This window comes from Enteractinococcus coprophilus (genome assembly GCF_006716305.1).
GTDB classification, from domain to species: domain Bacteria; phylum Actinomycetota; class Actinomycetes; order Actinomycetales; family Micrococcaceae; genus Yaniella; species Yaniella coprophila.
Genome location: NZ_VFOU01000002.1, coordinates 173015 through 230685, shown reverse-complemented (window position 1 = coordinate 230685; position 57671 = coordinate 173015). Strand labels below are relative to the sequence as shown.

The following is a 57671-nucleotide window of genomic DNA, read 5'->3' as shown; positions in this document are numbered from 1 at the left end:
TGTAGCTCCATCAGACTCTCAAGAGCGCTTCGTGACCCTACGCCGCTGTGGTGCGACGAAGACGGGAAAGTCGTACACTCAAGACACCTACAATCGCTGGGCTGGCAATGAAATGAGGCCATTATGTGCCGTTGGCTTGCATATCTCGGCTCACCGATCGCTCTCGAGGATGTACTGGTCCGTCCGAACCACTCGCTCATCGACCAGAGCCTTCATGCACGCCAGCTTTTCTTGCCCGGCGACCCGCTGGCGTCTGTCTTCTTGGACAATGCTTTCCCGACCAACGGTGATGGGTACGGCATAGCCTGGACCGGGCGCGCCGGAACCCTCGGGCAGTACCGTCAGATCGGACCAGCGTGGGATAGCTTGAATCTTCGACATCTCGCCGCACAACTGGAGGCGCCTTGCTTTCTAGCGCATGTCCGGGCAGCACCGGGTCATACGATCTCCGAACAAAATTGTCATCCGTTCGTGCACGGCGGGTGGATGTTCCAACATAACGGCGAAATACCGCATTTCCACGAGTTAAAACGCGAACTCACCTTCGATGTTCATCCGGCGTTGTATCCGTTTATCCTGGGCAACACAGACACCGAAGTGTGCTTCTACCTCGCACTGACCTACGGTCTGGCTGACGACCCGGTGCAAGGTATCACTCGAATGGTGGAACGCGTAGAACGAGCTCGACATAAACACAGCATTGCCGCACCATTTCGTGCAACGATATGCGCATCGGATGGCACACGATTAGTCGTCATTCGTTGGGTAAGCCCCGAGGTGGAGGAAGCTGCTGCTCCAACGCTGTATTACTCCTGGGGTCCGACCATGCTACATACTGTCGACGGGGATGCCGAAACCCTTCCCGATGATGCCCAGCTTGTGGTGTCCGAACCACTTGAGCTGCACTGGAGCGCGCATATTTGGGATGAAGTACCCTCCGGATCGATCGGGGTTTTTCGCCCAGATGCCTCGCCTGCATTCACCCCCGCAGACGTGGACTGACGGACTTGTTCTCTGGGTCTCATTCGCTGCCGTATGGTTCGCTATTGCCGCGACCACTTCGAATCGGGAACCCAATACTGGTCCTATGCGTTTCACCTGGTGGGCGCTGACGCTCTGGCTCGTCGTGGCCATACCCTCCTTGTTCCAGCTCGCCATGTCGCAACTTTTTGAGCTCGGCATGTGCGGAATCGGCACATTGCTCGCGGTGCTGCGTCACGAGCATGGACCAGCGTTCTGTGTCGCCAGATCGGTCAGGCCGGTCGAATCGTCGTTGCACCGTTCCGTCGAATGCTGCTTCAAGGAAAGAGATGAGTTTTTCAGCGTCGTGGCAAATGAGATACGGGCTCATCGACGGGTAAGAGACGGGTTTCCAATGCTTCATAGTATGAGCCTTCCGAATTTCAGGTCAGCAGCTTACAAAGGTTAGATCTTGAACGTGGAAAGAATTACTTGCAGCTTCCGTAAACTGGGCAATGGCAGAATCTACGAAGGATTACATTCAGTCCTCGATGGTCAGGCGTCGTGGGCAAGTTCGGCCATCCGAGTGAGTCCTAGTTCGGCGGCGTTTGCCAGTCGAGTCATGGCGGAGTGGACTGCAGGTGCGTCGCGTTGGGATGGTTCGATGCGCTCGGGGTTGAGTGCACAGCTATTGGCCCACGCGGCGATGTCGGGTTCAGCGTTGAATTCACGCGTCGCCTGGACTCCCCGGACCTGCATTTGCGCCCACTCGGCCGGAGTATTGGAAAGTCTGTTGGGTGGACACAGCCGGTTGCGTTCTCGATCGTCGTCGCGGGTGGCTTCAACGCACCCCGCCAGCGCCGCGCAGAAACACGGGAAGCCAGCCCGGATCGTTTGGCATCGTATTTTATCCACACCCCAGATGGGAACGACGGGCGGGTATCGGTGTCCGGAGGCGGCGCTGTGTACCACGAGTGCGCTGCTGGGCAAGTCAACAACTCCGTCTTGGAGCACGATCTGGTGGTCCGTCACATACTTGATATGTCCGAGACGAACCACGTTTTCGATGCGACGGAGCAGATCGAGCTCCCAGCGACCAAGGGTTGGTGTTTTCGCCATCGTGGGGATGACGTCAGCATCAATTCGTAGCATCACACCGGCAGCTTCAAGGCGCAGGAACATGTCATCGAGTGATTCAGCGGCGGCCGCCGCCTCCATGGTGTCAGCTGCTAGGCCGAACGCCACAGCCGGGTCTGGCTGGACGGCTGCACGATTAAGCATCCAGGGTTCGCGCGGTCTCACCCACATGATCCGATCTGGCTGAACACCGTGGCCTAACAACCACACGATCCCATCAGTGGCGGTCTTGCCTGATCCGACCATCACATAGTTGCGTGGCGCCTCATCCAAACTCGCGAGCTCATTGATGGGAACCACTCGGGTGCTGTCAACGGCTCCGAACGGCGGCGGTGTCGTGGCAGGGATGGTGGGTGCTAAGTAGGTAGCATCGACGATGCGACGCCGGACGTTGACTTGGGCTGTTTCGTCCGAAACTCGGGATGTCACGTAATGATAGGTGCCATCCGTATGATACTCACTGGCTCCGAGAAACGTGACGCGTCCTGAATCAACAAAACGGCGATACAGGATCTGGTCAAAGTAGTTCAGGATCTCTGCGCGTCGCGCCCGCTCATGCAGCCCCGCCTCAGGACCGTGTTCTTGCACCTCACCGGTACCGAGCATGGTCGAAGCAACCCCGTAGAACTGCGATGCCTGGTGAAGCTGCACAAAAGGGTACGTATCCTGCCAGTGACCGCCGGGCCCGTAGCGACGGTCGACGATCGTGACATGCACATCGGCGTGATCAATTAGGGTGTCTGTAAAAGCCATTCCCATCGCGCCAGCACCGATAACAAGATAATCAGTGTCCAACGAACGCATCGCCATCACCTCTGAAATCGCCTGGTTCTAGACCTTCGATAAAATAAATCTACTCCGCGTCTCAGCGATCAACAACAGACCGGCATATCGTATGCCTATTGCGCGTGTAGCTCGTGTTGTGCCTCACGTTTCATGAGCGCAAAACTCGAGATTGAATGCATAGGTCAGGACGTCACCGCCATGTCTTCTCGAGTGAAATCACTGTGCACTGACAAGACAATGCTCGAAACGATCCTCAGGATGAGATAGAACTCCAAAGTCACTTCAACCTCGAATATTGGTGACCCGATCTGAAGACAGCGCTTATTTCATTTGACTCGAGCATTCGACACGAGCGGCCACTGATGAATCATGGTGATGATCAACTTCGCGATCGAGTGGCAGTCGTCTTCGCAGCGCACGAGCTGCTATGTCCAGAGCGACAAGGGCGATGAACGAATTAAGATCTGCAAACAAAGCTAAAGCCCTATGCCAGCCATCCGAAACGCCTCTACGTGTACACCCATACCTGTCGCAACGCTGTCGATGTGGGGCCTACACTCTCGTGTTCCGACGAGGTTGTTTGTGGTCAAGAAGCGTTCACTCCGACAGCGTCCAAATCTGCTCGCGACCGACATTGGCTAGTGTTCGTTCATGTCTGCACCGTGGCGATTCCGGTCGCGATCGCAAGGGGCAGTACCGGCAGCTATGCAACGACAGGTGGCACATCACGCAGCAGGACGAGGATGCCGAGCGAGAACACAGCAGAGCCAATCATCAGCCATCCGATCCATGCCCCAAGCACAGCAGAGGTCAGCGTTGTCACACCGAGACCGGCAAAGGCGAGCAGGACGAGTGCGGACGCGATCTGCCACAGGGCCGCGGTCCATGACTCAGCCAGCGTGAACCATCCGTGGCTCGTGGGCGTCCGATCCGTGGCGGCGTCCACGACCGCGCTCATCCGCATCGCGTTATTCGCCACCCACAGCGCAGTCGCAACGGCCAAAACGAGCAGACTTGGGATTGCTAGCGGTCCTGTTTCCGAAGTGAACACCAGGGCACAGCCGAAGAGCACCGCGATGGCGCTGATAATGAAGAAGACCGCGTTCACCCGCCACAGCTTCGCATGCCGCGCGACAATCTCGAGCTGGTTGCCGCGACCCGACCAGATCGGGAAGAACTGCGGCATCAGGGCGGCGGACCATATGGTGAGGGCTCCGATATCGAAGCTGATCGCCGCTATCGCCAGTATCCAGCGCTCTTGCATGGCCCAATGATACACCCGGTATGAGGCTCTGAACATGCCGAAGATCGGCCGTCTGATCTTCGGAGGTAGACCTGATCATCACTATCCCAGGAACGACAAAAGCTCCAGAAAATACTTTCTGGAGCTCTTGTTCTCCCTGTTGCGACTCAGGTTAAATTGTGGAGCTTAGGGGATTCGAACCCCTGACCTCTTCCGTGCCACGGAAGCGCGCTACCAACTGCGCCAAAGCCCCGTATCAAGTTTTTCTCTGCTACCTCGCTGGGCAACATCAACTAGTATACATAGCTTTGTTTTGAAAACAAATTCTAGATGGCAGATTCAATACGTGACCTTAAACACTGGTTTGCGTCAGGGTAAATGTCCCAATTTTGCCTGAATATGATTGCAGAACATGGGCACGGCAATTACTCAGACGAGGCACGCTGGCGTAGTCTTCATCGTCGTGACCGGTCAGCAGGTGCGCGGCTGCTCGAAGGGAGTTTCCATGAGACACCACCAGGAGCACATCGGCAGTTTCTAGGGCACCGAGCACGGCGTTCACTGTGCGGGTTCCAGATTCGCGTGGCGTTTCCCCGCCGACCGGGCCAGCATCAATATCCGGCAGGCGAAATGCGGCATGCTCATCGGGCCAACGTTCGGCGATTTCGGTATAGAGCATGCCTTCCCACTGGCCCCCGTGAGTTTCCTTCAGATCCTCATGAACAACAACATCGAGTTGACGATCGCGCCACAGGATCTGGGCGGTCTCGACGGCCCGCCCCAATGGGGAGACCAGTGCCGCATCAAATTCGGTATGCCCCCAGCGCCGTGCCGCTTCGCGGGCTTGATCTCGTCCAGCATCGTTCATGGGCGTATCTTGTTGGCCTTGATAGCGTCCTTGAGCATTCCACTCCGTTTCACCGTGTCGGAACAAGACGAGAGTCTTCATGTCTGCGGTTCACCTATCTCATGTCAGAAGTCTTGGTTAGTCAGTTTCTGGCAGGTCGATCTGTGGGGCATCGGACCAAAGACGATCGAGCGCATAGTTTTCGCGCTCTTCGTCATGCTGGACATGGACGACGAAGTGTCCATAATCTAACAGTACCCAGCGACTTTCAGTTTCACCTTCGCGACGCAGGGGCTTCAGTTCCAGCTGTTCGCGCAGCTGGTCTTCGATCTCATCGATAATAGATTTCACCTGACGCTCTGTTGGCGCGGATGCAAAGAAAAACGCATCGGTGATGCCGAGTCGGTCAGCAACGTCTACCGCTGAGATATTTTCAGCCTGTCGAGTTGCTGCTGCTTGTGCCGCGATGTGCAAGGCATCCAGGGTTGGTTCGGGTACTGCCACGAAACTCCTTCTCAGTTTAGCGAATCAGCAAAATGATGGCTGTGATCAAGGCGATGATGCCGATGGCAAAGACAATGACTGATGACAGAAACATCCGTCGTTCTGGAGCTTCAAAATCCTTTGCATCCACAGAATCCAGGCCATGGGCGTAGGTCGCGTCCACCGGTTCTCCTGAGGAGGGCTTTGCGGGGCGCTGCAGCTCCTCCAATAAAGCAGGAGATGGTACCGGTGCGGGCTTATCTGCCGCATTGTGGTCCACATCAAATGGACCGGAGATCATCGGTGGAGACTGTGCACGCCGGGTACGTCGTCGAGATGGTTTTTGTGCATCCACGATCGGTTGCGCAGGTTCATTTGCCGCAGCAGGCGGCTCAGCAGGCGTCTCTTCTGCGGTGGCCTCGTCGGTCTCTACAGTGTCAGCATCGGCTGTTGGGGACGACGAGTCGGATTCGACAGGCTGAGTATCGTCCTCTGGGACGTTGTCCTGCCGGGCACCGATGTCGGTGATGACCAGTTCGGTTTGCTCGGCAGCATCTGATGCAGAGTCTTGGAGTGCTGCACCGTCAGCCTTTGTAGCGGCCTCTTCGGTTTCCTCCACGATCGCAATGGCTGCGGTCTCAAGATTCTGCAGCTCTTGCGATTTCTCGGCGAGCTCTTTTTGTCGTCGCAGCATGACCGGGTCGATGACGTTGGGATTGGCTTGTCCCATTTCCAAAATTTCTTGGGTCAATCGTTCGGTTTCGGCGCGCAGCTCTGCTCGTCGAATCTCGATGGTGTCCAACCCCGACATGTCGGTGATCTCTGCGGCCGATTCAGTGAACGACTCCCCCAGGGTCACATCGACGTCGTCGGCGGGGGCGCTTTCGGTCTCAGCCGGTGCAGGCTCCGCTGATACCGGCGCCTCGGTTATGAGCGGTACTGCGATCGGGGTGGTCTGTGGGGCAGTGACACGGCGCGCTGGTCTAGCCTGCGCTGCTTGCTCCTGCTCGCGGTGTAATCGAGCGGCTTCGGCACGCCGTTCTGCTGCGCGACGGGCTTCGAGTTCGCGCTTTTGGCGACGCGAAAGTGGCCGATCAGCCTCCTGGTCATCTCGAGGTTTGCTGATGATCGGAATCATGCCGGTCGAGGTGACCTCGGAATCGGCACGACGGCGACGCCGCGCACCCTGGGGAGCAGCGGTCGCGTCTTCTTGCCCCTCAGCGGGCGTATCTATCGGGCTCGCAGAAGCTCGTCGACCCAGTCGCCCAGTCTCTTCGACATCTGTGGGCTGGTCTTCGTCAGGTTGCGAGGGCTCATCGGGAGATGCGCCTGCACCCCGTTGCGCTATTTCAGAGGCCCAGCGCTGGGCTTCTTCATCACGTAGTTTGGCGCGTGCTTCGCGTTCGCGCTGCAAGCGCAGCTCACGGCGGGAAGGATAAGATTCACTCATCGGCTTCCTCCGGTCGATTGTTCAAAGAAACGGTCGTGTGACGTTCTACTGTTGGTCGTTGCATGTTGCCACTATGATCCAGATACAGACCATACTTTCCGATGTATTGCACCACCCCGTCGGGGACCAGGTACCACACTGGTTTGCCTTGGGCCACGCGTTCACGGCAGTCGGTCGAAGAGATCGCCATCGCCGGGATCTGCATCAGCGAGACCTCCTCGGACAAACCAAAGTCGGTCAGCTCGTGACCGGGCCGCGAGACCCCCACAAAGTGGGCTTTTCCCCAGAGATGTTCGACGTTTTTCCACGTCATGATCTGTTCCATGGCGTCGGCCCCGGTAATAAAGAACAGATCCGCATCTGGACGCAACTCTTGGATATCATCCAGGGTATCTGCGGTGTAGGTCTGCCCAGGCCGGTCGATGTCTACCCGGGAGACAGAAAACCGCGGATTTGCTGCCGTGGCAATCACGGTCATCAAATAGCGGTGTTCTGCTGGGGACACTTCCCGGTCTGATTTTTGCCATGGTTGGCCGGTGGGGACGAACACTACTTCGTCGAGATCAAACTCTGCTGCCGCTTCACTGGCTGCCACTAGGTGGCCGTGGTGAATGGGGTCGAATGTACCACCCATAATGCCCAATCGGGTCCGGCGGGCGGGCGGCATGTGCGGAGTTTGCGTCACTGTCAGGTGTTTAGCGCTTTGCGGCCGTGGAGCCCTGGGTTGGCTGTGCGACGTCGGTCGAAGCAGGGGCATCGGGGCGCAGCGCAACCGAACGGATCGACAAGATAGCCAGCAGCAAGAACATCAGCGCGGCAAAGATCGCAATACCGTAAACAATTGGGTCAACGGGTAGTTCGTTAACGACAGCATGTTCTGCTGCTGCGAGGAACTGTTCCATGGGTTCATACTCCTGTAGGTGTCGAGGTTGCTCGTAGATGAGCTTACCGAATTTTTGGTGCCAAATGGTCACGGTGTCGCCGGTTAGTGTCGGATTTGACCATCACCACGAAGAATCCACTTCGTGGAGGTCAGTTCTTCTAATCCCATCGGTCCGCGAGCATGCAATTTTTGTGTCGAGATGCCGATTTCTGCTCCCAACCCGAACTGTCCGCCATCGGTAAACCGGGACGAGGCGTTGACCATCACCACAGCCGCATCGACTTGGGCGATGTAGCGATCAGCATTGGACAGGTTTTCTGTCACAATGACTTCGGTGTGGCCGGTCGTATAGGTTTCCACATGGGCCAGTGCCTCATCGATATCCTCGACGATTTTGACCGACATGACCATGTCCAGCCACTCTGTTGACCAGTCGTCTTCGGTCGCGGTCACCGTGTCGGTGACCCAAGTCGCGGCGGTCGGGTCCACGTGCAGCGTGACACCGGCTTCTTGCAAAGCGGTCAGCACTTGAACCCCGGTCTCTTGGGCGTCCTTGTGGATGAGCACGGTCTCGGCGGCGTTACAAACCGATGGGCGGTGAGTCTTCGAGTTGAAGACGATATCCACGGCTTTTTTCGGATCGGCCGAGGCATCCACGAAAACGTGTCCCACGCCGGCTCCGGTTTCAATCACTGGCACGGCCGCATTTTCTACGACCGCACGGATCAAGCCTGGGCCGCCTCGTGGAATTAACACATCGACTCCCCCGCGGTAGGTCATCAACGCATTGGCGCCCTCACGGCTCAGCTCATCAATGCCCTGAATCAGATCCGCGGGCAATCCACGCTCTTCAAGAGCCGCGCGCAGAATCGAGATCGTAACGCCGTTGGTGGTTTCGGCAGCGGAGCCACCGCGAAGGATGACGGCGTTGCCGGATTTGATGCCGATACCGGCGATATCCACGGTCACATTCGGACGAGCTTCATAGATCGCACCGACCACGCCCAGGGGCACGCGAACCTGCTGTAAACGGATGCCGTTGGGCAGGTTATTGCCTCGCACCACATTGCCGATCGGGTCGGCCAGCGCGGCCAGCTCCCCGAGGGCAGAGACCAGTCCGTCGATCCGTTCGTCGGTCAGTGCTAGCCGGTCCAACAGCGACTCGGCGATATTCTCAGCCTTGCCGCGTTGCAAATCGGTGGCATTGGCTTCTAAAATTTTCGCGCGGTTGGCATCGATGGCAGCGGCCATGGCGTGCAAGGCGGCATCTTTATCGGCGCGTGAGGCTCCGGCTAGCGCTTTTTGTGCTGTGCGACCAGCCTGAGTGATCTCGGCGATCTGTTGGGTCACGGAATCTAATTGAGCGGTCATGCCTTGATTGTAGTCCTTGTGCTAACTCGTCAGTGTTGTCTGCTTCACGATGACCGTGTCATCGGTGTGCACGACCACGCGGTCGTATTCAGGGCCCAGTTCGTCGCGCAGTTGCTGGGTGGATTTGCCGACCATGGCGGGCAGTTCGGTCACTGAGTAGTTCGTCAGTCCGCGGGCCACCACGGTGCCCTGACCGTTGGTAATTTCTACGACGTCGCCGGCCTCAAAGGTACCGGCGACCCCAATGAGTCCTGCCGGTAGTAGGGAACGCCGACGCACGGTGATGGCTTCGACCGCGCCGTCATCGATCATGATGCTGCCGCGCGAGATCGCCATGTGTTCTAACCACGCGTTGCGCGCCGACTTCCGTTCCCCCCGGGATGCAAACCAGGTGCCGACGTCCTCGCCGTCAATGGCGGCCTGCGCGTTTTCGGCCGAGGTCAAAAACGTTGGAATCCCGGCATCGGTGGCAATGGAGGCGGCCTGGAGTTTCGTGATCATCCCACCGGTGCCGACCGAAGACCCGGAGTCACCCACCGAAATGTGGGCGAGGTTGGCTTCTGCCGAAACATTGGCGATTCGTCGCGCCCCGGGCTGGGTGGGCGGGCCGTCATACAGCGCGTCCACATCCGAGAGCATGAATAGCACATCGGCTTTGGTGACGGCGGCGACCAGGGCGGCCAGTCGGTCGTTGTCACCGAAGCGAATCTCATGGGTGGCGACCGCGTCATTTTCATTGACCACCGGTAGCACGCCGAGGTTCAACAGCCGGTTCAGCGACCGAAATGCGTTGTTGTACTGAGTACGACGCATGAGGTCTTCGGCGGTCAATAACACCTGGGCCACACTAATCGAGTGCTTCCAAAACGATTCGGTGTACTGGGCCATCAACCGGCTCTGGCCCACGGCGGCTGCGGCCTGCTGGGTGGCTAAGTCTTTGGGTCGCTTATCTAAGCCTAACGGCCGGAAACCGGCGGCAATGGCACCCGAGGAGACTAACACCACCTGTGTCCCGCCGTGATATAACTGACCCACCACACGCGTGAGGGCATCGATGGCTTCCACTGAGACGCCGCCTTGGCCATTGGTCAGCGAGGAAGACCCAATTTTGACGACGATGCGCCGGGCGTCGCGCAGTTTCGTGCGATCAAGAACCGGATTAGGAGTAGACAGGTTGGGGGTGGACACGTGGTGCTTTCTTGGTTTAGTCGTTGTCGGATTCGTAGTCGGTCCACAACCCGGAACGTCGTTCTGCTTCCATTTGGGCGCGAGTTGCGGCACGAGCTGCTTTCCGCTCGGCATAGTCTTGGCGTTTTTCTTCACGGGTCGGACGTTGACGGTCTTCTAACCGCGGATCGACGCCGCGCGGGCCAGACAGGTGTTCAGCACCCGTGGTCATGGTGGGCTCCCAGTCAAAGACCACTCCGGACTCATCATCGCCAATGACCACCGCGTCCCCGGGGCGGGCACCGGCTTCAAACAGGGCCCTTTCGATGCCGAGTCGCTCGAGCCGGTCGGCCAAATAGCCCACGGCTTCGTCGTTATTAAAGTTCGTCTGGGCGACCCAGCGCTCGGGTTTATCGCCCCGGATCCGAAACAGAGGCTTCAGACCGCGTTCTTCTTCGGTGAGGCTAAACTCTCTTGGACGGCCACCGCGACGACGCCGGGCCGGCTCGATCGTAATGGTCTGCGGCGCGGCTTCTTGGGCTGCAGCAGCTTGAGCGAGCTGTTCACGCGCTTGGGTCACCAGTTCTGCCATCGCGTATTTCAGCTCATCAAGACCTTTGCGACTGACCGCAGAGATTTCGATAACCCGCAGTCCCCGGGATTCCAGTTCGGCACGGGTCATATCGGCCATCGCCTGCCCATCGGGCAGATCGACCTTGTTGATGGCCACCAGTTGTGGCCGCTCGGTGAGGGGGATCAGCTGTTCGCCGGCCTCGGTCAAGATCGGCTCCACCGCATAGGCGGCTAATTCTTTTTCTAATGCCTCATAGTCGGAGATCGGGTCGCGATCTGATTCCAGCGTGCCGGCATCTAGCACGTGCACCAGGGCATGGGTACGTTCGACGTGGCGTAAGAATTCCAGGCCCAGTCCCTTGCCTTGCGAGGCACCCGGGATTAGTCCTGGCACATCGGCCACGGTGTAGCGGATACCCCCGGCATCGACTACCCCAAGGTTCGGGACCAGGGTGGTAAATGGATAGTCGGCGATCTTTGGGCGCGCCGCGGAGATCGCGGCAATCAGGGAGGACTTGCCGGCCGATGGGAATCCGACCAGGGCAATATCAGCGACAGTCTTGAGCTCCAGCACGACACTGCGTTCTTCGCCGGGAATTCCCAGCAGTGAGAAGCCCGGGGCTTTGCGTTTTGGCGAGGCGAGCGAGGCGTTACCGGCTCCCCCGGTCCCGCCGTGGGCGATCACGACTTCTTCGCCCGGGGTGACCATATCGTGCAGGATGTTGCCGTCGGTGTCTTTAATGACGGTGCCCACGGGAACGGGCAGGTAGAGGCTCTCACCGTTTTTGCCGTGTTGTAAGTCGCCACGTCCGGGTTCACCGTTGGTGGCTTTGCGGTGCGGCTGGTGGTGGTAGTCCAACAGGGTGGTCACATCTGGGTCGGCAACCAGTATCACGTTGCCACCGTGTCCACCGTTGCCGCCGTCGGGTCCGCCGAGGGGTTTGAATTTTTCACGGCGCACGGAGGTCTCCCCGTGTCCACCGTTTCCTGCGGTGGCGTGCACGGTCACATGATCAATAAATTGTGACATTTGGGTTCCTCCGGGCAATGTTGTGGTGAAAACTCAAAGCGGGGGCGGACCAGGGACGGTCCGCCCCCGCTGGAGCGTTAATAAGCGGTTTGCGTCTTAGGCTTCAGCCGGGACGATGTTCACAACTTTGCGACCGCGGCGGCTACCGAATTCCACGGCACCACCTTCGAGTGCGAACAGGGTGTGGTCTTTGCCAACACCAACGTTGCGACCTGGGTGGTATTTGGTACCACGCTGGCGAACGAGAATTTCACCGGCGTTGACGACCTGGCCACCGAAACGTTTTACCCCAAGATACTGTGGGTTTGAGTCACGACCGTTACGTGTGGAACTAGCACCTTTTTTTGTTGCCATGAGTTAAATCCTTTACGAGTTCTTCCGAAACGAGTTTACTTGATTTCGGTGATCTTCACGCGGGTCTGGTCCTGACGGTGACCCTGGCGTTTCTTGTAACCGGTCTTGTTCTTGTATTTCTGGATGACAATTTTCTTACCGCGCATGTGCTCGAGCACTTCGGCGGCAACTTTGACGTTTTCCAGATCGCTTTTATCCGAGGTGATCTTGTCACCATCGACCAGCATGAGGGCTGGCAGTTCAATGGAGCTGCCGACTTCTGCTGCCTGACGGTCAAGGACCACCAGGTCTCCTTCAGAAACTTTTTCCTGGCGTCCGCCAGCGCGTACAATCGCGTATGCCATGTGGACTCACTTCTCTCGACGTTAATCAAAAATTTTATCAGCTGTTTAAACACCTGAGGGTCTTGGCTCACGAGACAAGTTGCCGATATGGGACACCAACTGCCAGGTTTCACAGCACCAAACAGGTAGTCTAGCGTTTTTCGGCTCGTGAACCAAATTGATCATCAGCGTGACGTGCCCGGCGAAGAAATTTCTTCGGCTGGCACCCCGACCCCCAAGATTGCTGATGACTTCACAGGTTTCTCAGCTTTGCGAGGCTGATCTTCGATACTGGCCGCAAACGTCTTGCCTTGCGGCTCTGGCGCATCGGTGGCCTGCTGAATCTTTGTTGCCCCGGTGCCTGAGGTTGCCGCACGGCGACGCTTCTTCGATGCTGGTTGGCTCGGGGTGACGTTGTCACGAGTCTCAGCCTTCGGCTGGGCCGCCTGCTGGGCTGGGGCCTTCGTCTCGGGCTGGTGCTGCTGCACGGCCTGTTTGACGTCTTGCTCGCTGCGGGTGCTGGCCTGTCCGGCGGATCCTTGCGGGGCAACGGCACGACGGCGCTTGCGCGATGTTCGCGAGCTACGTTGCCCTTCATCTGCTGCCACCGACTGCTCGGCTGCCGACTGCTGTTGCTGTGCGGATTTGTCGGCGTCTTGCTGTTCAGCACGCTGATCGTCGCGTGAGCTCTCGTCGGCACGGCGGTTCGTGCGTCCGCGTTCGCCTCTGCGACGACGACCGGACCCGTTGGAGGTCTCTTGGGCATCGTCGGACCGGGTGTCAGCGGTACCTTTCTTGCTGTCACCGTTGGTTTTGGTCGTGGCGGCAGCAACCGAGGCCATGGCATGACGAGTCTGCTCGGCCTTTTCCCCGTGCCCGTTTTCAAGCTGTTGGTCCTGCTGCTCGTCGGCCTGCTGGTCTTTCGGCTGGCGACGACGGCTACGCCGTGTACCGGCTTCTCCCCCGCGGCGACGATGCGATGCCGACGACTCATAGGGTTTTCCGCGTTCGACGGGTTCATCGTGTACGACAATGCCGCGACCGTCACAGTGCTCACAGGTGTGTGAGAACACTTCGACCAATCCGGTACCCATGCGTTTCCGGGTCATCTGGACTAGACCAAGCGATGTGACTTCTGCAACCTGGTGGCGGGAACGATCCCGACCGAGACATTCGACTAAACGACGCACCACGAGGTCGCGGTTGGATTCCAAGACCATGTCGATGAAGTCCACGACAATAATGCCGCCGATATCGCGCAACCGCAGCTGACGCACAATCTCTTCGGCAGCTTCCAAGTTATTCTTGGTCACCGTTTCTTCCAGGTTGCCCCCGGAACCGGTGAATTTCCCGGTGTTGACGTCCACCACGGTCATGGCTTCGGTCCGGTCAAAGACTAATGATCCACCAGAGGGCAGGTTGACCTTCCGGTCCAGTGCCTTTTGCAGTTGCTCATCGATGCGGTAGTGCCCAAACAGATCAGCACCGTTGAAGGCTTTGGGATCCCATTGCTCTAAACGATCAGTCAGGTCTGGCGCCACGTAGGTGACGTAGGCCTGGATTTTGTCCCAGACCTCTTCGCCTTCGACCAGCATCTTGGTGAAGTCTTCATTGAAGACGTCGCGAACCACTTTGATCGTGAGATCCGGTTCGGAGTGCAACAGTTCCGGAGCTAAGACCTTCGTCGATTTCGACTGGGCTTCAATTTCTTCCCACTGCTTCCGCAAGCGGTTAATATCGTTGAGTAATTCTTCTTCCGAGATCCCTTCGGCAGCGGTCCGCACGATAACACCGGTCTTATCCGGCAGGTTTTCTTTCAGGATCGCTTTGAGACGGTTACGCTCGGTATCGGGCAACTTGCGCGAAATACCGGTCATCGAACCACCGGGCACATACACCAGGTAGCGGCCCGGCAGGGAAATCTGTGCGGTCAGGCGTGCACCCTTGTGACCGACCGGGTCTTTGGTCACCTGAACTAAGACCGAGTCACCCGATTTCAGGGCGTTTTCAATTTTCTTGGCTTTGCCGTCTAACTGCGCGGTGTCCCAGTTGACCTCACCGGCATATAGCACCGCGTTGCGGCCACGACCGATATCCACGAAGGCGGCTTCCATCGAGGGCAGCACGTTTTGTACCTTACCGAGGTACACGTTGCCAATGAGCGAATCCTGCTGAGTGTTCGAAACAAAGTGCTCGGCAAAAATGCCGTCTTCTAACACCGCGATCTGGATGCGGGTGTCGTGTTGGCGAACCAGCATTTTGCGTTCGACCGATTCGCGGCGTGCCAGGAACTCAGCTTCTGAGATGACGGTGTTGCGTTGGCGGCCGCGACGCGTTGAACGGCGGCGTTGGCGTTTGGCTTCCAGGCGGGTGGAGCCGCGCAGTGAGGTGACCTCATCGGGCCCGGAGGTTGAGGCTTGGCGTGGGGCGCGCACCCGAGTGACGGTATCTTCCGGATCGCCTTCTCCCCCGCCGTCCATTTCTAAATCAATGTTGCCGCGGCGTCGACGGCGACGACGATGGGATACCGGTTGGTCATCATCTGCCGCCCGGCTGCGCTCACTGTCGCGTTTGCCGCGCGAGGTGCGCTTGTCATCATCGCGAGTGTCGTCTTCACTGTCATGATCGGCGTCGCCTGTGTTGTCGCGCTGTTTGCGGTTGCGTTGTTGACGGTTGTCGCCACGCTTGTTGTCGCGTTTCGTGTTGTGTTGCCGATCATCCCGTGACCGTTCCTCTTGAGGTTCTTGGCTTTCGGGTTTCTTGCGCCGAACCGGGACCTTTGAGTAGTCCGGAGCTTGAAATAACAACCCGGTGGGATCATCGGGCAGTGGTGTGCCCGCGACAGGCGATGGTTGCGTGTATTCATTGAGTTCTTGAGTTTTATCGGCAGCTGGCATGCTGCGCCTCCCGGACCTAACCGCGGTCCGCACTCACCACGGGTAGGCCAAATCCGATTGTGCGTCCGCCTTGGTGGCTAGTACGCACTACGAAAAAGCCTAGAATGAACCGGTCGTTGCCGGAGCCAGCAGAAGCATACAAGACAATTCAAAAACTTCAGGAGCTTACGTCGAGGGATTCAACATCTTTAGTGTCACAATGGAATCAACCGTCGCAACCGTAAGCCATAAAGCTTCCGCAGGACCCACCGAGTGTGCGTGCACGATGTGGTCTCCACCATTGTGACATACTTTTGGCCAAAACCCGTTATTCTGTGCTCGCACTCAGCTGACGGCCCTATACTTGGCCGCGTGAATACGGCAGTAAACTTCCCCCCTGACACCGAAGAACAACCCTGGTACGCGTCCAGTTTTGGTTCTGCGATGGTGCTGTTAGTCAGCGGTATCATCGGGCTGATTGCCACCTTGGTGTTGACCTATGAACGCGTTCAACTGTGGATGAATCCCGACTATGTCACCTCGTGTGACTTCAGCGTCTGGGTCTCCTGTGGGAAGGTCATGCAATCCTGGCAGGCCAGTTTATTTGGGTTTTCCAATCAGTTCATCGGCATCATCGGGTTTACGATTGTCATCACGATTGCGATGGCGATTATCGGTGGGGCACGGTTTGTGAATTGGTGGTGGCACGCCCTATGCATCGGACTGGGACTTGCCATGATCTTTTGTTTGTGGCTGTGGACCCAGGCGGTGTATGTCATCAACACGCTGTGCATCTATTGCATGGTGGTATGGGCGGTGACCATCCCGGCTGCGGTGCTCATCTTTGCGCGTAATGTGTCACAGGATTTGATCAAAGTCACACCACGAACGAAGATGATCATCACAACGGCCACCTGGCCGACGATCATTGTGTTATACCTTGTGATCGGTGGATCAATCCTGCTGCGTTTTGGCGAAGCAATGTTTTAGGACCGTGTAATTGGACGCTCAAAAATTCAATGCCATGCCCCGCCCCGAGCTCACCCACCCCTATGTGGCAGCACGACAGGCCGCCTCAGTTATCATGGTGCGGCAGGTGGACCAAGAGCTTGAAGTATATGTTCAACACCGTGCTACGACGATGGACTTTGCCGCCGGTGCCGTCGTATTTCCCGGTGGCCGCACCGATGCCGAGGACGCTGATTTTGAATTTGGTATCGACACCCAGCCGATCCTGACCCAGCACGCCCGAGGCTGGCAGCGGACGTCACTGGGTTCATCGATTCCGGGCCAGGCCGTCAAAAACTCTTCGATGATGCTGCGTACCGGCCTACGCGAAGTGGAAGAAGAAACCGGGGTGCAACTGAAACCTGAGATCATGCGGCCGTGGGCGAATCTGATCACTCCGGTGGGCTATCCCAAACGGTTTGATACGTTCTTCTATTTGGCTACCCCTGGGGACGAAGTGATGCCAGAAAACATCACAACCGAGGCCACTGCGGCCGATTGGCACAGTATCGAGTCAATCCTGCACGGGGCAGAAGTCAAAAAGATTGCGCTGATGCGCCCCACCGAATTCTTACTGGCCGATATTGTAGAAGCCGGCTCGATCCAGGCGCTGCTCGCCCGTGATCCGGTGGTCACCCCGATACGCGGCCTTTAGGAAGTGACTGCTCAAACGCCAATGGCACCGGAAAAACCGGTGCCATTGATGCTTAAAGTCTTGAGCTTAGCCGAACCAGAGGTCGATCTCGCGCTCTGCTGACAGGGTCGAGTCGGAGGCGTGGATGAGGTTCTTTTGTACGCTTTCGCCCCAGTCGCGTCCAAAATCGCCGCGAATCGTTCCGGCGTCGGCCAGGGTTGGATCGGAAATACCAGCCAGCTGGCGGATGCCTTCGATCACGCGGTCGCCTTCGAAGATGGCCGCGACAATAGGTCCGGAAGCCATGAAGTTGACCAGTGGTTCAAAGAAGTCTTTGCCCTGGTGTTCCTCGTAGTGTTCAGCCAGCATCTGAGGGGTGGCATTGAGCATGAGTAGCTCGGTGATTTGGTATCCCTTACGCTCGATACGCGCCAAGATCTCACCGGTGAGTCCACGTTCCACGCCGTCGGGCTTGACGAGAACAAGTGTGCGTTCAGGCTGGCTCATAAAACTACCTCTTCATCAGATGCTTGAAGGTCTCGCGGTTGCGTTACCCCTCACGATCATACCTAATCGGTGTCGGCTTCCGTACCGTGTTCCTGTTCCCAGGCTTCTTGTTCTTTGGCTCGTTGAGCATTTTCAGCATCGATCTGTTTGCCCTTGGTTATCGCATACCACCAGGCCAGGGCGAACGCTATTCCGATGAAAAAGCCGAAGGATTCGAAAAAACCGGAGGCAACCAGCAATCCCTGGATAATCCAGCCGACGGCGATACCGGCTGGTTTTTTCACAAACCGTGCCGTCACCCCGGTAATGATCGCCAACACGAGGCTGCCTAGCAGCATCCATAGGCCACCGTTGTCTTGGTTCAGACCATAAAGCATCAACCCGAAGAAGGCGATGACAAAGGCTTCCCCCAGCAGCACGGTCGAGGCGAAGAGCACAAAGATCGAGCGCTGGGTTTTCTGTTGCCCGGGTTGCCAGGCGCGTTGTGCCCGGGTTTCGCGTTCTGGCCGCCAGGACTCACGGCCGGGTTGTTCTTCAGGACTCATCGTCGTCCTCCTCTTGGTCATCTTGTGCGAAGAAGTCGCTGAAGTCATCGTGGCCTTCGACTTCGACACTGGCATCGGTCGTCGTGGCATCGGGGCCCAGCAGTCCGCGGACCTGCCCGACCAAAGTGATCGACCCGGTGACCAAAACGCCCGCTCCCCCGGTCCCGGCGGTCAGCGTCCGTCCGGCTTCCTGAACTCGGGCTTCAATATCTCGCACGCCTTGCACGGTCCAGGCGATGGCATCCACCACCGAGTCGGTGGTGAATAGCTGGTCTTCGTCCCACCCGGCGTCCAGGGCGATTTCGGTCAATTCTTCGGCGCCGATGGCTCGCGGGGAATTGGATTTGGTGATCGCCACGTGTTCCACGTCGTCCCCGAAGTGGTCAAAGAGTGCGGTGAGGATGCCCAGGGTATCCTTGTCATCCAAAATGCCAACGACCAGGCCCAGGGAGGAGAAGTTGAAGGTTTCGCGCATGGTGGCGGCGGTGGCTTCAATCCCCTGCGGGTTGTGGGCGGCATCAATGACCAGTGACGGGTTGGTGCGCAGCAGTTCTAGACGTCCCGGGCTGGTGACCATCGACAGTCCGTCTTGCAGGATGTCGCGATTCAACGGTTGTTCACCGGCTCCCAAGAACGCTTCCAGTGCTGCGATGGCAACCGCAAGGTTTTGGACCTGGTGGGCACCGTGCAGTGGGAGGAAGAGATCGTTGTAATCAGCGGCGAGACCTTTGATGGAAACCTGTTGGCCGCCTACGGCCACCGAGCGATGCGTGACGCCGAACTCGATGTTTTCGAATTTGAAGTTCACGTGTTTGGCACGGGCCGCTTCCAGCAGCACCTGGGCGGCTTCGGGGTCTTGAGCCGCCGAGATCAGATAGCCGTTGTCTTTAATGATTCCGGATTTCTCGACCGCGATGGCACCAGGTGTATCGCCGAGCAGGTCGGCGTGGTCGACCGAGATCGGTGTGACCACCGAGACCTGGGCGTCGGCCACGTTGGTGGCATCAGTGATCCCTCCTAAGCCCACTTCTACCACCATGACATCTACCGGGGCATCGGCGAAGATCGCATAACCCAGGGCGGTCACGGTTTCAAAGTAGGTGAGTTTCTGTTCACCTGCTGCTTCGAGTTTGGCATCCACAATGTCGAGCAGCGGGGCGATCTCATTGAACACCCGGACAAAGGTGGCGTCATCGACGGGCTCACCATCTAAGGTGATGCGCTCGGTAACCTTGACCAGGTGCGGCGAGGTGTAGCGCCCGGTGCGCAGCCCGTGGGCGATCAAAACTTGTTCGATGATGCGTGCCGTTGTCGTCTTGCCGTTGGTACCGGTCAAATGGATCACGGGGGCACTGTGCTGAGGGTCGCCCAGCAGGGCCATGATGTCGAACATCGGTTGCATGCGGGGCTCCATTTTGTTTTCGGGAGCCCGCGATAACAGGTGTACATAGACCTGTTCTGCGGTTTCAAACATTAGGCGTCGACTTTCTGCACGGTGACTTCCACGGATTTGGTGGCGTCATCGGCGAACGATTCGCGGGGGTCGGTAGCGTCAGTGGCTTCGAAAGCGACCTTGAGCGACAGCGTTTCATTGCTGATGAGGCCCTCGTGTGCGCTGATGGCACTGATGACGGCGTCGGGTCCGGTAATCACGGTGTGAATCCGGTCCGAGACATCCAGGTCTGCGTCGCGGCGGGCCGATTGGACGGCACGGATGACGTCGCGTGCGGCACCTTCTGCGGCCAGAGTTTCATCAACTGCGGTGTTGAGGATGACGAAGCCGGCTGGAATAACAGCGACTGCTGATTCTGGGTTGTCGAGGTCTTCTTCGACCACCGTGGACAGGGTGTATTCATTGGGTTCCAGGGCAATGCCGCCGGCGACGACGGTGCCGTCGTCTTCGACTTTCCAATCATCAGATTTGGAGGCCTTGATGACGGTCTGGACGTCGCGGCCAAGGCGTGGACCGGCTTCGCGAGCGTCGACAACCAGCTGCTGGGAGATACCGAAGTCCTCGGCTGAGGTGTTGGCAACATCCACGAGTTTGATGTTTTTCAGGTTGAGTTCATCGGCCAGGATGTCAGTGAAATCCTGGGTGAAGCGCTGGATATCCGGCACGACGACGGTCAGCTCAGACAGTGGCAAGCGCACCCGACGGTTGGCGCCCTTGCGCAGGGAGGAGGCCGACGAGGCGATCGTGCGGACCAGTTCCATGGTGTCCTGGAGCTGTTCTGCTTCGGCGCCCGATGGGAACAGGTCGGCATCCGGGTAGTCAGTCAGATGGACCGAACGGCCGCCGGTCATGCCACGCCAGATTTCCTCGGCAACCATGGGCATCAGCGGAGCGGCGGCGCGAACGAAGGCTTCCAACACGGTGTACAGGGTGTCCAGTGCCTGGGTGTCTTCGGCGAAGAAGCGTTGCCGCGACCGGCGGATGTACCAGTTGGTCATGGTTTCCATGTAGCCGCGGATGGCTTCGGTGGCTCCAGAGACATTGTAGTCATCCAGTGAAGCTTTCACGTCGCGCAGCATGGTGCCGGTGGCGGCCAGGATGTACTGGTCAAGTGGATCGGTGGACTCATAGCGGAAGGAAGCCTGGTAGCCTTCGGGGCGTTTGCCGCCGTCGGTGGCCGAGTTGGCATACAAGCTAAAGAAGTGCCAGACATTCCAGGCCGGCAGGATGGCCTGGCGGGCGGCTTCGCGGATGCCCTCTTCGGTGACAATCAGGTTGCCGCCGCGCAGGATGGGCGAGGCCATCAAGAACCAGCGCATCGCATCGGAGCCGTCGCGGTCTAAGACCTCGTTGACGTCCGGGTAGTTCTGCAGTGATTTGGACATCTTATTGCCGTCGGAGCCCAGGACAATACCGTGGGAGATGACGTTTTTGAACGCCGGACGATCAAAGAGTGCGGTGCCTAGCACGTGCATGGTGTAGAACCAGCCGCGGGTTTGACCGATGTATTCGACGATGAAGTCGGCCGGGTTGTGGGTGTCGAACCAGTCCTTATTGTTCATCGGGTAGTGGACCTGGGCATACGGCATGGAGCCGGAGTCGAACCAGACGTCGAGGACGTCTTCGACGCGGCGCATCATTGATTTACCGGTTGGGTCGTCCGGGTTTGGCCGCACTAGCTCATCGATCCATGGGCGGTGTAGGTCGACTTCACCCTCGGCATTGCGGGGCAACTGACCGAAGGCCTCTTCGATTTCAGCTAATGACCCGTAGACCTCGATGCGCGGGTAGTTCGGGTCATCGGATTCCCACACCGGGATGGGTGAGCCCCAGTAGCGGTTGCGCGAGATCGACCAGTCGCGGGCGTTTTCTAGCCATTTGCCAAACTGGCCGTGTTTGACGTTGCCCGGGATCCAGTTGATGTCCTCGTTGTGGCGCAACATGTCATCTTTGAAGTCGGTGACTTTGACATACCAGGAGGTGATCGCCCGGTAGATCAGTGGGGTGCGGCAGCGCCAGCAGTGCGGGTAGGAGTGTTCATAGGACTGTTCGCCCAGCAGCGCGCCCTGGGCACGCAGGGCACGAATGATCGTGCGGTTGGCTTCGAATACCTGCACACCGGCGATGTCTTTTAATACTCCGTCGCCCTGGGATTCATCGGCGAAGAGCGGCAGGAATTTGGCGCCCTCATCCACCGAGAGGACTACCGGGATGCCGTGGGCTTCGTTGACGCGTTGGTCTTCTTCACCATAGGCCGGAGCCTGGTGCACCAGCCCGGTACCGTCTTCGGTTGAGACATAGTCATCGACCAGGATCCGGAAGGCGCTTTCGGTGCCGTAGGTTTCGGCGTCTACAAAGTAAGTAAACAGTGGCTCATAGGCCAGCCCGGCCAGTTGACGGCCGGTGTAGGTGGCTTCGATGGCCGCAACGGCTGCGTCGCCGTCGTCGTAGCCCAGCATCTTGGCGTGCGCCCGAACGCGGTCGGTTGCCAGCAGGACCTTGTCCGCGCTGAAGGTGTCGACTTCGGCGGCCACGACCGGCACGACGGCGTATTCGATGTCCGGGCCAGCGGCGACCGAGAAGTTGGTTGGCAGGGTCCACGGGGTGGTCGTCCAGGCCAGCACACCGACGCCGGTCAGGGCTTCGGCGATCTCGGCGGTCACGCCACCTTCGGGGACGAGTTCGGGTGTGGCTGGCATACCGGTGATCTTGAACTGCACGGTGACCGATGGGTCTTGACGCATCTTGTAGACGTCGTCGTCCATGCGCAGTTCGTGGTTGGACAGCGGGGTTTCATCATTCCAGCAGTAAGGTAGAACACGGAAACCACGGTAGGTCAGGCCACGGTTATGCAGGGTTTTGAAGGCCCAGATGACCGATTCCATAAAGGATGGGTTCAGCGTTTTGTAGTCGTTTTCAAAATCGACCCAGCGCCCCATGCGGTTGATGTACTCGCGCCATTCTTCGGTGTATTCCAGGACCGAGGCGCGGCAGGCGTCGTTGAATTTATCGATGCCCATTTCTTCAATTTCGGCCTTGTCCGTCATGCCGAGTTGCTTCATGGCCTCTAATTCGGCCGGCAGGCCATGGGTATCCCAACCGAAGCGCCGCTCAACGCGACGACCCTGCTGGGTCTGATAGCGGGCGACGAGGTCTTTGACGTAACTGGTCAGCAGGTGGCCGTAGTGTGGCAGACCGTTGGCAAACGGCGGGCCATCGTAGAACACGAACTCGTTGTTGTCGCCGTCGACTTCCGCCGGACGGTTGTCAATGGAGGCTAGGAAGGTGCCGTCTTCGCCCCAGTATTTTAGGATGAGCTCTTCAATGGCGGGCAGATTTGGGGTGGACGGTGTGGAACCGTTTTGAACCCATTGCGCATGGGAACTTGCCAGAGGGTACACAGTTACCTTCCTTGCATCGACGTTCGTTGTGTCACGTGTACATACTTGCAAGGACGCCTCACGACGCGGTACCACCCTGCTTATCTTGGTAACTCCAAGATCGCTTATTGCAGCTGTATCGGGCTGATCCCGTTCGGTTCTACTAAGCGTGTGCCGTTCTTCCGAAGCGCTCCCCGATGATGGTCGGATCACTGCGCGATCGCAACCATCCTACAACATATTCGCAGCCGCGAAATCAGCTCCGGCAAGGTTTTGCCCTCAGGCGACATGCACGATCGGACGGCGGTGAACATCAGGTTCTGCTTCGCGTAAGACTTCCCTGGTGACCGGGGCGACCGCGCCCTCTCCGAAAACCAAATAACGCAAGATATTGGTCACCGGGGTCGCTTCGGTCCATTGGAAATACACGTGCGTTTCACACCCCAGCGCATCGCGCAGATGCAAAGCGACCGCGGCAATCGTGTTGGCGACCGTGGTCCCCTCGGCCACCAGGACCTGATGACCATAGCGCTGCACGCCGTGTACGATCACATCGGTCTCAAACTCCGAACTATCGGCCACGACGACCTCGATAAACAACACGCCGTCCTGCCGGAGATCGTGTGCTAGTTGCGCTTTGCGCAGGTTATCGCGGTAGCGCTGAGCAGCTAAATGACGGGGGTTATGGGCGATCAGGCGAATGACGCCGTCGGCGTGGTCGGCGAGCATCCGCTGGGCGGCCGCATCGAAGTGGATCGAGGTGGCCCGGAGTTCAGTGGAGCGCAGCGCCCGTGAAATGAGGCTGACCACCAGGATCGCCATAATGAAGCTGCCGGCAATTTTGATACCGTCGGGGCGTTCAATGATATTGGCGACGGTTGTATAGGTAAAGATGACCGCAATGACGCCGTATCCGATCGTGGCCCCACGTTGCCCTTTGTGCCGGGCCGCGAGCGTGACGGCGATTGCAGCCGAGGTGATCAGCACCAGCACCCCGGTGGCATAGGCCCCACCCTGGGCATCGACGTCGGCCTGGAAGATGATGGTGATGATAAAAGTGATGGCGACAAACACGAACACCAGGGGCCGGTTTCGTTGGGTCCAGGCCGGGGCCATCCCGTAGTGCGGTAGATAGCGGGGCACCAGGTTGAGCAACCCGGCCATGGCCGAGGCACCGGCAAACCATAGAATCGCCACCATAATGACGTCATATACCGTGCCGAATTCGGGCCCTAAATATTCGTGGGCCAGATACGCCAGTGCACGACCATTGGCTGGTCCGCCTTCTTCAAATGCGGCTGCCGGGATGAGCACGACGGTGGTAAGAGACGATGTAATCAAAAACCCGCTCATGATCAGTGCAGAAGTGGTCAACAGTTGCTTGGTATGCCGGATGCGCCCGGTCGGGTGGGCTTCAGTGTCGGTGGGATCGCCACGGATTTGTGGCATGACGACCACACCGGTTTCGAACCCAGAAAGCCCCAGTGCGAGCTTGGGAAAGACGAGCAGTGCAATCGCGACTACAAACAACGGGTCCCCGTGTTGGGTAGTCAGCACCGTCCACCAGTTGTCAATCAGCACTGGCTGTTGGAACATGTGCGTCATCGCCACGATGATCACGATCAAGTTAACGGTCAGAAACGCGATGACCAACACGGTAGCTACCCGGATGGCTTCTCGGAAGCCCCACAGGAAAATGAGCGCTAGTCCGGCCAGGAGCACTAGCGTAGTGACGACTTCACGACCACTCACCATCGGTGCAGTAATGGGGTTTTCACTCAGGTGTGCGGTGGCGTCAGAGGCAGATAACGTCATGGTGATAACGAAATCGGTCACCACAAATCCCAACAGGATCAAGACCGCAAACTTGCCGGTCCAGCGTGGTAGTAGCTTTGCTAGCATCGCAATCGAGCCGGTACCGTGCGGGCTTTCTTGGGCGACTCTTCGATAGACGGGTAAAGCGCCCGCCAACGTCACAAGGACCAGCACAATGGTTGCAGCAGGGGCAATCACCCCAGCAGCAAGTGCCGCGATGGCTGGTTGGTACCCCAGCGTCGAAAAGTAGTCCAGGCCAGTCAGGCACATAACTCGCAGCCAATGGGCGCGCTCATGATGTTCCGCTCGACCGTGTGGGCCGGCATGACGACCATGTGGAACCGCTGTGTCAGCAAGCATCCAACGACGAAGTCGCTTCTCGGGCGCTAGCGTAGTGTCGCGACCTGTCCTGGCATGGTGTACCGGGCCCTCCCCGTGGGGTCGTTGCCGGTCATTTGCTTCGTCGCTGCCACCCATGACCTTCCGATCGGTTCTACCAAAGACATACGCATTATGGAATGGACAGTCCTGGTGACGGTGTGCTTCGGATTGCCTCAATCCTAGTCCACCCCGTATCTCAGCGATATCCCGAGTGCCTGGTGATCCAGCTGGTGTTGATTGACTCAGGAAGACGGCGGGGAGGAAAATTGAGTTACCGGAACCGTGAGGATACCTCGGTTCTGCCCACTCCCCGATTCTCAACAGCTGGGAGCGACAGCCATGAAATGGACCGTTGAACAGATCGATGAGATGCGCCTCGGCCGACCCATCTACGGCGATAGACAGACAAGTGGCGCTTTAACTTGGCTACGAACCAGCCAGGAAACCAACGGAGAATACCTTCTTGGTTATGGTGAGGCTTCGCCTGGTGTCTCCGCATTATCACACGCAATACTCCGAAAGCATCAAGGTCTTGGATGGAACTTTTGTAGGAAGTGCTGACGATCGGAGCGTTCGTCTGGGGCCCGGTGACGAAGTTTCGGTACCGCCGCGCATGGTTCATTCGTGGGGTCCCGTGCAGGAGCCGGTCAGGATGGTCTTGGAAATCCGTCCCGCACACGAGGGTTTCGAGAAATGGCTAACGTCGAGCTAACAACGTGAGATCTCTAAGGACGCGTTTCCAGACGCATTTGCTAAGAACACGCCTCGAAGTCTGACGAAGCTATCAATCGCTGCTCTGCGCATCGCGAATGATTTTATGCTGGGCCGCTTGTTTAACCGGGCGCATCACGATCTCGTCCAAATTGATGTGGTGTGGCAAATTCACCGCGTAAGCGCAAACATCCGCGACATCTTCAGCGGTCAGGGGTTTGTCCACGCCTGCATAGACGTCGGCGGCCTTATCGGCGTCGCCGCGCATGCGGTTCAGTGCAAACTCGTCGGTCTTGACAAGGCCGGGTAGCACCTCAATAACGCGAATGTTATGTTCGGCTTCTTCCAACCGCAAAGCTCCGGTCAGGGCGTGCTGGCCGAACTTCGCCGCGTTATACCCGGCGCCACCTTCATAGGCGACGATGCCGGCGGTGGAGGTGAGATTCAAAACGGTTCCGGCACCATGCGCACGCAGCATCGGTAAAAACTGCTTGATGACCCGCAGCGACCCCAGCACGTTAGTGTCGTACATCCATTCCCAGTCGCTCAGACTAGCATCGGCGACGGCCTCGGCCCCCATTGCCCCACCGGCAATGTTTAACACCGTATCGATGCCACCCTGCGCCTCGATCGTGTCATAGAGCGCTTGTACTGACGCATCATCGGTGACGTCGGTAGCAACCGGGATCAACGTTCCGGACAGCTGATGGCAGTCTTGTGCCAGGGTTTCTAAATTCTCGGTGCGGCGTCCGGCGGCAAACACCTGCCAACCGTCACGAACCAGTTTTATTGCAGTAGCACGACCAATTCCGGAGGTCGCGCCGGTTACCAGGGCAGCAGGTTGTTCAGCAGTCATATGCACCACCATAAAACAGGGTCGGGGAAATATCGATGTTTGCGGTGACGTCAGCGACCAAGACCAGTGTCAGAATATGAAACAATAGTGGCCATGGCTGAAAATTCAATGGGCACAGACACGCCCAAAATGGTAAATGTCCCAGATCGTGTTGGTCTGGAGGGACTCGAAGAAAAATTTAGCACCCGGTGGGAAGAGGACCGGGTGTATGCTTTTGACCCGGACACTACCCGCGATGAGGTGTACTCGATTGACACGCCACCACCAACGGCGTCGGGTTCCTTGCACGTGGGGCACGTGTTTTCTTACACCCAAACAGATGTGATTGCCCGGTTTAATCGCATGTGCGGCAAGAACGTGTTTTATCCGATGGGCTGGGATGATAACGGTCTGCCCACCGAACGCCGCGTACAAAACTACTTTGGCGTCCGCACCGATACCTCGGTCCCCTATGATCCGAACTATCAGCCACCTGAACAACCGGCAAAGAACCGCCGGGACTGGGATGTGGTCTCCCGCCAGAACTTCATCGAGCTGTGCTTGGCACAATCTCGCGATGATGAAGAGATCTATGAGCAGCTGTTCACCCAGTTGGGCCTGTCGGTCGACTGGAATCTCAGCTATCGCACGATCGATGATCATTCGCGCGAAATTTCCCAGCGCGCCTTTTTACAAAACCTTGCTGATGGTCATGCGTATAACGCTGAGGCCCCGACCATGTGGGATGTCACGTTCCAAACTGCGGTAGCCCAGGCTGAACTGGAAGATAAAGAAATCCCCGGAGCCTATTATCGCTATCCCTTCTTCGCAGAAGACGGCTCCGAAATCTTCATTGAAACCACTCGCCCAGAATTACTGGCCGCCTGCTCGGCATTGGTCGCGCACCCAGACGACGAACGCTACCAGCACCTGTTTGGTAAAACCGTTACGTCACCTCTGTTCGATGTCGAGGTCGAGGTGTACCCACACGAACTGGCACAACCTGACAAGGGTGCCGGTATCGCGATGGTGTGTACCTTCGGTGACCAGAACGACATCACCTGGTGGCGCGAGCTCCAACTGCCGACCCGCACGTTGATTGGTCGCGATGGTCGGTTTGCTCGCGAAACCCCCGAATGGATTACCTCGGAACGCGGCATCGAAAACTATGCGCAGCTGGCCGGTAAGACGGTATTTTCCGCTGAAAAAGCGGTCATCGAGATGTTGGAAGCCGCCGATCTTCTCGACGGTGAACCCAAGAAGATCATGCACGCCGTGAACTTCTTTGAAAAAGGCGACAAGCCTCTGGAAATCGTCACCTCGCGTCAGTGGTATCTGCGCAACGGCGGCCGTGATGCTCAGTTGCGTAATAAGCTCATTGAACGCGGCAACGAGCTGGAATGGCATCCCGGCTTCATGCAGTCCCGATACACCAACTGGGTTGATAATCTCTCGGGTGACTGGTTGGTTTCGCGCCAGCGTGTCTTCGGTGTAGCTATTCCGCTGTGGTACCGCTTGGACGATGAAGGCCATCCTGACTATGACAACCCGATCGTCCCGTCGGATGAGCAACTGCCGGTTGACCCGGTTGAAGATGTCCCAGCGGGCTACACGGCTGATCAGCGCGACGTCCCCGGTGGGTTCACAGGTGATCCAGACGTCCTGGATACCTGGGCCACCTCGTCTTTGACGCCCCAGATTATTGGTCAGTGGTCGAAAGACGAGCAGTACTTCAACAACGTGTTCCCGTTTGATTTGCGCCCCCAAGGTCACGACATCATTCGGACCTGGCTATTCTCCACCGTTGTCCGCGCAGATCAGCTGCAGGACAGCGTGCCGTGGAAACACACCGCGTTGTCGGGCTGGGTGTTGGATCCGCAGCGTCAGAAGATGTCGAAGTCCAAGGGCAACGTGGTGGTACCGACTGACATTCTGGATGAGTTCGGGGCCGACGCGGTACGTTACTGGGCGACTTCTGCCCGCCTCGGTGCTGACACCGCCTATGAGGTCAACCAGATGAAGATTGGTCGCCGTTTGGCGATCAAACTGCTCAATGCTTCGAAATTTGCGCTGAATCTGGGTGCAACCCAAGACAAGATCATCACGGCGGCCCAAGATGCTGAAGTCATCACACACCCGTTGGATCAGTCCCTGCTAGCCCAACTGCATGAAGCGATCGTCCAGGCCACCCGAGCATTTGAGAAATATGACTATGCTCGTACGCTGAATCTGGTCGAAACGTTCTTCTGGCACTTCACCGATGACTACATCGAACTCATCAAAGACCGTGCATATGGTTCCCGGGGTGAAGCCGAACAAGCCTCTGTTGTGGCCACCTTGGCCACCGCGTTGGATGCATTGCTGCGTCTGTTGGCACCGTTCCAGCCGTTTGCTACCGATGAGGTTTGGTCTTGGTGGCGCACCGGTTCGGTCCACAAAGCTGCTTGGCCAGGACTCGATACTGAGCTGGCTGGTATTGCCGCCGCGGCACACAACGGCAACGTTGAAGTGCTGTCCACGGTGACGCGGGCGATCTCGCGGATCCGCAAGGCGAAGTCCGATGCCAAGGTCAAACAGCGCACCGAAGTCGTGGCTGCTACGATCACGGCTACCGACGACCGAATCCTTGAACTAAAAGCTGGTTTGGATGATCTGCGGGCCGCCGGGAACGTCACCGACTTGCAGCTGCAAGCTGGCGAAGCGATCACTGGCGAAGACGATGAAATTATCGATCTCCGCTTGACCGATATTGAATTAGCCTCCGCAGAATAATGCGGTAGCGCACAAAAAATGATCCCCGCCGGTGTTCTCACCGGCGGGGATCATTTTAGGGTCTAAGTTGGATTAGCTGAAGTCTAGATCCGAAGTGCGTGCGCGTTTTAGTTCGTAGAAGTATGGGTATTCAACAAGGGCGGCGAAACCATCCCAGAGTTTCCCGGCTTCTTCACCACGCGGGATACGGGTCATGACAGGACCGAAGAAAGCAGAGTCACCAATCGCGATGATTGGGGTTCCGACATCATTTCCCACGAGCGACAGGGCGTTCTTAGTCGACTCGCGCAGCGCGTCGTCACAGGAGCTGGTTTTGGATTCTTCCAGGATCTCGGCGGCATCTTCCACGCCGATCTCTTCGAGGGCTTCACTCAATGCGTCGTCATAGCGCTCCAGGCCATAGCCTTCGTTGTGAATTCGTGTGCCGGCTGCGGTGTAGAACTCAGCGACTTTGTCTGCGCCATGACGTTGACGAACCGCAATGGCAGCGCGTGCGCCCTGCCATTTGGACTTGGTGTTAGGATCGTCCTGATCTTCGTTGTCCTCATTCAATACACCCAGGGAAATGACCTGGAAGTCCACGTTAATACCGCGAACCTGCTCTACTTCGCTGATCCAACGTGAAGTAATCCAGGCAAATGGGCATGCCGGATCGAACCAAAATTTGACTGTTTGTGCCAAGTATTCTCCTTAGGCAGTTTTATTGCGACGTTTCCGGGCGACTTCCCTGGAGACCATCACCGGTTGTCCCGTACCGTCGACCGTTTCTTTCGTGATGGTGACTTGGGCAATATCGTCGCGAGATGGTAAATCGAACATGATGGGTTGCAGTACGTCTTCAATGATAGAGCGAAGACCACGGGCACCAGTCCCCCGTGCTTCAGCTTTTGCAACAATGGCTTCTAAAGCTTCTTGGTCAAAGTCCAGTTGCACGCCATCCAGTGCGAACATTTTCTGATACTGCTTGCTCAACGCGTTCTTGGGTTCGGTCAGCACCCGGATTAGCGCGTCTTCATCAAGATGTTCGACAGCAGTGATGACCGGTAGACGACCAATGAATTCTGGAATGAGACCGAACTTGATGAGGTCCTCGGGTTGGACATCGAGGAACGAAGGCGCATCTTCATCTCCGGCGACCTTCAGTGGTGCGCCGAAACCGATGGATTTCTGCCCGGCTCGTGCATCGATAATGTCTTCAAGACCGGCGAATGCACCGGCGACGATAAATAAGATGTTGGAGGTATCAAGCTCTAAGAACTCTTGATGGGGATGTTTCCGTCCGCCCTGGGGCGGTACCGATGCAACGGTACCTTCAAGAATCTTCAGCAGTGACTGCTGTACACCTTCACCCGAGACGTCCCGGGTGATGGAGGGGTTCTCAGATTTTCTTGAGATCTTGTCAATCTCATCGATGTAGATGATGCCTTTTTCGGCTTTCGCGACATCGTTGTCGGCTGCTTGGATCAGCTTCAGCAAGATGTTCTCAACGTCTTCACCGACATAGCCTGCTTCGGTTAACGAGGTGGCATCAGCGACAATGAATGGGACATCCAGTCGTCTGGCCAACGTTTGGGCCAGATAGGTTTTACCCGACCCGGTCGGTCCGACCAACATAATGTTAGATTTACCGATCTCGACTTCATCGAGGTGGGAGAAGTCGACGTCCGTGCCGAAGGCTTCTCGCATCGAAGCCTTAATATTGTCTTGGGCATGGACGCGTTTGTAGTGGTTATAGACGGCGACCGATAGTGCCGCTTTGGCGCGGTCTTGACCGATGACGTAATCATCAAGGTGCGCGTAGATCTCTTGCGGGGTGGGCAGGACGAATTCGCTGCTCTGGGTAACCTCGGCAAGTTCTTCTTCGATTATCTCGTTACACAGCTCGATGCACTCATCGCAAATGTAGACACCGGGGCCGGCGATGAGCTTACGCACCTGCTTTTGAGTTTTCCCACAAAAGGAACACTTCAGCAGATCTGCTGATTCTCCGATTCGAGCCATTTCATCTCCTTATGCACCTTACTAGTCCAGCATAAATGGTCAGGAGGTTATTCCCCGGGAGGTTGCTCCAGGCGTGGATAACTTCATTACCCGCTGTCATCGGGCGAATTCGCCTGATGCAAACAAACGCGCCCTACCACTATGGTAGGGCGCGTAGTGCATGATGTTGGTTACTAATCCATCTTCTTACGGGATTCGAGTACTTCGTCGATCAAACCGTACTCTTTGGCCTGCTCGGCGGAGAGGAACTTATCACGGTCGATGTCTTCACGGACCTGCTCTGCGGTCTTATTGGTGTGATTAGCCAGGGTTTCTTCCATCCAGGTACGGATGCGCAGCAATTCGTCTGCATGGATCTGCAGGTCGGTTGCCGTACCGCGGTCCCCACCCATGGACGGCTGGTGGATGAGCACCCGCGAGTTCGGTAGTGCCAAACGCTTGCCTGGCGCTCCTGCAGCCAGTAACACTGCGGCAGCAGAAGCGGCCTGACCAAGGGCAACGGTCTGAACCTGTGGGCGGATGAACATCATCGTGTCGTAAATCGCTGTCATCGCGGTGAACGAGCCGCCTGGCGAGTTGATGTACAAGGTGATGTCACGATCCGAGTCCATGGCTTCCAGGACCAGCAACTGTGCCATAACGTCATCTGCCGACGCGTCATCGACCTGGGTGCCCAAGAAGATGATGCGGTCTTCGAACAGACGAGCATATGGGTCCTGGCGTTTGAAGCCGTACGGGGTGCGTTCTTCAAACTGCGGCAGGATGTAGCGGTTGGAAGGCATCGGGGTGGCCGGTGTGCCCTGTGGCATTTCGAAATTCATTCAAGTCTCCTGAAGAAAAAATAAGATTCTGTGTCGCGACTGGGCTGCCGGTTACTTCTTGTCGATTCCGCCGCCACCGACCATGGATGCGGTCCCGGAAGCGATGTGATCGAAGAAGCCGTATTCGAGGCCTTCTTCAGCAGTGAACCATTTGTCACGTGCGTTATCTTCAAGGATGCGTTCAATTGGCTGGCCGGTCTGCTCAGCGGTAATTTCTGACATGACCTGCTTCATGTGCATGATCAGTTGAGCCTGAATACGAATGTCAGACTCGGTACCACCAATACCGCCCGAAGGCTGGTGCATCAAGATACGAGCGTGTGGGGTGGCGTAACGCTTGCCTGGAGTACCCGAGGACAGCAGGAACTGACCCATGGAGGCGGCTAAACCGGTAGCCACGGTGACGACGTCATTCGGGATCAGTTGCATGGTGTCATAGATTGCCATGCCCGCGGTGACGGAGCCACCAGGTGAGTTGATGTACAAAAAGATGTCAGCTTCTGGATCTTCAGCGCTGAGCAACAGCATCTGGGATGCGATCGCGTTCGCGTTTTCATCCTGGACCGCTGACCCAAGCCAGATGATGCGCTCTTTGAGCAAGCGGTTATAAATATAGTCTTCACGGCTGGCCGGATCTACCGATGCCATTCGTGGTGCGTTGGACGAGTCAGTCACGACGTCCTACCTTCCTTCACTGGCGTGATTGGGTTAGCAAACATTTTCTTGTCATCGACATTACTGGGCCGAACACAACTTGAGCAGGGTTGACTCAAACTTTTCGCTGTCGGCCTTGGATTGTACTTAAACAGTCGAGGTCCACCCCCTATTGTAGGAGCGGACCTCGACGTTTGGGCAAGACTTAGCTGTTGTCCTCTTCGGACTCTTCTGCTTCTTGATCTTCCTGTTCACCCTCTGGGTTGAGGAAGAACGACAGATCGACGTCGTTGCCGTCGGTGTCTACGACCTTGGCTTCTTCAAGGACTGCGGCAAGTGCCTTGCGACGGCGAACTTCACCCATGATCATAGGAACCTGTCCGGCCTGATCCAGCATCTGAGCAAACTGGTTTGGATCCATGCCGTACTGCGAAGCAGAGCTGAGGATGTATTCGATCAGCTCGGACTGTTCGACCTGGATTTCTTCCTGGTCGGCAATGGTGTCGAGTACGACTTCGTTGACGAACGCTTCGCGGAAGTTCTCGGCGACTTCTTCGCGATGTTCTGGCGTGTCGTGGTCGTCGCCTTCGGTGTGGCCCTGGGAAGTGAAGTGCTGTTCTACCTGCTCGGTGAGCATATTTTCTGGAACAGGAACTTCAACGAGCTTCAGGAGTTCTTCGAGTGCTTTTTCGCGTGCTTCGACACCCTGGTTGGTCTTGGCTTCTTCAGCGGCCTGGTTTTTCAGGTCTTCTTTGAGTTCTTCAATGGTGTCGAACTCGGAAGCAAGCTGGGCGAAGTCATCGTCTGCTTCTGGGAGTTCGCGTTCTTTGACGGCCTCCAGGACGACTTTGACGGTTGCTTCTTCACCGGAGTGCTCGCCACCAGCAAGCGTGGTTTCAAAAATCGCATCTTCACCGGCGGAAAGGCCTTCGAGGGCTTCATCGAGGCCGTCAAGCATGGTGCCAGAACCGATTTCGTAGGACAGGCCCTCGGCGGTGTCGACTTCTTCGTCATCAATGGTTGCATTCAGACCAATGGTGACGGTGTCACCCTTTTCGGCTGGACGATCGACGTCGACGAGAGTAGCAAAGCGTTCACGCAGCTCGTCGAGAACTTTTTGTTCCTGCTCTTCGGTGACGGTGATTGGCTCAACAGTGACTTCCAGACCTTTGTAATCTGGCAGTTCAACAGTTGGACGAATATCGAATTCGGTGTTGAACTTCAGCGGTGCTTCATCGTCACCTTCGTTGCCCGGTACAGAAGTGACATCCACTTCTGGGCGAGTCAGTGGTGCAAGATCGTTGTCACGCAGCGCTTCTTGGAAGAAAGCATCAAGGTTGTCGTTGACTGCGTTTTCGATGACGAAGCCACGGCCGACGCGCTGATCGATCAAACGTGGTGGAACTTTGCCCTTACGGAAGCCAGGGACCTGAATCTGGTCTGCAAGTGATTTGTAAGTAGCATCGATACGCGGTTTGAGTTCTTCAAAAGGAACCTCAACCTCTAGTTTGACCCGAGTTGGGGCGAGGTTTTCAACGGTGGATTGGACCACGTAGGACTCCTGGATTCTAATCGGAATTTCTATGGTTTCGGTACTTGCCGAATTACATCATATGCTTCCGACAGCACCATGCAGTCGGGACGACAGGATTTGAACCTGCGACCTCACGCTCCCAAAGCGCGCGCTCTACCAAGCTGAGCTACGTCCCGCGATCAGGTCAGTGACCTGCTGGATTATCCGCCATCGGAGTCTTACCCTGTAGCGGCTCGCACCATGGCGCCGAGAGATAACTATATGACAAAGCTTTCCGAAAGTCCAAATCGAGATGCGCTTTTTCGGAAAACTTCTCGAAACTTGGCGCTATCGCAAGGAATCCAGCCGGGAAAGTGACGTTCGCCATACCCGCGTTGACCTCGCTTTAAGCCTTTTTTAGCGTCTGCTCCGAAACCGTTTTCCTGGAGCCAAAACTTCTCGGGGATTCAGACGTGAAAACTCATATGGCTGTCCTTGACCCACGGTTCGCCCGGAAACGCCGGAACAGCTCGACAGATCGTTGCACCTACGCCCCATGAGATCTCGAGGCATGCAGAATTTTGACAAACAAAAAGCTCCGATTCGACCTGAGCAGGAATCGGAGCTTGGAGCGGGTGACGAGAATCGAACTCGCACTATCTGCTTGGAAGGCAGAGGCTCTACCATTGAGCTACACCCGCGTGCTGGTTGGGCAACAGACATAACAATAACCTATAAGGTGCTGTCATGCAAAACTGGGGCACCGTCTTTTTGAAATTGTTCTTGAGGATTCAGTTAGCTCTCGTGTTGGCGTTTCCTCATGCGCTGATGTGTGGAACGTTCATTTTCCGACCTCAATCATTTAGGATGAAACGCGACATCGCATGCTCGTGACGAGACTTGTTGCAGCCACTATTATGTGCATTATCAGCTGTCTCTGTGCTTTTCAAAAACACACGCTGGCTGGGCCCGACAATGTTAATGAAAATTTAAGGGACAAGAAACAATGTTTGAAGCGAAGACGCTCGATCACCGCAACGTGGGTCAAACACTGATCTACCGCGGCGGACAATCGGTCGCTGTTATCCAAGCGATCCATCATTATCCAGACAAAGGCACCGTCGATGTCGTCACCCCCGAAGAGGTTGTGACCTATAAAGAAGATGACTGGGTCAATACAACCCTGTCACCTGAACTGAACATGATTCGAGTGGTATATAAATCCTGGATCGAACGCGATGCCACCCTGACCGAATCAGATCTCAATGATCTGATGGATAAATTCTCCCGCGGCGGCACGAACGGCATATAGAGAGTTCTCGACGGTCTTCCCAAGTGTCCCCGGGGCACTCGACAGCTAGAGAACAAAGCCATACCGTACCTCACGGCACGGTATGGCTTTTGCTATCTAGGATTTCTAATTCAGTGCTGCGGCTGGGATCGCAGCGACGTCCTTATTAGGATCTTTGAAACGGTCGGCGACGGATTCGGCTTCCTGCCGGGCCGGGGTATCAGCACCTTCGGCTAGGTGGCTGAACTGTGGCGGGATTTCGCGGCCCAGGGCGCGCATGGCTTCGACGTAGAGTTTGCCGGAGCGGTACGAGGAGCGGACCAATGGGCCGGACATGACGGCTTTGGCTCCGTGTTCGTAGGCGAAGTCGCGCAGGCGCAGGAACTCTGCTGGCTTGACCCACCGATCGACCGGGTGGTGCAGCGGTGACGGGCGCAGGTACTGGGTAATCGTAATAATATGTGTACCGGCATTGATCAGGTCCAGGATGGTCGATTCGATTTCTTCGGTGGTCTCCCCCATGCCTAAGATCAGGTTGGATTTGGTGACCAGTCCGGCATCTCGGGCCTTGGAGATCGACGCCAAAGATTTTTCGTAGCGGAACGCCGGGCGGATGATTTTCATCAGTCGCGGCACGGTTTCCAGGTTGTGCGCAAAGACTTCGGGTTTAGCGTCGAAAATCTTCTGTAAGGCGCTGTCGCCGCCCCGGAAGTCATCGACGAGCAGTTCAACACCGGTGTGCGGAGTGCGTTCGTGGATGGCTCGAGCGGTTTCGGCGTACAGCCAGGACGCGCCGTCTTCGAGATCATCGCGTGCTACACCGGTGACGGTGACGTAGTTCAGCCCCAGCTCATCGACCGATTCGGCCACCCGGTACGGTTCATCAGTATCGTATTCGTCGGGTTTGCCGGTGGCGATGTCACAGAAACCGCAGCGACGCGTACATACCGCACCACCAATAAGGAACGACGCTTCGCGGTCTTCCCAGCATTCGTAAATGTTCGGGCAGTTGGCTTCAGCGCACACGGTGTTCAACGAGGTCGTGGCAACTTGCTCTTTGAGCTTTTTGTATTCCGGTCCCACGGTGGCGCGAGTTTTGAGCCACTCAGGGCGGGGCTCACGAGGGACTTGAGCGTTGCGGGCCTCAATGCGCAGCAGTTTGCGACCTTCAGCCTGCGGGATGGTAGACATGCACGTCTCCTTCAATCTTTGTCGGTGCAAGTAGTGGTTCAAGGCGTTGCTCTAAGGCTGCCACCAGTGGGGCGGCCACGGCCCCCAGTGTGGTGTCGATGCCTTCTTCGGCCATGGAGGTCACGGTCGCATCCGTGATGCCGCACGGGACGATGCCCGAAAAGGCGGCAGCAGGGTCGGTATTGACGTTTAGCGAGATGCCGTGCAAGGTGGCGTCTTTGGAAATTTTCAGGCCGATGGCCGAGATCTTGCGGTTGTCGATCCACACGCCGGCGCGGCCATCAATACGCCGGACGTCAAGATTAAAGGAGTGCTGCAAGGTATCTAACACCGCACCTTCGACCGCGCGAATGTATTTGATGACATCGACCGGGGCGGCAAGTTTGACCAGTGGATAGCACACGAGCTGTCCGGGACCGTGCCAGGTAATAGAGCCTGCGCGGTCGGTTTCGATGATGGGCAGACTGTGGTCGATGATGTCGTCAGACCGGGTGTGACGACCGGCCGTATAGCTTGACTCTGCTTCGAACAGCAAAAAGGCGTTGGGATGGTCACCGGTGGCGATCTGGGCGTGCAATTCACGTTGCAGTTCGTCCATCGCAGTGTACGTTTTCAGGCCGGTATCAAGGAAATCTATGACATGCACGGAGTTAACTAAACCACAGTTCCTGATGGGCTTTAAGGTTTCACCTAATGTTTAGGACTTTTGACAGGCGGTACACCAGTACAGTTTCCGGGCTTCTAGCTCTTCTACGATGATCGCATCCCGGCCGCATACCCGGCATGGTTGGCCTTGGCGCTGGTAGACGTAGTTGGCGTGTTCCGGGAATGCCTCAGCCAACGACACGCCGGGGCGGTGGTCGGGTTCGGTGGTGATGATCCGCCCGGTCTCTACCCCGATGTGCAACAGCTTCACCTGGTCTGCCCAGATCGCTTCGTGCACATCCTTGGGCAGCTGATTGGCCGGGGTGTGCGGGTTGAGGTCCAACCGGAATAACCCTTCGGCGCGGTAAATATTGCCGATCCCACCAATGGTCTTTTGATCCATGAGAATCGCCCCGATCCGTCGCCGGGTTTTGGCCGCGACATCATAGAATCGTTGCGGGTCGGCATCATCGCGCAGCGGATCCGGCCCGATGCCATCGATAACTTCCTGGGCCTCAGCAATAGTTAAAGTTCGACAAATACTCGCACCGACCAGGTCGGCCCAGGCGTGGTCGCCAATGATGCGCACCCTGGTGGTCGGGCGTGGTTCAGTCAACTCGACGGCGGCGTCGCGGTGATCTTCCTGTTCACCAATCTTGCGCGGCGCCCCGATGGATGAGTGCTGGGTTCCGCCGAAAGTCCAGGCGCCATACATGCCTAAGTGCACGTTGAGCACGAGTTCGTTGTCGAAATACAAAAACCAGTGTTTACCATATGCTTCGGCGGCGACGGCCCGATGCCCGTCGAGCAGTTTCGCGCCGTCGACAAACCGACCCTGTGGTGAAGAAAGTCGGAGCTGTTGGTTGAGGAAGACTTCGTCGAAGTGCCGGGCAAGGCGGTGAATAGAGTGACCTTCTGGCATTAAGGCTTGGCAATCCCCTCGGTGCCGAGTTCAAAGCCACCGATGGCACCGGTGGTCTCGTATTCGCCGATCTGACCGATACGCCGGGCGTGGCGTTCTTCATTCGACCACTCAGCGGTGAGAAATGCCTTGATGATCTCCAAAGCTTCGACGGGTTCATGCTGACGACCACCGACGGCCACGACCTGGGCGTTATTGTGTTCCCGGGCCAGCTGGGCGGTAGAAACGTTCCAGGCCAGTGCCGCACGGATGCCCTTGACCTTATTGGCAGCCATTTGCTCACCGTTGCCCGAACCACCCAGCACAATACCCAAGGAGTCCATACCGGACTCACGGTCAGCTGCGACCGCGAGCGCCGCGTTGATGCAAAACGATGGGTAGTCATCAAGCGCATCATATTCTTGGGGGCCGTGGTCGATCATCTCGTAGCCGGCTTCGGCCAGATTGTCGATCAGATACTGGGCCAGTTCTAGACCGGCGTGGTCGGTGGCAATGTGAACGCGCACGTGGACTCCTTGAGGATGAGAAGAATTGCTGACTTCAGTTTAGTCGGGGTTATGTAGTGACCCGTGTTGGTGAAACAATGGTGACATTGTTTTTTTGAAAGGAGCCGACCGTGCCGGCACCACTGACTACCACCATCACCCGCGAACAGGCGAAACTGCGAGCCGCAATGCTTGAGGTCGATACCTACCGGTTGCACTTTGACCTCACCGACGAGGACGTCTTTACGGTGCATACCGTCGTGAACTTTTCCGTGTCTGCGGCGGCCATCGGACAAGGTACGACGATTGACCTTCTCGACCACGAGGTCATCTCGGCGCACATGAACGGTCGCCCAGTAAATTACGACGGCGCTCGCCTCTGCCTACAAAATCTGCAAGAAGACAATGAGCTGGTGGTGCGCTCGCAAGCCAACTACTCGACCACGGGTGAGGGCTTGCACCGTTACATGGATCCTTACGATGAGGCCATTTACTTGTACTCGCAGTGTGCCCCGGCTGATGCGCGTCGCATTTTCCCGGTCTTTGACCAACCCGATCTGAAAGCCCGCTACGACATTCAAGTCACAGCCCCTGCTCACTGGCAGGTCATCTCCAATGAGCCCGGCGAATATACCATCAGTGACGATGTTGCCCACTGGAAGTTTGCTCCCACCCCGGTGATGTCGTCGTATCTGTTTGCCCTGATTGCCGGTGAGTACATTCAGGTGGCTGAGGATGTCTGGGAAACCCATCAGGCTGCGGTGTCGTTGGGGTTGTGGGCTCGGCGGTCATTGGCCAGATACGTGGAGGCCGGCGAGATCTTTGACATCACCAAAAGTGGCTTTGCCTTCTATGAAGAGCAATTTGACCAGCCGTACCCATATACCAAGTACGACCAGATCTTTGTGCCCGAGTTCAACGCCGGGGCCATGGAGAATATTGGGGCCGTCACGATCGTAGAGGACTATATTTTCCGCTCCCCTGTCCCCCAGGCCACAGTCCAACGCCGGGCCATCACGATCCTGCACGAATTAGCCCACATGTGGTTTGGCAACCTGGTGACCATGAAATGGTGGGACGATCTGTGGCTATCAGAGTCTTTTGCCGAATTCGTCTCCCACATCGCAGCAATCGATGCCGGATTTACCGATGCCTGGACCACATTTAACGCCATCGAGAAAACGTGGGCCTACCGTCAGGACCAACTTGCCACGACCCATCCGGTCGTCGCCGACATGGTCGATCTAGATGCGGTGGCTGGGAACTTTGATGGGATCACCTACGCCAAGGGTGCATCAGTGCTGCGCCAACTAGTAGCACTGGTTGGTCAAGACCGGTTCATGAGCGGTATTCGCCAGTACTTTGCCGAACACGCCTGGGGCAATGCCGAGTTTTCTGACCTGCTGCGTCACCTCGAGCGCGCCTCAGGCCGTGACCTGTCCGATTGGTCACGCCAATGGTTGCATTCCACCGGGGTCAACACCCTGAGCTGGGAACGCCACAACGGCCTGACGATCACCCAGACCCAACCGGTACGCCAACACCGCGTCGGGATTGGCTGCTATGACTTCACCGGGGATAACCTCACCCGCACCCACTACCTCGAAACCGATATGAACGCCGAAATCACCACCGTCAACGTACCCGAAGCCCCACTGGTGCTAGTCAATGATGCGGACCTGACCTACGCCAAACTGCGCGCCGATAGCACCTCAGTCCACACTCTGACCGATCACCTGGGAGCAATCGATGACTCGCTTGCGCGAACCTTAGTGTGGGGTTCAGCCTGGGATCAAACCCGCGACGCCCAAGCCTCCGCATCCTGGTTCTTAGAACTCGTCTTGGACCACATCGCATCAGAAACCGACTCTTCAATTGTCATGACGCTGCTGCGCCAGACCGCCGAAACCTTCGAACGCTACATCCCAACAGGCCAAGTACCGCTCTACCGGCAGCATTTCGCCTCTCGCCTCTGGCAGCTTGCTCTGCAAACCCCCACGGGCTCGGATGTCCAGTTACAACTCATCCAGGCGTTTATGCGGCACGCCCGCCAGGACCAAGTCACCACCCTCAGCGCGCTCGCAGACAAACAAGGTCCACAAGGCTTCTCAGTCTCCACCGACATGGCCTGGACCGCACTCCAGCGACTCGTCGCCATGGGGGAAGCGGGCCAGACCGAGATCGACGCTGCCGAAATGGCAGATGACACCTCCACAGGGTATCTGGCCGCCATGCAGGCTCGGGCCATGATCCCAACCCGGGAAAATAAGGCAGCAACCTGGCGGCTAATGACCTCCGGTGAACCCACCAACCTGGAATTGCGTCGCCTCGTGATGGGCTTCCGAGACGTCCACGACATCTCGCTGCTGCTGCCCTATACCGAAAAGTATTTCGCCACCGTCGATGACCTCTGGGATGCCAGCAGCTTCGAAACTGCCGAGACATTTACGGTCGGACTCTTCCCCATGTGGGAGATTACCCAAGACACAGCGGTACAGACGACGGCGGTGGCGACGACGACCACCAACACTGGGCTCAAACGGATTCTGACCGAATTACACGACGACGTCCAACGTGCTCTGCGCGCTCGCAAGGCGTTCTAACGATCGCTTTTCGGGATCTTAAGATGCTAGAAAAGCGTTAAGCATTGTTCCAGCTGGCATAGGAAGCATAGTCATCAGGTAGGGCATCGAGCAGGTTCGTCACCTGCCCGTCTGATACTGCCTCCATCAGGACAGAAAATGCTGCATGTGTACGAGTGCGGCTCTCCTCGAGTGTAGTGCCAAGCTTTTTGCTCACCCGACGCACCATCTCCGAAGCATCGAAACGCTCTTTGACCGCAGGGGCATCAGCCTTAAGGATCTTTCCATAGGCTTTAGGCAATTGTGCCGCGAAGTCGTCGCGCTCGTCTTTAAGATCACGAAGCGACAAGGTTTCGAACAGGGCGACGACGGTATCATTGGCGTCGTCGAACGAGTCTAACTCGGCACGCTGTTATACCCGTTCAACGATTTCAGTAGTCTGCATGGTTTCTCCTTCGTGCTACGTACGTGGATCGTATTTGTCAGCTAAGAGGACGGTAAAATAAGGCACCCGACTGACAGCGGACTTCGTCGCGTTTTCGAAGTGTCTTAAGTTGCATTCCTGGAGCTCCGAACCTGTAAGGGACAAGTTCAACTACTGCTCTAGTGTGTGCAGATGAGACCCATGCTTGGCAACACCCAAATTTATCTCTATGAGCTAGCTCTTGTAAGTTGGGGCGTGTTCGTGATTGCGGGCGCACATCGCGATGGCTAGATCGCTCTAACAACCCCAGGCACTCGGGTTCTCTGAGCAGGTTTGGTCGACGTTGCGGGTCACTGCTCGCCAGATTTGGATCTCAACAGGCTCGGCTTGCTGTGTGACAGTGGAACTGACCGCTTGAGTCGGACCACCATCTACCTGGTAGGTTCCCTCAAAAACTGTCGTCAGCGTGACGGTATACCTACCGGGCTCTGTATATTGGTGGCTCGTCTCAGTCTCAACGTTAAATGCATCAACCGGACGACCAGGAGTTGTAGTCGTTAATGTGGCGCCATCACCGTAATCCCAGCGGTATTCGACGGGTGTAGCCACGATAGTCACTTGTTGCCCGAACATCGTCTCCGTGACGGTTTGCGCCTGATGATCGCTGGCATAGAAATTTGTATGCGCGTTCTTTAGACCAAATGGTCCCCGGTCCATCAAGATTTGCGGTGTAGTAGGAATAAGTTCCAAGAGGTCTGAAGCAGTGATAACGATCTCGATTGGTTCTGGAGCCGGTGCTGGTTGTGCCGCTGGTCGGGCCAGCGAAGCCTCTGTCTCTGGGATCCGACGGAGGTCGTCTAGTACAGACATATTGCAAAGGTAGCTGGATTGTACCGGCGTGAGGACGCCCCTGCCCCCTCTGAAACAAACAGTCGAACTTGTGGGCGCTTGAGTAGTAATCGGACCAGCATCCACCGAATATGTGCTGGGACTCGTATTTTGCTTAGTACTATGATGCGACGGTCGACTAGATTGTTGGCTTGATCGCGCTGAGTTCTGCCGCTGAGGGGGCCGGTTAGAGATACGAGAGTTCTGTTCGATTCGCACAAACATCGAATGTCCGTCACTCTCATCTTTGACATCGAAAGCAGCATTAGCAACAGCATTTGGGTCCCACGCGAAGATCAAGATGGAAAGAGTCGCAAAGCAGAGAAGCAACGAATTTAGAACGTGACGCATCGGGGCTAATCCTCCGAAAGATGGTCTTCTACGCCTATCCACTCAATTTTCCAACGTTCAGATGTTTCGTCAAAATTCAACTCAGCCCACCAGTCCGCTGTACTTTCGGTATCGAAACTGTCATCTTCGAGATGTCCGTCTATTTCATAGAAGTCCACTGCAGGTTCAGTCATAACGAAGCTGATACCCGCGATAGTCTCGCCCCGGTCGGCTTCAGTAGAGATATCAAGATCTTGGACTTCGAGAGCCATGTTGCCGTGCAATACTGCCCACGAGTCTTCCTCGTATACCCGCGTCCAGCCCGAGATTAGGTCGGAACAAAGATCGCACGATTCCGATGAAACAAGTCCTGCATAGGTGGTATCACCGGTTAATCGCCCATAGTCGATGGCTTCCCAAAAATACTTCAACGTAGCCTCGGCACCCGCCTCCGACTTCTCTGTCGCAGAGATAGGCAGTTGTGGTTCGGGAACGTTTTGTGCCGGGCCATCTGCAGATGCTGGGACGTATTCGGCAGTTTCGACCAGAGAAGCATCGGTGGTCTTTTCGAGTTCCGGGTTTTCTTCAGCAGTTTGAGAGCAACCGGCTAAAGAAAATGTGAGTGTAAATGCAGTAAATCCGCTCAGCAGCCATTGGGCAGCAGACTTCTTCGAGGATGACTTCATGAGTGATGCCTTTATCAGGTCGGAAAAGACTGTTCCCATAAAGTAACCGCATCGAAGCCCGATATCTAGCCCTCGTTATCGGATTCTGGAAAATTCAAGTAACTTACGCGAGCGGTGCATACGCTATCCACAATTCGGCTGAAGAGGGTTGTATCTACTGCAAGGACGCGCTAGCAATTTCGCGACGTCAACACGCGATTATTGGGCTGCTGCGATGTCGTCGGCACGTTCCTCAGGTGGCACGATCCGATCTTCACCGACGTAGATGACGCAACGGTGACCGCGCGTGAAGCCCACAAGCGTCATATCGGACTCGCGGGCCAGCTCGACTGCCAGCGAAGAAGGCGCTGAGACGGCCACCAGCATCGGCACGCCAGCCATCGCGGCTTTTTGGACAAGTTCAAAGCTGGCACGCGAGGAAGTGACCAGCACGTGCCGGTGTAGCGGTAGCAGGCCCTCCATCAGAGCCCAACCCAGAACCTTATCGACGGCATTATGCCGTCCGACGTCTTCACGGACGACAAGGATTTCCCCGGTATCAACGTCGTACAGTCCGGCACCGTGTAACCCACCGGTTTTGGCGAAGACTTTTTGATCTTCGCTGAGTCGGTCCGGTAGGCCCATGACGGTGTGCTCGTCCAGGGTGAAGTCGGAGCGCGCGTCGATCGGGTAGCAACCGTTTTGGTGAACATCGTCCAGCGACTGACGCCCACAGAGCCCGCATGAGGAATTCACCACCAGTTGGCGTTGTGCCGCAGTGGCAGGTGGTGGCACATGCGGGGCCAGGGTGATGTCCACGACGTTATCTGAGGTGTCGTCCAATGCTCCAGCAAAAGTCCCCAGGGTCAGTGGCATGGCCAGCTCAGCGGAAGCATCGACACCGGGCGTGAGTTGCCCGACGGGCCTCAGGCCTTTGGGACCTTGATCTTTTTGGCAGTAGCGCACGGCGGCGACGTCGTCTGCGGAGTTGATAATGCCCTCGGACAGGGCGAAACCCACGGCAAGCGAAAAGTCGTGGACCGGGGTGCGCATGGTGACCGCGAGGCGTTCACCGTTGACGCGAATTTCTAGCGGCTCTTCCACTGCCAGGGTGTCGGCGCGGTGCGTTCGGCCGCCGTCTTTAGTGACGCGAGCGACCCGGACTCGAGCTTGTGAAGAACGCATGTGTCTATCCTAACGTTTGCCGGTTACTTTGTGGCAGCACATTGTTAGGCTTGGAGCATGAACTTTGGGCCTGATTTTATTCGTGGCAGAACTGCCCGCCATCGTCGTCTGCCGGAAATTGGGGACGGCGGTGCCCAGAAGCTGGCCGGTGCGCGGGTGGCCGTGGTGGGTGCCGGTGGGCTGGGCTCAACCGTGATCCCGTATCTGGCGGCAGCCGGGGTGGGTCGGATCGATGTGTTTGATGATGACGTCGTGGAGCTGTCGAATCTCAACCGCCAGATTTTGCACTCGGTGGATCGGATTGGCCAGCCCAAGATCGACTCGGCGATTGCCGCCGGGCAGCGCATCGCCCCCGAGGTGGAGGTGGTTGGTCACCGTATACGCTTGACCGAGAACTTTGCCGACGTGGTGGGGCCGGTGCGACCGTATGTGGTCATTGACGGGTCTGACTCATTTGATACGCGCTTTGTTGTGGATGCCGGTGCTGCGGAACTGGGTGTGCCAGTGGTCTTTGGCGCACTGATGCAGTGGTCGGCGCAGGTCACCATTTTCGATGCCACCGGAACTTATGGGCCAGCGATCCGGCTGACGGATGTTTTCCCAGACACCCCAGCCGTTCGAGCGACTCCCGGGTGTGCTGAGATGGGTATTCTCGGTGCGGTGGCCGGGATGGTGGGCACGATGTTGGCAACCGAGGCAATCAAGCTGTTGCTGGGCGTGGGCAAACCGTTGCTGGGGCGGATGCTGGTCATTGACGCCCTGGATATGACAACCACGGAAATTCCGCTGGCACCAATTGAAGAACTCGAAACGGTACGAGTTGCTGCGGTGACCACCCAGGCGCTGGATGACACCACGACGGTGATCGATGTGCGCCGGGCCGATGAAGTGGCCGAGGCACCGGCACCGTTTGCGACCGTGCATGTGCCATTTGATCAGCTGGACAGTTTCACACCGGTGGCAGGGCAGCGTCTGGTGACACTGTGCCGGACCGGACCACGTTCAATTCGTGCCGCCCAACGCCTGACAAGCGCCGGGCACCAGGTGGTGGGGTATCTTGATGGTGGTGTCCAAGGTTTGAACACCACAGCGGCCGAAACGAGTTTGAAATGATCACCCAAGAAGCACACCTGTCGCGGATTTTGCACCTAGTCAGTCCGCTCCCCGTGACCGAGGTGCCGCTGGGCGACGCCCTGGGGCTCACGCTGGCCGCCAATGTGACCGCTAGTGTCGATTTGCCACCTTGGGATGCCGCTGCCATGGATGGATATGCGGTCTCGCTGACCGACTTCACGCCCGGCACGCTGCCGGTCACCAAAACCATTCCGGCCGGGCACCGCACACCCGAGTCCATCGGACCCGGTGAGGTAGCAGCGATTATGACCGGCGCGCCAGTCCCCGACGGCGCGGACACGATTGTCCCGCTAGAAGTCTTCCACGAACCCACCCAGGATCTGCCTGCAGACATTACGTTTGATCAGGTGCCCGAAGCCAACCGGCACATCCGACGCCGCGCCGAAGACACAACGGCAGGATCCCTAGTGGCGCCCGCCGGCACGTTTTTACGGCCCAACCACATCGGAGCGATTGCCGCGACCGGAACCGCCAGTGTCTACACCGCACGTCAGCCTAAAGTCGCGATCATCTCCACCGGCGATGAGCTGGTCTCCCCCGGTGCCCCACTGGGATACGGCCAGATCCCGGATTCCAATGCCCCGCTGGTGGCCGCCACGCTGGAAAGCCTCGGCGCCGAAGCAACCCACCAGGTGCGCGTCCGCGACTCAGCAGCCAGCCTGGAGCACACAATCGCCCAGGTCGAACACACGGTTGATGCGATCATCCTGACCGGCGGCGCCTCGGTTGGGGCACACGATATCTCCAACTACGTGCTCTCAGCCTGGCAGCACGACGACCCCGACCAGGCCATCCGGTTCGGGGACGTCAATATCCGCCCCGGCAAACCCCAGGGTTTCGGGCTGTCCCCGGCCGGCACCCCGGTCTGGTCTCTACCCGGCAACCCGGTTGCCGTGTTCGTCTCGCTGCATATCTTCGTCATCCCGGGCATCCGGAAAATGCAGCGCCAAACACCCCACCCGCGCATCCATCACGTAGTAACCACTCAGGAACTGCGCACCCCTAAAAACCTGCACTACTACATGCTGGCCACGGTCGATGACAACGATCGCGCCGTGCCACTACCGTCCAATTCTCATCTCGCCGTCAAAATGGGTCAGGCCACCGGTCTGTTGCACATCCCACCGGAGATTGACGGCGTGCCAGTTGAAGGAACAGTCGAGTACATAGCCCTATGATTACCGTTCGTCTTTTTGCCGCCGCTGCCGACGTCGTCGGCACCAAACAGCTCAACCTGGATGCCACGACCGTGGCCGAGATCGTCACGCAGCTCTCTGACGCCCAAACCACCGCCGATGTCATTTCGCGGTGTTCATTTCTCGTCGACGGCGCCCGAGCCACCGAAGAAACCACACTGGCACCCGGTGCGACCGTGGATGTGCTGCCGCCGTTTGCCGGGGGTTAAATCCCCACCCACTGGCTGCCCTCGGCGCCGAACTGCAGCTTCCAGATCGGCACGCGGGCTTTGATTTCTTCCACGACGTCGCTGCACACGGCGAAGGCTTCTTGACGGTGGGCGGCAGATACGGCGACCACCAGGGCCGTGTCCCCGACGTGCAGGGTCCCAATCCGGTGCGCGGCGACCACGCGGACCGGTAGCGGACCGTGATCCAGTTCGTTATGCATCTCGGTATTGGCTTCTGCGATGATCTCGCGTAAAAACTTCGTGGCATCCGGGTGGGCCGTATACTCCAGCCCGGTCACCTGACCGGCGGCTTCTGGATCGTGATCGCGCACCACGCCTTCAAACACGACGACGGCGCCGGCGTCTGCGGCACTCACCGCATCCCGGAGCGCGGTGGTATCTAGCGTGGTGTCGGTGACTTCGGAGAGTTCAACCAAATTCATGCCCCTAGTCTAGGTGTTCGCCGCCTGGTGCAATGCCCAACCGCGCCGCGGTGGCTGAACTAGACTGGGGCTTGTGCAACACGAGTTTTCTTTACGCGCCGAATGGAACACCGACACGACCCGACCGCACCCGAACCGCGGGTTTAGTCGTGATGTGGTGATCCAAGCCGATGGTCCCGGTGAACTGCGGGGCTCAGCCGCCAAACCGTTCCACGGAGACGCCTCACGGTGGAACCCCGAAGAGCTGCTGCTGGCCGCACTAGTCGAGTGCCACATCCTGTCGTATCTCTACGTGGCTGGTCAGGCCGAGATCGAAGTCGAAAAAGTCACGGTCCGCGGTGAACTGACGCTTCAGGCCGGGGCCGAAGACGGACAAGTCACAGCAGCGAGACTATACCCAGAAGTTTGGGTGGCCGATGCAATGCTGTTACCGCGGGCTCGTGAACTGCATGATGAAGCGCACCGGCAGTGTTTCATTGCCCGCAGCGTGAATTTCCCGATCACCATTGAGATCCCGAACCAGCACCAGATGCCGGAACTACCGAAGTTCTCCTCGCGCCTGGGCGCCCCGATTGCCGTGTTGAAACCGCGCAACGCGAAGAAACCCTCGCAGGTCACCGGCAATGACGACGCCCGGTTGGCCGCGATCCGGGCCGAACGCGAAGCCGAACAACAACGCCGCGACATTGTTACCGCCCAGTCTGCCGATGAACCCGAAGTTCCCAACGCGACCCCGGCACAGTCCCAGGCTGCTGCCCGTACTGCGCAGCGGACCAATGCGCCCGCGGAACAGACATCGTTTTATGATCAGGTCGGTGGCGAGCCGACCTTCCGGAAGCTGACCGCAGCGTTTTACCAACAGGTCGCCGAGGACGAAGACTTTCGGGCCATGTATCCCGAAGAAGACCTGGGCCCGGCTGAAGACCGTCTACGCCTGTTTTTGATCCAGTACTGGGGCGGACCCACCGATTATTCCCAGCAGCGCGGTCACCCGCGCCTGCGTGCCCGGCACATGCCCTTCCACATTGATGCCCAAGCTCGGGACACTTGGTTGCGATTCATGCGCAATGCGATGGACACCTTAGAGTTATCCCCGCTGCACGATGACACAATGTGGGATTATTTCCAGCGCGCCGCACGCGCGATGCAAAACCAGCTCTAAAGCGCCACCGCCCGGCGGGCCAAGATATGCCCTCCGGTGCTGGTCAAGCGCACCCAGTTGCCTGCCCTTGAGACGGTCGTCTCACCGCGCGGCAACAGAAACCCTAAACTGTGAGCTCCCAGCGTCGCACCGGCTGGGAATTCCACGTGCGACGGATCGCCAATCTGCTCACCCCAGACCGCCGAGCGCACCTGCGCTAACAACGGGGCGCCAGGGTTGTCGGGCAGACCCTCCGAGACTTTGGAGATGCCGTCCCGAGCGATCTTGCGAATATCGGCATCCTCAACCACGGCGGCTGTCGTCCACCCGGAGCGCGGAGCATTCATCGCCGTCCAGGATACCGCGATCTCCCGTGGCGGCAACGGAAACGCCGTCGAGTTTTCCGAGATCATCCGGTGGCTTCGGTCGGTGATCGCGTCCATTTCGAAGACTGAGTCCAATTCGAACCGGGGCTGCCCAGCGAAATCTAGAGCGAAGGTCCGCAGCCCGATGACAATCGGTACGCCGTCGCCCAGTCCTGCCGGGTGCATGACCGACACGGACGCAGCCAGTACCTGACCACTGACCACAAAGCGCACGCCAGTGGTATCCAGGGTTTTTGCCCGGGTCACAAAGCTTTGTAAATCTTTGACAGAGTTCAGCGAGGCGAAGGGCACAACGTATTCCATGCACCCAATTATGCCCAGCGTCTCGACGGGGTCGCTAAGGTCTGCCCGCAATTGAGCTGACAGCACTAGAGTATGAACAAAACCCCCTCTGAAAGGCGCACATGGCAAATACCCCATACCCGGATGACCCCACCGACATTCTGCGTGATGTGCTAAAACTCGAGCGCATCGACGACACCCAACACACCAGCACTTTCCGTGGACACACGCCACCCCAAACCGGTGGCCGGGTGTTCGGTGGTCAGGTCTTAGCCCAATCGTTGGTGGCTGCCAGCCACTCGGTCGATGCAGACCGGTTCTTGCACTCAATGCACTGCTATTTCATTCGGCCCGGCGATGCGACCCAGCCATTACACATCACCGTGGATCACAACCGCGACGGCAGATCCTTTTCGGTGCGCCACGTGGAAGTCACCCAGCACGACAAAGTGATCTTGTCGCTGACCTGTTCCTTCCAGACCGAATCCGGAGGCGTTGAACACCAGGCGCCAATGCCCGAAGGCATCCCCCACCCCGACGGACTGCCACCGATCTCGGCGCTGGTGGGCATGATCGATGACCCGGCTGCCCAAGAACTGGCCTATAACCGGCCCTTTGACATCCGGTATGCGTATGAACCGATGTTCCTACGTCCGGCATCCGAGCAGGTCAACCGCAATATTGTATGGATGAAAACCTTCACTCCGGTTAACTTCTCCCCCAACGTAGCGGCCGCTGGCCTGGCCTATGCTTCGGACTACACCATGTTGGAATCGATTTTCCGCACCCACGGACTCACCTGGGTACAACCCGATAAATCTATTGCTTCCTTGGATCATGCCATGTGGTTCCACCGACCGTTCAACCTCAATGACTGGCTGCTGTTCGTCCAGGAGTCCCCGTCCGCGCAATCCTCCCGAGGGCTCAGCATCGGCTATATCTACACCATCGACGGCGACTTGGTGGCCACCGTCGCTCAGGAGGGCATGATTCGATTGCCACAATACGACTAACCAGTACGCCGGCCTGCAGGTCACCCCGTGTTTACTTCAATGCCACCCCACTATGGTTAGGATGCGAACATGTCTGAAGCGCTCACCACCTCACGCTCCTCACACCCGCCACAGACCAAACGCTCGCATATAGCCACCTGGGCGCTGTGGGACTGGGGTTCGGCCGCTTTCAACGCGGTCATGATCACCTTCGTGTTCGGAACCTATCTGGCATCCGAAGGCTTCGGCGCGGATGACCGCGGCACCTCCTGGTTAGCCGCGGGTAATGCGATCGCCGGGGCCATCATCGCCCTGACCGCACCGGTTATTGGCCGACGTGCTGACAACGACGGGCGCCGGACTCTGTGGCTTGGAGTCAACACCGGGCTGGTTATTGTGACTATGGCCGCGTGTTTCTTCGTTCAACCCCAAGAGTCGTATTTACTGCTGGGCGTGATCCTGCTCTCGGTCGGCAACGTGTTCTTCGAATTCGCCGGTGTTCAGTACAACGCAATGCTGGTCAATATTGCCAACCAGTCCACGATCGGCCGGATCTCCGGCCTTGGGTGGGGTGCGGGGTATCTCGGCGGGATCTTTTTGCTGTTACTGGTCTATGTCGGGTTCATCAGTGGTGACACCCACTGGTTCGGCATCACCAACGACGACGCCCTCAATATACGTTTCGTGGCGGTCTTTGCTGCCCTGTGGTTCCTGGTGTTCGCACTGCCAGTACTCATCGTGATGCGGAATCGTAATCGCGCTCAAGGGTGTCAACGCTCCCCACGCGTATCGATTCTGCAGTCCTATCGCCAGCTCATTGCGACGATCGTGGAACTATGGAAGCACCGACGGAACACCTTTTGGTTCTTTGTCGCCTCAGCGATCTTCCGCGACGGGGTGGGCGCGGTCTTCGCCTACGGAGCGATCCTGGGCACGACCGTCTACGGTGTGGACCCCGGGCAGATTTTATTCTTTGGGATTGCCGCCAATGTCGTGGCTGCTGCCGGTGCTTTTATCGGTGGGCTCTTCGATGACCGTTTTGGTCCCAAACGCATTATTGTGGTTTCGCTGCTGGGTCTGATTGTTTCTGCGGTCATTATCTTCGTGCAGAACGGTACCCTGGCGTTTTGGATTTGGGGGCTCTTCTTATGCTTCTTCGTAGGCCCCGTGCAGTCTTCATCTCGCGCATTTTTAGGCCGGTTGACTACGGCACAAACCGCCGGGGAAATGTATGGCCTGTATGCCACGACTGGACGGTCGGTATCGTTTCTGACACCAACACTGATCGCCATATTTGTGGGCATGGCCGGTGAATCTCGCATGATGGTGCCTGCGATCATTATCGTCCTGGCAGCCGGGCTGTTGATGCTGTGGTTCGTCAAAGATCCTCAGACTTCGGACGACGAGCCAGTGTTGACCGACGTCACGGAACCACCGGCCCCTGAATAACTCCCAAGTCTTTTTAAAAAACGGGACCAAAAACTCCTGCCCTGCACATCACGCGGTGGGCAGGGCAGGAGCTCTTGATGAGATTAGTTACGTGTCAGACGACGGTGCGTGGCGCGTGCTTCGCGGATGGCATCCGGGCCGAGACGTTCCAGCTTGTTGGCTTCGTAAGATTCGAAGTTTCCTTCGAACCAGTACCAGTTGGCTGGGTTTTCTTCGGTGCCTTCCCATGCGAGCATGTGGGTGGCCACACGGTCAAGGAACCAGCGGTCGTGCGAGATGACCACGGCACAGCCAGGGAATTCCAGCAGCGCGTTTTCTAACGAGGTCAGTGTCTCAACGTCCAAGTCGTTGGTGGGTTCGTCAAGTAGCAGCAAGTTGCCGCCCTCTTTGAGGGTCAGTGCCAGGTTCAGGCGGTTGCGTTCACCACCGGAGAGTACACCTGCTTTCTTCTGCTGATCCGGGCCCTTGAACCCAAAGGCGGAGACATACGCACGCGATGGCATCTCGACGTTGCCAACCTGGATGTAGTCCAGCCCGTCCGAGACCACTTCCCACAGAGATTTCTCTGGATCGATATTCGTACGGTTCTGGTCAACATAGGAAATCTTGACCGATTCACCGATCTTTAGATCGCCAGAGTCGATGTCTTCGAGGCCAACCAGGGTTTTGAACAGGGTGGTTTTTCCGACACCATTTGGACCGATGATGCCCACAATGCCATTTGGTGGCAACGAGAAGCTCAGATCTTCGATCAGGGTTCGGCCGTCAAAGCCCTTGGAAATGTTGTCGGCTTCAATGACTTGGCTACCCAAGCGCGGCCCGGGTGGAATCTGAATTTCTTCGAAGTCCAGCACACGAGTCTTCTCGGCTTCGGCCGCCATTTCTTCGTAGCGTTCCAGACGAGCTTTCTGTTTGGCCTGGCGACCCTTCGCGTTCGTGCGAACCCAGTCGAGTTCTTCCTGCAGGCGGCGAGCAAGTTTCGCATCCTTCTTACCTTGCACAGCCAGGCGGTCGCGTTTCTGTTCGAGATACGTGGTGTAGTTGCCTTCGTATGGGTACAGGCGGCCGCGATCGACTTCGGCAATCCATCCAGCCACATGGTCCAGGAAGTACCGGTCGTGAGTAATCGCAATGACAGCGCCTGGGTAGTTCGCCAGGTGGCCTTCAAGCCATGCGACTGACTCAGCATCTAGGTGGTTCGTCGGCTCATCGAGCAACAGTAGGTCTGGTTTTTCTAGCAGCAGTTTCACCAGCGCAACGCGACGGCGTTCACCACCGGATAGGTGGGTGACCGGTTCGTCACCGGGTGGCAACTGGAGGGCCTCCATGGCCTGGCCGATTTGAGAGTCAATGTCCCATCCGTCGGCAGCGTCGATAGCTTCTTGCAGCTTCCCCATCTCATCCATGAGGGATTCAAAGTCTGCATCTGGTTCGGCCATTTCGGCTGAGATCTGGTTGAAACGCTGCAGCTGTTGGTACACCTCACCAACACCTTCCTGCACGTTTTCTAATACGGTTTTGTCTTCCGTCAGCGGTGGCTCCTGCAGTAGGATGCCAACCGAGTAGCCCGGGGACAACCAGGCTTCGCCATTCGAGGGCTCATCCAGGCCCGCCATGATTTTCAAGATGGTGGATTTACCGGCACCGTTGGGTCCGACCATACCGATCTTGGCGCCGGGGAAAAAGGACATAGTTACGTCGTCGAGAATGACCTTATCGCCCACTTTCTTGCGAGCTTTGATCATTTGGTAAATAAATTCGGCCATAGGCTCTACAGTAGTCGGTTGCCGCGACAGAACGTAATTCTTCACGCTGCGCGACAACCGATCTACTTTGTAGCGAACATTAGGCCGACAGTGCCTCGGGTTCTTCCCACCCGTGATCAATCAGCGGCCCATCATTCGAGTGCTCTTCGACGATGGTGGGCTTAGATTTAGTGAAGCGCGTGAAATCAGTAAAACCAAGCAGCAGATCGTGCCCAGCGGTTTCCGCATTGATTTCTGGGGTCGTGCCCTTTTTAGTCTCGTCTTTAGAAGTCCACTGTTTGATGGTCAGCTTGCCGGAGACGATTACCGGATCCCCAACCGAAAACGACCGGAAGATGTTTTCGGCAAGCCGGCGGAATGCGGACACCGTATACCAGGAGGTGGTGCCGTCTTCCCATTCTTGGGTTTGTCGGTTGAAGTAGCGCTCAGTGGCGGCCAGTCGAAATTCTGCGATCACCGTTCCATCGTCGGTGACGAATCGGCGCGGTGCGGTGGCCACGTTACCTCGAACAGTCAATTGGGTTTTCATGTTCCAGTCCTTTCACTCAACAGTTATCCGAATCAGGGTTCGAATATGTGTTCAGTCAAGACGATCACCCCGCTGGCAATGTTTGAGGAAGACTAAACTGTGGATAACACGGATAGCAAGTTCGAATTGTGGACAACATTTTGGGTAGACTATCCCCGTTGCCTCAGTAGCTCAGCTGGATAGAGCAACGGCCTTCTAATCCGTAGGTCGGGGGTTCGAGTCCCTCCTGGGGCGCAACATACCGGCATCTGACAGGGTCGAAACCTTCGGATGCCGGTTACATTTAAAGCACAACCTGCTGTTCTTTTACACGCTCTTCCGTGTGGCTGCGAGTGCGGCTTCGGCGTCACCAAAGATTAGACCGTTATTGATCGTGACGGCCACTCGCGCCCCATGGGAAATACATTCGCTGAGTTGTAAATCCGGGTCCATGACGTTGCCGGTGCCCCAAACGCCGGGCACGTTGGTGTGGCCGGTGTCGTCGGCCCGCAAGAAGGTGCCTTGTGGGTTGGTTTCTGTTTCCAGTCCAAGCGCTTCGAGACCGTCGAGGTTTGCCCGCATGCCACTGGAAACCCCGACCGCCTCAACCGGCACGGTTCGACCGTCTGCTAGGCGCAACCCGGAGATTGCATCTTCCGTGACCTCGACTGCGGATACCTGTTCGTCAATCAGTGGGATGCCAACCGCAGCAAGCGTATCCAGCGCTTCCTGGTCAAATTCCACACCGTCGATGTCGGGGAGCACGTCTCGAACGCCGGTGGCAATGATCAGCTGACCGGCCCGAAGCTCGTCGCCATCATCGAGCGGCCGGGGCATTGCGTGGTTGTCCGGCGTCGATAACAGTGACCGTTCGACGTGCTCGGGCTAACACCAGGGCGGCGCTGAGTCCGGCCGCCCCGTTACCTTTTAGGTGTCACTGTTTTCCGGCAGGATATGCAGTGTAGGAAGCCGGCTGGTTCCGGCATGATGTTTGCCCCCAGTTGACCATAATCCGGGGGGTGTTGTCACCGGAACCGGTCTGGTTCGTTCGGATCGCTAATAGAAGCACGCTCTTGGAACTTGCGGGCCGTTGTAACGTGGTTGTGAGCGGACGGGCCATCGGTGACCTGGTCTTTTTACTGGAACGAGTCAAAGAAGGTACCCGATGGAACCTCAAGTGTTTCTTGGCATCGACGTCGGCAAGTCCGACCATCATGCCACCGCTGTCAACCACGATGGCAAGGTCGTATATGACAAGCCGTTGCCGCAATCTGAACCAAAGATTCAGGAGCTGTTGAAAGATCTTGCGACCAAATACGGCGAGTTATTGGTTGTGGTAGATCAGCCCAAAACCATCGGCGCGTTAGTGATCGCGGTTGCCCAACAACTCGGGATCCAAGTCGCCTACCTACCAGGGTTGACGATGCGCCGGGTGGCCGATTTACATCCGGGCCAGGCTAAAACAGATGCCCGAGATGCCTACATCATCGCCGAAACAGCGCGCACCATGCCCCACACATTGCGCGGGATCACGATCGCTGAAGAACAGATTGCCGAACTATCGATGCTGTGTGGTTTTGATGACGATCTTGCCGCGCAACTGACTCAAGTCCGCAACCGGCTGCGAGGATTATTGACCCAGATTCACCCCACGCTGGAACGGGTGCTTGGGCCCAGGCTGGCCCACCCGGCCGTGGTGGATGTGCTGGGTAGGTATCCAACTCCGGCCGCTTTGCAGCGCGCCGGGCGAGGACATGTCAGAACCCGGTTAAAGAAATTAGCGCCCCGAATGGCGGCGCGACTCACCGACGAGATCTTTGCCGCGCTAGCTGAACAAACCACCGTGGTGACTGGCACGAACGCTGCTGAACACATCGTCGGGCGGTTGGCGGCTCAACTTCAACAGCTGACCCAGCAACGGGCCGATATCGAAACTGAGATCTTGAAAGTCGTTGATGCGCACCCTCTTACCGAAGTCCTGACCTCCATGCCAGGCATCGGGGTCAGGACAGCCGCACGCATTCTCACTGAAGTGGTGGGCAAAGACTTCAAATCCGCAGCACACCTAGCTTCATATGCTGGCATCGCACCCGTGACCCGCCAATCCGGCACCTCCATCCGTGGAGAATCCCCATCTCGGCGCGGCAACAAAGTCCTCAAACGAGTGCTGTTCTTATCTGCCTTTGCTTCGATTAAAGGCGACCCCGCCTCGCGGGCCTACTACGACAAAAAACGCGCCGAAGGCAAACGCCACAACCAAGCCGTCATCGCCCTCGCCCGACGCCGATCCGACGTCCTGTTCGCCATGCTCAGAGACGGCACGTTCTACGAATCTCGCCCAGCACAACTTGTTCCAGCAGCTTGACGAAAACGTGTAAAGCTGAAAGTGGCTAGTCCGGGACTGGCTGGCCGGGTAGGTTGATTGGCACACTGGCGTTGTCGTGACTCATGACAAAACTGACCTCCGTGATGGGGTGTCTTGCCTATGAATTGTCCGATGACAACGGTGGGCCGACACCGCCCGGTCCACCTTGGTGGCCTGATAGAAGCATGTCCAACATTGAGCGTTGTGACCCGTTACAGTTTTGCCCCGAAGTGATTCCTGTCCGGGCTCGGTGTCAGCCGATAGCGACCGAAACACGGTCCGCGAACAGATCCGAAGGGAAACAATCGCTATGTCCACTATCGTTTCACACCAGTATGCATATGTCATCGGAGTCGACACCCACGCTGCAACACACACCTATGCTGTGGTCACCAACAGTGGCGTTCATGTCGATACCCAAACGTTTCCGACCACAAAACCTGGGCTGCGACGGGCTCTGTCATGGGCCGGGCGACGGACCGACGGAGACCTGGATAGTCTGTGGGTCATCGAGGGCATCGGCAGCTACGGGGCTGAGCTGGCCAAAGCAGTCGATACGGCAGGCTACGAAGTCGTCGAGGCGCCTCGTATGAGCAACAAAACCCGCCGAGGTATTGGTAAAACTGATCCCATTGATGCGTTCCGTATTGCCAGCGCAGTCTTGCCATTGGCCACTGAC

53 protein-coding genes, 4 tRNA genes and 2 pseudogenes (1 of these 59 cut by a window edge) are annotated in these 57671 nt (G+C 57.3%); 17 read left to right on the top strand and 42 right to left on the bottom strand.

Annotation, left to right across the window (positions count from 1 at the left end; translation table 11 throughout):
- Positions 1-123 precede the first annotated feature (123 nt).
- Positions 124-1002, top strand: coding sequence for a class II glutamine amidotransferase (locus tag FB556_RS05850; RefSeq protein WP_141865736.1), 879 nt, complete (start codon positions 124-126; stop codon positions 1000-1002).
- 19 nt (positions 1003-1021) lie between these two features.
- On the opposite strand, the gene FB556_RS05845 is transcribed toward FB556_RS05850, so the two are convergent.
- The 15 genes from FB556_RS05845 to FB556_RS05775 form a co-directional block, all read right to left on the bottom strand.
- A complete protein-coding gene (locus FB556_RS05845; RefSeq protein ID WP_141865734.1) occupies positions 1022-1384 on the bottom strand; it encodes a VOC family protein in 363 nt (120 codons plus the stop codon).
- 131 nt (positions 1385-1515) lie between these two features.
- The gene (locus FB556_RS05840) at positions 1516-2901 is read right to left on the bottom strand and encodes an NAD(P)-binding protein (protein ID WP_246057240.1); all 1386 of its coding nucleotides are present in this window, start codon (positions 2899-2901) and stop codon (positions 1516-1518) included.
- Positions 2902-3586: 685 nt separating this feature from the next.
- Positions 3587-4147, bottom strand: a complete 561-nt coding sequence (locus FB556_RS05835) for a hypothetical protein (RefSeq protein ID WP_141865730.1) — start codon at positions 4145-4147, stop codon at positions 3587-3589.
- A 159-nt stretch (positions 4148-4306) separates the two neighbouring features.
- Positions 4307-4379, bottom strand: a tRNA-Ala gene (locus FB556_RS05830).
- Between the two features lie 99 nt (positions 4380-4478).
- Positions 4479-5075, bottom strand: a complete 597-nt coding sequence (locus FB556_RS05825) for a histidine phosphatase family protein (RefSeq protein ID WP_141865728.1) — start codon at positions 5073-5075, stop codon at positions 4479-4481.
- A 36-nt stretch (positions 5076-5111) separates the two neighbouring features.
- A complete protein-coding gene (rsfS, locus tag FB556_RS05820; RefSeq protein WP_141865726.1) occupies positions 5112-5477 on the bottom strand; it encodes a ribosome silencing factor in 366 nt (121 codons plus the stop codon).
- A 16-nt stretch (positions 5478-5493) separates the two neighbouring features.
- Positions 5494-6906, bottom strand: coding sequence for a hypothetical protein (locus FB556_RS05815; protein WP_141865724.1), 1413 nt, complete (start codon positions 6904-6906; stop codon positions 5494-5496).
- Positions 6899-7573 carry a nicotinate-nucleotide adenylyltransferase gene (nadD, locus tag FB556_RS05810; protein ID WP_211344009.1) on the bottom strand — a complete coding sequence of 225 codons (675 nt, stop codon included), beginning with the start codon at positions 7571-7573 and terminating at the stop codon, positions 6899-6901. The genes FB556_RS05815 and nadD overlap by 8 nt, the downstream gene beginning before the upstream one ends.
- Before the next feature lie 28 nt (positions 7574-7601).
- Complete coding sequence (locus tag FB556_RS05805; protein ID WP_141865722.1) at positions 7602-7880, bottom strand: hypothetical protein; 279 nt, start codon at positions 7878-7880, stop codon at positions 7602-7604.
- Between the two features lie 11 nt (positions 7881-7891).
- On the bottom strand, positions 7892-9160 hold the full coding sequence (locus FB556_RS05800) for a glutamate-5-semialdehyde dehydrogenase (RefSeq protein WP_141865720.1): 1269 nt from the start codon (positions 9158-9160) through the stop codon (positions 7892-7894).
- Between the two features lie 21 nt (positions 9161-9181).
- A complete protein-coding gene (proB, locus tag FB556_RS05795) occupies positions 9182-10348 on the bottom strand; it encodes a glutamate 5-kinase (protein WP_246057239.1) in 1167 nt (388 codons plus the stop codon).
- Between the two features lie 16 nt (positions 10349-10364).
- Positions 10365-11930, bottom strand: coding sequence for a GTPase ObgE (obgE, locus tag FB556_RS05790; RefSeq protein ID WP_141865716.1), 1566 nt, complete (start codon positions 11928-11930; stop codon positions 10365-10367).
- A gap of 96 nt (positions 11931-12026) precedes the next feature.
- On the bottom strand, positions 12027-12284 hold the full coding sequence (rpmA, locus tag FB556_RS05785; RefSeq protein WP_141865714.1) for a 50S ribosomal protein L27: 258 nt from the start codon (positions 12282-12284) through the stop codon (positions 12027-12029).
- A 35-nt stretch (positions 12285-12319) separates the two neighbouring features.
- Positions 12320-12628 carry a 50S ribosomal protein L21 gene (rplU, locus tag FB556_RS05780; protein ID WP_141865712.1) on the bottom strand — a complete coding sequence of 103 codons (309 nt, stop codon included), beginning with the start codon at positions 12626-12628 and terminating at the stop codon, positions 12320-12322.
- A gap of 164 nt (positions 12629-12792) precedes the next feature.
- Positions 12793-15504: an Rne/Rng family ribonuclease gene (locus tag FB556_RS05775; protein ID WP_141865710.1), complete on the bottom strand. Its 2712-nt coding sequence runs from the start codon at positions 15502-15504 to the stop codon at positions 12793-12795.
- Positions 15505-15855: 351 nt separating this feature from the next.
- Here FB556_RS05775 and FB556_RS05770 point away from each other — a divergent pair, with 351 nt between their 5' ends.
- The gene (locus tag FB556_RS05770; RefSeq protein WP_141865708.1) at positions 15856-16473 is read left to right on the top strand and encodes a vitamin K epoxide reductase family protein; all 618 of its coding nucleotides are present in this window, start codon (positions 15856-15858) and stop codon (positions 16471-16473) included.
- A 10-nt stretch (positions 16474-16483) separates the two neighbouring features.
- A complete protein-coding gene (locus FB556_RS05765) occupies positions 16484-17146 on the top strand; it encodes an NUDIX hydrolase (protein ID WP_141865707.1) in 663 nt (220 codons plus the stop codon).
- A 66-nt stretch (positions 17147-17212) separates the two neighbouring features.
- Here the strand turns inward: FB556_RS05765 and ndk are convergent, their stop codons facing one another.
- From ndk to FB556_RS05740, 5 genes are all read right to left on the bottom strand, one after another.
- Positions 17213-17632 (bottom strand): nucleoside-diphosphate kinase, encoded by a 420-nt coding sequence (gene ndk, locus FB556_RS05760; RefSeq protein WP_141865705.1) that lies wholly within the window; start codon positions 17630-17632, stop codon positions 17213-17215.
- 62 nt (positions 17633-17694) lie between these two features.
- Positions 17695-18177 carry a DUF4233 domain-containing protein gene (locus FB556_RS05755; RefSeq protein ID WP_246057238.1) on the bottom strand — a complete coding sequence of 161 codons (483 nt, stop codon included), beginning with the start codon at positions 18175-18177 and terminating at the stop codon, positions 17695-17697.
- Complete coding sequence (locus FB556_RS05750; RefSeq protein ID WP_141865701.1) at positions 18167-19651, bottom strand: bifunctional folylpolyglutamate synthase/dihydrofolate synthase; 1485 nt, start codon at positions 19649-19651, stop codon at positions 18167-18169. The genes FB556_RS05755 and FB556_RS05750 overlap by 11 nt, the downstream gene beginning before the upstream one ends.
- Positions 19651-23031, bottom strand: a complete 3381-nt coding sequence (gene ileS, locus FB556_RS05745; protein ID WP_141865699.1) for an isoleucine--tRNA ligase — start codon at positions 23029-23031, stop codon at positions 19651-19653. Before ileS ends, FB556_RS05750 begins: the two co-directional genes overlap by 1 nt.
- A 258-nt stretch (positions 23032-23289) precedes the next feature.
- Entirely contained in the window at positions 23290-25185 is a 1896-nt protein-coding gene (locus tag FB556_RS05740) for an APC family permease (protein WP_379984992.1), read from the bottom strand.
- 490 nt (positions 25186-25675) lie between these two features.
- On the opposite strand from FB556_RS05740, the gene FB556_RS13865 reads away from it, so the two are divergent.
- A complete protein-coding gene (locus FB556_RS13865; protein ID WP_141865697.1) occupies positions 25676-25918 on the top strand; it encodes a cupin domain-containing protein in 243 nt (80 codons plus the stop codon).
- 72 nt (positions 25919-25990) lie between these two features.
- Here the strand turns inward: FB556_RS13865 and FB556_RS05730 are convergent, their stop codons facing one another.
- Complete coding sequence (locus FB556_RS05730; RefSeq protein ID WP_141865695.1) at positions 25991-26773, bottom strand: SDR family oxidoreductase; 783 nt, start codon at positions 26771-26773, stop codon at positions 25991-25993.
- Positions 26774-26866: 93 nt separating this feature from the next.
- Here FB556_RS05730 and valS point away from each other — a divergent pair, with 93 nt between their 5' ends.
- Entirely contained in the window at positions 26867-29524 is a 2658-nt protein-coding gene (gene valS, locus FB556_RS05725; RefSeq protein ID WP_141865693.1) for a valine--tRNA ligase, read from the top strand.
- 72 nt (positions 29525-29596) lie between these two features.
- Here valS and FB556_RS05720 read toward each other — a convergent pair whose 3' ends face one another.
- From FB556_RS05720 to FB556_RS05690, 7 genes are all read right to left on the bottom strand, one after another.
- Positions 29597-30205, bottom strand: coding sequence for a mycothiol-dependent nitroreductase Rv2466c family protein (locus FB556_RS05720; RefSeq protein WP_141865692.1), 609 nt, complete (start codon positions 30203-30205; stop codon positions 29597-29599).
- A gap of 9 nt (positions 30206-30214) precedes the next feature.
- Positions 30215-31525 (bottom strand): ATP-dependent Clp protease ATP-binding subunit ClpX, encoded by a 1311-nt coding sequence (gene clpX, locus FB556_RS05715; protein ID WP_141865690.1) that lies wholly within the window; start codon positions 31523-31525, stop codon positions 30215-30217.
- Positions 31526-31698: 173 nt separating this feature from the next.
- A complete protein-coding gene (locus tag FB556_RS05710) occupies positions 31699-32346 on the bottom strand; it encodes an ATP-dependent Clp protease proteolytic subunit (protein ID WP_141865688.1) in 648 nt (215 codons plus the stop codon).
- Positions 32347-32397: 51 nt separating this feature from the next.
- A complete protein-coding gene (locus FB556_RS05705; RefSeq protein ID WP_141866509.1) occupies positions 32398-32994 on the bottom strand; it encodes an ATP-dependent Clp protease proteolytic subunit in 597 nt (198 codons plus the stop codon).
- A gap of 211 nt (positions 32995-33205) precedes the next feature.
- Entirely contained in the window at positions 33206-34552 is a 1347-nt protein-coding gene (gene tig / locus FB556_RS05700; protein WP_141865686.1) for a trigger factor, read from the bottom strand.
- A gap of 84 nt (positions 34553-34636) precedes the next feature.
- Positions 34637-34710, bottom strand: a tRNA-Pro gene (locus FB556_RS05695).
- Between the two features lie 430 nt (positions 34711-35140).
- Positions 35141-35214 (bottom strand) — tRNA-Gly (locus FB556_RS05690).
- Between the two features lie 305 nt (positions 35215-35519).
- Between FB556_RS05690 and FB556_RS05685 the strand changes: the two genes are divergently transcribed.
- Positions 35520-35825: a hypothetical protein gene (locus tag FB556_RS05685; protein ID WP_141865684.1), complete on the top strand. Its 306-nt coding sequence runs from the start codon at positions 35520-35522 to the stop codon at positions 35823-35825.
- Between the two features lie 105 nt (positions 35826-35930).
- Here FB556_RS05685 and FB556_RS05680 read toward each other — a convergent pair whose 3' ends face one another.
- The 4 genes from FB556_RS05680 to FB556_RS05665 are packed head-to-tail and all read right to left on the bottom strand — an operon-like array spanning position 35931 to position 39068.
- Entirely contained in the window at positions 35931-36995 is a 1065-nt protein-coding gene (locus FB556_RS05680) for a lipoyl synthase (RefSeq protein ID WP_141865682.1), read from the bottom strand.
- Positions 36973-37641, bottom strand: a complete 669-nt coding sequence (gene lipB / locus FB556_RS05675; protein WP_141865680.1) for a lipoyl(octanoyl) transferase LipB — start codon at positions 37639-37641, stop codon at positions 36973-36975. The genes FB556_RS05680 and lipB overlap by 23 nt, the downstream gene beginning before the upstream one ends.
- Before the next feature lie 51 nt (positions 37642-37692).
- The gene (locus tag FB556_RS05670; RefSeq protein ID WP_141865678.1) at positions 37693-38562 is read right to left on the bottom strand and encodes an Fpg/Nei family DNA glycosylase; all 870 of its coding nucleotides are present in this window, start codon (positions 38560-38562) and stop codon (positions 37693-37695) included.
- Positions 38562-39068 carry a ribose-5-phosphate isomerase gene (locus FB556_RS05665; protein ID WP_141865676.1) on the bottom strand — a complete coding sequence of 169 codons (507 nt, stop codon included), beginning with the start codon at positions 39066-39068 and terminating at the stop codon, positions 38562-38564. The genes FB556_RS05670 and FB556_RS05665 overlap by 1 nt, the downstream gene beginning before the upstream one ends.
- Before the next feature lie 110 nt (positions 39069-39178).
- Between FB556_RS05665 and pepN the strand changes: the two genes are divergently transcribed.
- Positions 39179-41650 carry an aminopeptidase N gene (gene pepN, locus FB556_RS05660; RefSeq protein ID WP_246057237.1) on the top strand — a complete coding sequence of 824 codons (2472 nt, stop codon included), beginning with the start codon at positions 39179-39181 and terminating at the stop codon, positions 41648-41650.
- A gap of 37 nt (positions 41651-41687) precedes the next feature.
- On the opposite strand, the pseudogene FB556_RS05655 reads toward pepN, so the two are convergent.
- The 4 genes and pseudogenes from FB556_RS05655 to fdhD form a co-directional block, all read right to left on the bottom strand.
- Positions 41688-42029: pseudogene (locus FB556_RS05655) on the bottom strand (DUF2267 domain-containing protein); the annotation flags it as partial.
- A gap of 321 nt (positions 42030-42350) precedes the next feature.
- Entirely contained in the window at positions 42351-42923 is a 573-nt protein-coding gene (locus FB556_RS13410) for a PKD domain-containing protein (RefSeq protein WP_170200387.1), read from the bottom strand.
- A gap of 374 nt (positions 42924-43297) precedes the next feature.
- Positions 43298-43957, bottom strand: a complete 660-nt coding sequence (locus tag FB556_RS05645) for a DUF6318 family protein (RefSeq protein WP_141865671.1) — start codon at positions 43955-43957, stop codon at positions 43298-43300.
- Between the two features lie 198 nt (positions 43958-44155).
- Positions 44156-45121: a formate dehydrogenase accessory sulfurtransferase FdhD gene (fdhD, locus tag FB556_RS05640; RefSeq protein WP_141865669.1), complete on the bottom strand. Its 966-nt coding sequence runs from the start codon at positions 45119-45121 to the stop codon at positions 44156-44158.
- Between the two features lie 57 nt (positions 45122-45178).
- Between fdhD and FB556_RS05635 the strand changes: the two genes are divergently transcribed.
- Genes FB556_RS05635 through FB556_RS05625 form a run of 3 tightly spaced genes read left to right on the top strand, consistent with a single transcriptional unit; the run spans position 45179 to position 47660 of the window.
- Positions 45179-46234, top strand: coding sequence for a HesA/MoeB/ThiF family protein (locus FB556_RS05635; RefSeq protein ID WP_141865667.1), 1056 nt, complete (start codon positions 45179-45181; stop codon positions 46232-46234).
- The gene (locus FB556_RS05630) at positions 46231-47433 is read left to right on the top strand and encodes a molybdopterin molybdotransferase MoeA (protein ID WP_141865666.1); all 1203 of its coding nucleotides are present in this window, start codon (positions 46231-46233) and stop codon (positions 47431-47433) included. The genes FB556_RS05635 and FB556_RS05630 overlap by 4 nt, the downstream gene beginning before the upstream one ends.
- Positions 47430-47660: a MoaD/ThiS family protein gene (locus FB556_RS05625; protein ID WP_141865664.1), complete on the top strand. Its 231-nt coding sequence runs from the start codon at positions 47430-47432 to the stop codon at positions 47658-47660. The genes FB556_RS05630 and FB556_RS05625 overlap by 4 nt, the downstream gene beginning before the upstream one ends.
- Here FB556_RS05625 and FB556_RS05620 read toward each other — a convergent pair.
- Complete coding sequence (locus tag FB556_RS05620) at positions 47657-48103, bottom strand: molybdenum cofactor biosynthesis protein MoaE (protein ID WP_141865662.1); 447 nt, start codon at positions 48101-48103, stop codon at positions 47657-47659. The genes FB556_RS05625 and FB556_RS05620 overlap by 4 nt on opposite strands.
- A gap of 73 nt (positions 48104-48176) precedes the next feature.
- Between FB556_RS05620 and FB556_RS13650 the strand changes: the two are divergent.
- Positions 48177-48605, top strand: a pseudogene (locus FB556_RS13650) (OsmC family protein); the annotation flags it as partial.
- 336 nt (positions 48606-48941) lie between these two features.
- Positions 48942-49265 carry a globin domain-containing protein gene (locus FB556_RS13760; protein ID WP_246057273.1) on the top strand — a complete coding sequence of 108 codons (324 nt, stop codon included), beginning with the start codon at positions 48942-48944 and terminating at the stop codon, positions 49263-49265.
- On the opposite strand, the gene FB556_RS05610 is transcribed toward FB556_RS13760, so the two are convergent.
- Positions 49262-49933: a DUF8185 domain-containing protein gene (locus FB556_RS05610; RefSeq protein ID WP_141865658.1), complete on the bottom strand. Its 672-nt coding sequence runs from the start codon at positions 49931-49933 to the stop codon at positions 49262-49264. The two genes, FB556_RS13760 and FB556_RS05610, sit on opposite strands and share 4 nt — an antisense overlap.
- Before the next feature lie 101 nt (positions 49934-50034).
- On the opposite strand from FB556_RS05610, the gene FB556_RS05605 reads away from it, so the two are divergent.
- Positions 50035-50925, top strand: coding sequence for an acyl-CoA thioesterase (locus FB556_RS05605; RefSeq protein ID WP_141865656.1), 891 nt, complete (start codon positions 50035-50037; stop codon positions 50923-50925).
- 69 nt (positions 50926-50994) lie between these two features.
- Positions 50995-52353, top strand: coding sequence for an MFS transporter (locus tag FB556_RS05600; RefSeq protein WP_141865654.1), 1359 nt, complete (start codon positions 50995-50997; stop codon positions 52351-52353).
- Positions 52354-52436: 83 nt separating this feature from the next.
- Here FB556_RS05600 and ettA read toward each other — a convergent pair whose 3' ends face one another.
- The gene (gene ettA / locus FB556_RS05595; protein ID WP_141865652.1) at positions 52437-54119 is read right to left on the bottom strand and encodes an energy-dependent translational throttle protein EttA; all 1683 of its coding nucleotides are present in this window, start codon (positions 54117-54119) and stop codon (positions 52437-52439) included.
- Positions 54120-54198: 79 nt separating this feature from the next.
- Complete coding sequence (locus FB556_RS05590; protein ID WP_141865650.1) at positions 54199-54648, bottom strand: single-stranded DNA-binding protein; 450 nt, start codon at positions 54646-54648, stop codon at positions 54199-54201.
- A 160-nt stretch (positions 54649-54808) separates the two neighbouring features.
- On the opposite strand from FB556_RS05590, the gene FB556_RS05585 reads away from it, so the two are divergent.
- A tRNA-Arg gene (locus tag FB556_RS05585) sits at positions 54809-54882 on the top strand.
- A 72-nt stretch (positions 54883-54954) separates the two neighbouring features.
- Here the strand turns inward: FB556_RS05585 and FB556_RS05580 are convergent.
- Both FB556_RS05580 and FB556_RS13860 read right to left on the bottom strand, forming a co-directional pair.
- The gene (locus tag FB556_RS05580; RefSeq protein ID WP_141865648.1) at positions 54955-55464 is read right to left on the bottom strand and encodes an FAD-dependent oxidoreductase; all 510 of its coding nucleotides are present in this window, start codon (positions 55462-55464) and stop codon (positions 54955-54957) included.
- Positions 55445-55519 (bottom strand): hypothetical protein, encoded by a 75-nt coding sequence (locus tag FB556_RS13860; protein WP_379984994.1) that lies wholly within the window; start codon positions 55517-55519, stop codon positions 55445-55447. Before FB556_RS13860 ends, FB556_RS05580 begins: the two co-directional genes overlap by 20 nt.
- Before the next feature lie 273 nt (positions 55520-55792).
- Between FB556_RS13860 and FB556_RS05570 the strand changes: the two genes are divergently transcribed.
- Together FB556_RS05570 and FB556_RS05565 are read left to right on the top strand one after the other, a co-directional pair.
- Complete coding sequence (locus FB556_RS05570; RefSeq protein ID WP_141865646.1) at positions 55793-56992, top strand: IS110 family RNA-guided transposase; 1200 nt, start codon at positions 55793-55795, stop codon at positions 56990-56992.
- A 310-nt stretch (positions 56993-57302) separates the two neighbouring features.
- Positions 57303-57671 carry the 5' portion of an IS110 family RNA-guided transposase gene (locus FB556_RS05565; protein ID WP_141865644.1) on the top strand. It continues 702 nt past the right edge of the window, so 369 of the gene's 1071 nt are visible here — the first part of the coding sequence; it begins with the start codon at positions 57303-57305; the stop codon falls past the right edge of the window.

Coding starts and splice junctions, on each gene's coding strand:
- FB556_RS05670 (WP_141865678.1), bottom strand. CDS start 38,562: ATGCCAGAAGGTCACTCTATTCACCGCCTTGCCCGGCACTTCGACGAA.
- FB556_RS05630 (WP_141865666.1), top strand. CDS start 46,231: ATGATCACCCAAGAAGCACACCTGTCGCGGATTTTGCACCTAGTCAGT.
- FB556_RS05705 (WP_141866509.1), bottom strand. CDS start 32,994: ATGGCATCGGTAGATCCGGCCAGCCGTGAAGACTATATTTATAACCGC.
- FB556_RS05755 (WP_246057238.1), bottom strand. CDS start 18,177: ATGAGTCCTGAAGAACAACCCGGCCGTGAGTCCTGGCGGCCAGAACGC.
- FB556_RS05815 (WP_141865724.1), bottom strand. CDS start 6,906: ATGAGTGAATCTTATCCTTCCCGCCGTGAGCTGCGCTTGCAGCGCGAA.
- FB556_RS05730 (WP_141865695.1), bottom strand. CDS start 26,773: ATGACTGCTGAACAACCTGCTGCCCTGGTAACCGGCGCGACCTCCGGA.
- FB556_RS05840 (WP_246057240.1), bottom strand. CDS start 2,901: ATGCGTTCGTTGGACACTGATTATCTTGTTATCGGTGCTGGCGCGATG.
- FB556_RS05685 (WP_141865684.1), top strand. CDS start 35,520: ATGTTTGAAGCGAAGACGCTCGATCACCGCAACGTGGGTCAAACACTG.
- FB556_RS05600 (WP_141865654.1), top strand. CDS start 50,995: ATGTCTGAAGCGCTCACCACCTCACGCTCCTCACACCCGCCACAGACC.
- fdhD (WP_141865669.1), bottom strand. CDS start 45,121: ATGCGTTCTTCACAAGCTCGAGTCCGGGTCGCTCGCGTCACTAAAGAC.
- clpX (WP_141865690.1), bottom strand. CDS start 31,525: ATGGCTCGAATCGGAGAATCAGCAGATCTGCTGAAGTGTTCCTTTTGT.
- FB556_RS05625 (WP_141865664.1), top strand. CDS start 47,430: ATGATTACCGTTCGTCTTTTTGCCGCCGCTGCCGACGTCGTCGGCACC.
- FB556_RS05610 (WP_141865658.1), bottom strand. CDS start 49,933: ATGGAATACGTTGTGCCCTTCGCCTCGCTGAACTCTGTCAAAGATTTA.
- FB556_RS05590 (WP_141865650.1), bottom strand. CDS start 54,648: ATGAAAACCCAATTGACTGTTCGAGGTAACGTGGCCACCGCACCGCGC.
- FB556_RS05580 (WP_141865648.1), bottom strand. CDS start 55,464: ATGCCCCGGCCGCTCGATGATGGCGACGAGCTTCGGGCCGGTCAGCTG.
- FB556_RS05845 (WP_141865734.1), bottom strand. CDS start 1,384: ATGAAGCATTGGAAACCCGTCTCTTACCCGTCGATGAGCCCGTATCTC.
- valS (WP_141865693.1), top strand. CDS start 26,867: ATGGCTGAAAATTCAATGGGCACAGACACGCCCAAAATGGTAAATGTC.
- FB556_RS05740 (WP_379984992.1), bottom strand. CDS start 25,185: ATGCTTGCTGACACAGCGGTTCCACATGGTCGTCATGCCGGCCCACAC.
- FB556_RS05835 (WP_141865730.1), bottom strand. CDS start 4,147: ATGCAAGAGCGCTGGATACTGGCGATAGCGGCGATCAGCTTCGATATC.
- FB556_RS05850 (WP_141865736.1), top strand. CDS start 124: ATGTGCCGTTGGCTTGCATATCTCGGCTCACCGATCGCTCTCGAGGAT.
- FB556_RS05605 (WP_141865656.1), top strand. CDS start 50,035: ATGGCAAATACCCCATACCCGGATGACCCCACCGACATTCTGCGTGAT.
- FB556_RS05800 (WP_141865720.1), bottom strand. CDS start 9,160: ATGACCGCTCAATTAGATTCCGTGACCCAACAGATCGCCGAGATCACT.
- nadD (WP_211344009.1), bottom strand. CDS start 7,573: ATGCCGCCCGCCCGCCGGACCCGATTGGGCATTATGGGTGGTACATTC.
- ettA (WP_141865652.1), bottom strand. CDS start 54,119: ATGGCCGAATTTATTTACCAAATGATCAAAGCTCGCAAGAAAGTGGGC.
- FB556_RS05570 (WP_141865646.1), top strand. CDS start 55,793: ATGGAACCTCAAGTGTTTCTTGGCATCGACGTCGGCAAGTCCGACCAT.
- FB556_RS05750 (WP_141865701.1), bottom strand. CDS start 19,651: ATGTTTGAAACCGCAGAACAGGTCTATGTACACCTGTTATCGCGGGCT.
- FB556_RS05825 (WP_141865728.1), bottom strand. CDS start 5,075: ATGAAGACTCTCGTCTTGTTCCGACACGGTGAAACGGAGTGGAATGCT.
- rplU (WP_141865712.1), bottom strand. CDS start 12,628: ATGGCATACGCGATTGTACGCGCTGGCGGACGCCAGGAAAAAGTTTCT.
- FB556_RS13865 (WP_141865697.1), top strand. CDS start 25,676: ATGGTGAGGCTTCGCCTGGTGTCTCCGCATTATCACACGCAATACTCC.
- ndk (WP_141865705.1), bottom strand. CDS start 17,632: ATGAGCCAGCCTGAACGCACACTTGTTCTCGTCAAGCCCGACGGCGTG.
- obgE (WP_141865716.1), bottom strand. CDS start 11,930: ATGTCACAATTTATTGATCATGTGACCGTGCACGCCACCGCAGGAAAC.
- FB556_RS05680 (WP_141865682.1), bottom strand. CDS start 36,995: ATGTCTACCATCCCGCAGGCTGAAGGTCGCAAACTGCTGCGCATTGAG.
- FB556_RS05635 (WP_141865667.1), top strand. CDS start 45,179: ATGAACTTTGGGCCTGATTTTATTCGTGGCAGAACTGCCCGCCATCGT.
- FB556_RS05775 (WP_141865710.1), bottom strand. CDS start 15,504: ATGCCAGCTGCCGATAAAACTCAAGAACTCAATGAATACACGCAACCA.
- FB556_RS05710 (WP_141865688.1), bottom strand. CDS start 32,346: ATGAATTTCGAAATGCCACAGGGCACACCGGCCACCCCGATGCCTTCC.
- FB556_RS05645 (WP_141865671.1), bottom strand. CDS start 43,957: ATGAAGTCATCCTCGAAGAAGTCTGCTGCCCAATGGCTGCTGAGCGGA.
- FB556_RS13410 (WP_170200387.1), bottom strand. CDS start 42,923: ATGTCTGTACTAGACGACCTCCGTCGGATCCCAGAGACAGAGGCTTCG.
- FB556_RS05620 (WP_141865662.1), bottom strand. CDS start 48,103: ATGAATTTGGTTGAACTCTCCGAAGTCACCGACACCACGCTAGATACC.
- rpmA (WP_141865714.1), bottom strand. CDS start 12,284: ATGGCAACAAAAAAAGGTGCTAGTTCCACACGTAACGGTCGTGACTCA.